This window comes from Prevotella sp. 20925_1_30 (genome assembly GCF_041433025.1).
Classification (GTDB): Bacteria; Bacteroidota; Bacteroidia; order Bacteroidales; family Bacteroidaceae; genus Prevotella; species Prevotella vespertina.
This window is the reverse complement of sequence record NZ_JAPWAR010000003.1, coordinates 1-57671: the sequence shown is the minus strand read 5'-3', so window position 1 is coordinate 57671 and position 57671 is coordinate 1. Positions and strand designations below refer to the sequence as shown.

Below are 57671 nucleotides of genomic sequence, written 5' to 3'. Positions count from 1 at the left end.
TGAGCCTCTTTTCGTTCCCAATGGAAGTTTATTCCAATGGTAACATCAGCCAATGTGAAGGATGAATCGGCACTCTTGGGAGTGAAAAGAAGTTCTTCGTAATAGGCACCCTTCCATCTTATCTTACCTTGAGAATACTCAACAAGCTGTTCACCTATCACCTCTTGACCATCAAGAGTATATTCATTATTTAATTGGAAATGTATCTTTTCTGCACAGACAATGCCTACAGAAACTTCTGGTTCTGCTTTTTTCTTAGCCAATGATATGTTCTTAACAACCTTATCCATCGCCTCTTTTGATAAAGAAACCTCTTGCAAGATGGCTTCGGCACGCTCTGCTGTCATTCTTTCAAAGTCTGTTTGACGTGGAAGAATGAGTAAGCCACCCATATCCAAACTACCTGGACTCACCAAGTATTGGGCTTCTCCTTCTGCAGAATAGCATGCTGGGCGATGCTTCTGACGTGGGAAAACAACAGAGATAAAGCGTCCCTCATCTCTCCAAGACACGATGTTCATCATCGGTTCTATCTCATCTTCTTTCAGAGGGAGGGCTTTATAGATTGTGTGGAACAACTGTGTATCATGTTCCTCATCATGACTCACAATGGCAAGGGCAGGACAGATATAATCCTCTATCGCATAGATTCCATCGTTGTTATCCAGTGTCAACAATGGTTTAGATGTCTTCCACAATGCTTTCCAATGCTTTTGTATGGGTAAGATACCGCTTGTCCCTGCCTGGAAATGCAAATGATCAGGAGCACTGGCACCACACTTTGGACCATTATAAAATACCATTAGATGTGGATACAAACTTAACAAGCGATGCACCTGACCATAGTTTGCGGCTATAGACTGTGCTTGGTGCTTGCAAGCAGGTATTGTGAAGTGCACAGGAAGGATGGGGAAAGGATTGACTAAGATGTCGAAATCATGATGAAAAGGCAATCCTATCTGTACAGAAGGGCGGTTCTTGGCACAAAGGAAACAAGGACGTTTTGCAAGAGAAGCCTTATCTATCTTCGCCCCAGTGCTTACCATGCGTGCAGGATTATATTGCGCGAGGGCTGAACCCACCTCACGTGTCTGCACGTTAGCCAACTCCTCAAATCGAGTCTGTACTTCTTTCCATTGGTTCAGCTGTTTATGAAAAAAATCGTAAAGCCCTTTCTCTACGCTATCGTTCTGTTGTTTGCGTGCAAGTAACTCCATTGTACGCAGCTGATCCTTGTATGTATTGTTGGCATTAAGCCTCTCTAAGCTCAGAACAGCATCACTATTCCCACCCCAACGACGGCAGAGATAAAGTTCATCATATATTCTTCCAATACGAAAAGAGCGACTGAAAGCCAATCCCATAGCGTAATCTTCACCATAACTAGTGTTTGGGAACTGCACTTGTCGGGCTAGTGGCGTAAAGAAAGCACGCGGAGCTCCAAGTCCATTGATACGTAATGCGTTGTTACAACCATTGTTTTCTGTCCACTCACTATGGCTTATCAAGCCCGGAGGTAAGGTGTTTAAATCGAAGTCACACATACGATATGACCCCACAATCATTGCTGCTTTCTGGTCATGAAAGGCATTAACTATGGTTTGCAATGTACGTTCTGACGAATAGAGATCATCACTATCCAGCTGTACTGCAAAACGTCCGCAATGTTCGTCATTGATAGCATAATTCCAGCAACCACCTATCCCGAGGTCTGTTCGTGAGGGCATGAGGTGTACCAATCGGTCATCCGTTGCCAAAGAATTAAGTATCTCTGTAGTCTTATCTGTTGAATGATTATCCACTACAATGACGTTAAACGGGAAATCAGTAACCTGTGAGAGAGCTGAAACAACAGCATCTTTCACAGTCTTCTCACGATTATAAACAGGGATAATCACCGAAGCCTCAACAGGGAAATCACCTTTTGTGAAGTCGGGTTGAGCATAACGTTGCGTGTCAACCAAGGCTCCGATGGCTGCAAGATGGCGTGTTGCAGCTTGCTCCATCTCAATCTGTACCTCTCGATTACGTGGGTTTACATAGTCAAACTGCTTCTCTCCACTCGCACGAAGATCGTCTTCCTCTTCTGTGTATAGGTATTCATTCAGGTGGAAAATACTTCCTTGTTGACTCAAGAACAGGCGCAAGTCATACCAACCTGCATATTTATAATGTTCTGATTGACGCTCTTCTGCATATTTCCGCAGCATCTTTCCATTTAGAAGAACTACTGATCCAAAGTCGAAATCATCCCTAATACTACCCAACTGATAGTCGATCACAGGATGTTTCTGCGTCTTTCCATCCTCAACAGAGTAATGATCTGCATAGACCATAGCCGCTCCTGTCTGTTCAGCCACTTGTATCATGCGTTCCAAAGCATGGTAACCTAAGGTCAAAGGACTTGACTTCATATAGAACAAAATATAGTCTACTTCTGTGGACTTAGCCATCAACAGCATCATGTCTGACGCCAATAAGCCTGTTCCCTGCAATACTTTTGCCTGCTCAGGTATGCCTTCTATAGCAGCAGATTGTGCCGCTAAGAAAAACACTTGATCAACTATCTCTCCTTTTCCCATAGGCAGTTGAGCCATCAATGAAGCCATTGTTTCACTCGAACTATAGGCTAAGAAGCAACTTATCTTTTTGTTCTTTTCCATCTGAATGTATTGTTTTCTAGTATGCAAAGATAATACAAAATCCTCTATTATACCTATATTCAATCTTTTAAAAGCAATATTTATCCATCTTTTTACGTAACTTTGCGACCATTAAACATGACATATTATAATAGAAAGAATGGATAAGGAGAATCATATTGACCGTGCATTAGCATTCATGGAGCAACTTGAGAAGTTAGGAAATCAGTTGCATCAAGCTGAAGAACATCAGAAAGTTATGTTGCAACAAATGCTAACAATGAGTAAACTCAACCTAACGGACACAGAGGAATACTATACACTGGAACAGCGAAGTAAAGACCTTCAGGTTATGATTAACAAGTGGCGTCCTTACTACGAGGAGCGTTTGAAGATGGTAAAAGAGGCGCAAAAGGCTGCGAAGAAATAATCAATAAGGATAATGGAAAAGGATAATAACAAGGGAGGAATGATGAGTGTTATCGCTGCTTTGGGTGCAAATGTACTCGTGGCGATATCTAAGTTCGTTGGTTTTGCAGTCTCTGGATCGGCCGCAATGCTAAATGAATCGATCCACAGTATCGTGGATTGCGGTAATGAAATACTCTTACTCGTAGGTAATAAACAAGCAGAAGCAGAGCAAACAGACCAACATCCGTTTGGACAAGCACGTGCAAAGTACTTCTATAGCATGGTAGTTGCGATGATGTTGTTCTTTGCGGGAGGTGCTTTAGGTATCATGGAGGCTATGGAAAAGCTGTTTCATCCAGAGCATAGTGTGGAGAACACATGGTTAGTCATGGGTATTCTCGTCTTCGGATTGATAGTGGAAAGTATCAGCCTGCGCGTTGCCTTCAAGGAAATCAACGAACTAAACAAAGACAATCTGCCCCTTTATCGCTTCTTGAGAGAGAGCCGTCACAGTGAAATTCTCATCATCTTTGCCGAGGATACGTGTGCTGTTGTGGGCTTGTTGATTGCTTTGATGGGTACACTTCTTAGTCATTTCACAGGCAATCCATTCTATGATGCACTCTCGGGTGTGCTTATCGGTGTGCTACTCTGCCTTGCAGCGCTCTTATTGGCACGTGAGTTTTATAGTCTGTTGATTGGCGAGAGCGTTACAAAAAAGGATCTTGCTCGTATCAATGAGGCTTTTAATAGAGATGACATCAGCAAGCTCATCAATATAAAAACAATCCATCTCAGTCCGACAGACATACTTGTGACGGCAAAGGTGGATATCAAAGACGAGTGTGAAGCGCAATCGCCTGAGATTATCAACGACATTGAGCGCACCATACGTGCAGCCTTTCCAAACTATAAGATTTATATTTATATCGAAACTGACAACTATCAAGAGGATTACGACAGCGCACACCCTACTCGCTAAAACATCAACTTTTCGACCATAAAAAAGCAATGGCAATGAGAACTATTCATCTAGTTTCCATTGCCATTTCTTCATATCTACACATCCATTCGACCGAAAGGTAACACCTTCTGACTCGAGTAACTGCCGTTGTTCCGCCCAATCAGGAGCAGTCCTCCCAGCACTATTCACCACCCTATGACAAGGTAGTTTCTCCGCTTCGCCAGCATTATGTAGCATCCTTCCCACCAATCGTGCATGATGAGGATAACCCAAGAGCCATGCAATCTTACCATAGCTTAACACTCTTCCTGACGGAATTGATGCCACAACCCCATATACTCCTTTGCGAAAATCAGCGATGTCTACTGCCATTCCTAACTATTGAGAATAAGAATAAAGCACAAGAAGGATGACTAACGGAGTCTCTCCGCCAGCTCATCCTTCTCTATATTAACTTACGTGTCAGTATGTTTAGAGTTCTGCTTCAACAGCTTTCTGAACCTCTTTGCAATCAACAGTTGGCTCGAAACGAGCAACAACCTCGCCGTTACGATTTACCAAGAACTTAGTGAAGTTCCACTGAATATCGTTCTGTTTACGTGGTTCCGAGTTAGCCTTGTTGTACAAGTCTTCCATGATAGCAGCCAACTTCTCCTCGTAAGCACCACCATCATAACCCTTCTGACTCTTCAACCATGTGTAAAGAGGAAGTTCGTTTGCTCCGTTTACATCACTCTTCTTGAACTGTGGAAAGTCAGTCCCGAACTTAGCTGTACAGAACTCATGTATCTCTTCATCAGTACCTGGTGCCTGGTGACCAAACTGATCGCAAGGAACATCAAGGATTTCCAAACCCTTATCCTTCAAGCTGCGATACATAGCTTCTAGGTCTTCATATTGTGGAGTGAAGCCACAGCCAGTAGCAGTATTAACGATAAGAAGAACCTTACCCTTATATGTTTCGAGGCTCACCTCATTACCTTTTTTATCTTTCAAATTGAAGTCATAAACTGTTGCCATAACTTTTCTATTTTATAGTTTATAATGTTGTTTCTTCTAAAAAGTCGGTTTATTGTTAGAAGAAGCATGTCACCTCTTGTGGCTCCCACCATCGTCAGTGTCATGCTCCATTCCGTCTAACGTAATCACTTATCATCAAATAAAATTCACATCATGAGAGTTTCTTATTCTCATTGTGGTTGCAAAGATAAAAAGAAAAGTTTATATCGTAGGCGATTAGGCTTTATCTTTAACATAATTTCGCATGATCTCAATCTTTAAATAGGCTCTTTAAGTCGACTTAACAAAGCAAATTCCGATTGAGAAAATTATTATTACGAATGCAGTTCATACTGAATAGAATTTATTACCTTTGCATTCAGCATATCTGATAACCAATTAGAAAGCTACAAACAAAGAATTAGTTTGATCCTAACAACTGATGAAATGAAGAACAAGAATTATTATCAAGGGGCACCAAAGCATTATCTCTTATGTTATAACACTCATTGTGAGAAGGGCAAAACCTGCTTACATCGGCTCGTGGCAAGCGCAGAGGTATGCAGAGATAAAATCGTTAAGTGTGTCAATCCAGCTGTAAATAAGACGGACAACTGCATTTATTACCAGCCAGAAAAGGTCGTTCGCATGGCGTATGGCATGAGATATACATTCGACAAAGTGCTTGCCACAGATGTAGCAAGTATTCGTCGCCAACTCATTTCGCACTATGGTAATGGTTCCTATTACCTTAGGAGGAACGGAGAAAAGCCTATTCCTCCAGCCGAACAAGCGTTTATTAACAGCGTGTTCAAGGACTTTGGCTATGAAGATGGAGCCACTTTCGATAGCTATAAGGATGAATTTGACTGGTAGATCAAGTCATTTACTCGTAAACTTCTCCACTCGTTTACTTGCAGTTCCGCATTTACAGGATTATTACAAAAGGCTTGTAGAACCATTACAAAGCACTTGGAGAAGTATTACAAAGCACTTGGAGGAATCCTGTAGATGCCTTTCTTCGTTTGAGAATAGGCTTTTTTTCTTTGTTCTTCCTTGATTTTTGCTAACAGAACAGAGCCTCCTTGCACTGGACTTCATTATCCGTTTCGTGCTACATCTCATCATTTTCAATCGAAGTAGATTGTAGAGAGATAGACAACTTATGCACAAAAAGAACACGGATTTAGCCTTTTTTTCGTTATCTTTGCAGGCAATAAAACATTGAGAACAAGGATGGGAACAGCAAAGAAGTATCTGTTAGGAATGACACTTGGCGAACTGAAAGAGGTTGCGAAGTCGTTAGGGATGCCTGCATTTACAGGTGGTCAGATGGCGAAATGGCTTTATACACAACATGTGAAGAGCATTGATGAGATGACAAATATCTCTAAGGCAAACCGCGAGAAACTAGCGACTGAATATGAGATAGGCTGTAAAGAACCTATTGATGCTCAACATTCTAAGGACGGAACAATCAAGTATTTATTCCCTACGGATAGTGGGAAATTTGTTGAAACAGTATATATCCCAGAAGAAGATCGTGCCACGCTGTGCGTCTCTTCACAGATTGGTTGTAAGATGAATTGCCTCTTCTGCCAAACAGGTAAGCAGGGCTTTGAAGGGAATTTGAGTGCAACTGATATCCTAAACCAAATATATTCCCTCCCTGAACGTGACAAACTGACCAACATAGTGTTCATGGGGCAGGGCGAACCAATGGACAATCTCGATAACGTTTTACGTACTACTGAGGTGCTGACTGCTGACTTTGGTTATGCGTGGTCGCCTAAGAGAATCACCGTAAGTAGTGTAGGAATCAAGGGGAAGTTAAAGCGGTTCTTAGAAGAAAGTAATTGTCATGTGGCAATCAGTATGCACTCTCCTCTGCATGAACAACGGTCGGAATTGATGCCTGCCGAGCGGGGAATGTCGATTGAGAGTATCGTTGAATTGCTAAGTAACTATGACTTTTCACACCAGCGTCGGTTGTCTTTTGAATACATAGTATTTAAGGGAGTCAATGACTCTGAAGAGCATGCTAAGGAGATTGTAAAACTCGTTAGGGGGCTAGAATGTAGGGTAAATCTGATTCGATTCCACCCTATTCCCAACATACCTTTGCATGGAGTTGACGACCACAAGATGGAACAATTCAGGAACTATCTAACGCAACATGGAGTCTTTACGACTATTCGTGCGAGTCGTGGTCAAGACATATTTGCCGCCTGTGGCTTACTTTCTACAGCCAAGAAGATTGCTGAAGAGAGACGATAAAGTTGAATAAGACAGTATCAAACTATACAAGATATACATATATGAACGAGAATAAAAGAGTCCGCGTAGCTATCACACACGGAGATACAAATGGTGTTGGATATGAGTTGATATTCAAGACCTTTTCTGAACCAGATATGCTTGAGCTATGCACACCCATTATCTATGGATCGCCAAAAGTAGCCACCTACCATCGTAATGCATTGGAGATGGAGGCAAACTTCACGATTATCAACGATGCAAGTGAGGCTAAAGAAGGACGATTAAACTTGCTCCCTGTCTTTGACGAAGAGATAAAGGTTGAGCTAGGTGTTGCTTCAGAGGAATCGGGCGAGGCTGGATTGAAGGCGATAGATAAGGCGCTGGAGGATTATCGTCAAGGCTTATTCGACGTGTTAGTGACTGCTCCTATTGATAATAATGACAAGTTCCATTTCTGTGGGCAAAGCCGTTATATTGAAGATCACTTAGAGACTGAAGGGAACGGATTATCTATCTTTATCCACGAAGGACTGCGTGTGGCATTGGCAACACGTAATCTTCCTCTCCGTCAAGTGGCTGATTCTATCTCGAAAGAAGGCATTGAGGACAAGACAAAAGCACTCTTCCAGAGCTTGCGACGCGACTTCCGAATCTCTTGTCCACGCATTGCCATATTAGGATTGAACCCTAAGGCGGGCGATAATGGTTTATTGGGTTCCGAAGAAGAAGAGGTTATCATGCCTGCTATCAACGAACTCGTGGAAAAGGAGATACAAGTCTTTGGTCCGTATGCTGCCGACACCTTCTTCAGTAACGGCGATTATCAAGAGTTTGATGGGGTTTTGGCTATGTATTACGAACAAGGTTTATCACCCTTCCGCACACTCTCTGACTTCCAAGGAATCAACTATACATCAGGAATGTCACTCGTTCGTACAGCCGCAGAGATACCTAATAGCCTTGCGATTGCAGGGCAAGGCATCGCCAACGAACAGGCTTTCCGCCATGCCATCTACCTTGCTATCGACATCTTCCGCAATCGTGCAGAGTATGACGAGGCTCTAGTTCATCCGCTACCAAAGCTCTATAAGGAGAAGCGTGATGAGAGTGATAAAGTGCGTTTCGCTATCCCCCATAAGCGGGAAGACCGCACTCCACATAGCGAGCGACACGAAGAGAAGCGAGGATAATATCTATCCAACAGATAGAACTCCATCCATAGACTCATGAGTAAAAAGCATCAGAATATATTCTTTGGGTTCGGCTTAGTCGTGTTAGTCATTATGATTACTCAACTCGACTTTGCTGATGTCTGGCGTAATCTACAGCATGCTGGTTACTGGTTCTTTGCCGTCATTGCACTATGGGCTATTCTATATCTGTTTAACACATCGGCATGGTATGTCATCATAAAAAGCCAAACGAAAGGAAATACTGAACAGCAACGTGTTTCCTTTCATTGGCTTTACAAAGTGACGGTATCTGGCTTTGCACTTAACTATGCAACGCCTGGCGGATTGATGGGAGGTGAACCTTATCGTATCATGGAACTAACACCGAAGATAGGAGTTGAGCGTGCCACATCATCTGTTGTGCTATATGCTATGACACACATATTCAGTCACTTCTGGTTTTGGTTCCTATCGATATTCCTTTACTTGTTCACTCAACCCATCAACCTATTGATGGGCGCAATGCTAAGCGTTACTGGAATCTTTTGTATAGCAGCTATATGGTTCTTCTTGACAGGCTATAAGAAAGGACTTGCCGTGCGTGTGATGAGTATCGTGCGACACATCCCGTTCATTAAGAAGTGGGCTGAGCCTTTCATTCATCAGCATAAAGAAGAACTCGATAACATTGACCGACAGATTGCATCACTCCATAACCAAAACCCACGCATGTTCTTTACAGCGGTTCTATTGGAGCTGTCCTGCAGAATCTGTAGTGCCTTAGAGATCTTCTTCATTCTATTGGTTCTCATGCCAAGCGTCAATTACTTCGATTGCATCCTCATCCTTGCTTTCACCTCATTATTTGCCAACATGCTCTTCTTTATACCTTTGCAACTGGGCGGACGCGAAGGCGGATTCCTCATGTCAGTTACTGGCTTAGGACTTAGTTCAAGTGCGGGTATCTTCGTCGCACTGATTGTCCGCATCCGAGAGTTGATATGGACTGCTATCGGCTTGTTGCTGATCAAGATTGAAAAGCGAAAAGAATAAAAGAGCAGTCTTATGAAGAGTACTTAACCAAAATACTATTAACTTATCCTATTAAATATTCATCTAAACAATAATGAAGATTCTTCATATATCTGACACACACAACAGGCACCATTTATTGACAAATCTACCTATGGCTGACATCATCGTTCACTGCGGAGATTTCACTGACATGGGAACAGAAAAAGAAGTTCTAGATTTCCTTAATTGGTTCATAACCCTACCCTATAGATATAAAATCTTCATAACAGGAAACCATGACCTATGCTTATGGGATGCGGATAATATAGAGGATTTACCTAATAACGTATTCTTCTTGCAAGATAAGAGTATTACACTAGAAGGCATTACACTCTTTGGATTGGGTTACAATCATGATGAAAAGAAAATCCCAACTAAGGCGGATATTATCATCACCCACGAGCCACCATTAATGATTCTTGACGAATCAGCAGGGAGACACTGGGGGAATAAGGCTATTCGTGACAGAATATTTAGCACCAAACCCTATGCCCATCTATTCGGACATGCTCATGAGTCTGTAGGTAAAATTCTAATAAGTGACACCTTATATGCTAATGGAGCAGTATTAGATGATCAGTACCAATTACACCAGACACAACCATTATTACATAACATTTAATCATTCGGTATTATGAGCAACCATTATAAAAGAGGATTTCATGTAGATAAATCAGGCGAAACTCTCAGAAAGAGTCTATTAGAAGGACCATTAAACAAATTCTTAGAATGTGTCAACAAAAACCCAGATTTAACCTTTCAAATTAGAGACAACTACTTTAATATTTATTATTGGGGAGGTAACATAGCACGGGTCTATTCCGATAAGAGAATAGAGATTGACAGGAACTACTTCAGAAAACATTCTAAAAAAGAAGAAAAAGATCAACTTGAAATCATAGAAAGGGAAAATCATTGTCTACAGCTTTTCAGAGAAGGGAAATATGAGGCTTATATAGCATGCATTAGTGCTGCTATGGAGCACTATTGGCTGAATATTCTAAATGGTAAAGGTGTTGAAGAGAAAAAGGCACAACATCTTTTGTGTCTACGTAATCAGTACAAATTATCAGACTATACAATTATCGACTTAGAATATCAGGTCAGTAAAAGATCTGAATTCAAATATTGCGGAAAAAAAAGAACCCCAGCAGGAAAGATTCCATCACCACGCTTTGATATCATAGCCATAAGAAACAGCGATCATTGTCTATGCATCATAGAACTAAAGAAGGGGACCAAGGCGCTTAAAGGCACATCTGGACTCAAAGGGCATGCCCATTCATATGCTTACTCTATTGGAGCTAATACCAAGACAGAAGAGGCATTTACTAAGGAAATGAACGAAGTTGTAGAGCAGAAGAAACAACTGGGGTTATTACCCAAAGATATCAAGATAGACTGCAGTCACAAACCTGAATTTATCTTTTGCTATCAATTCAAAGAAGATGGAACTAGTTTTGAGGACCAAAAGAAGGTTTTCAGAAAGGAACAGAAAGGAGAAGCTAAAGGGATAAGAGTTATATGGCTAAACAAAGAAGAGTATGAGCTTTATAATAGATAAGCCCCAATTATCTTCATCCTATAACAACCTTTCAATATCACCAAAGAGCGTATATATAATATGATAAACATAACCATACATCGTGGAGCCAATCAAATCGGTGGATGTATTACTGAAATTGCAACTACAAAAACTAAGATTATCATTGATCTTGGTAGTAATCTACCAGGAAATAAAGTAAAGGAACTAACAGTAGAACAAGTTACTCAAATTACTGCGGATGCGGATGCAATATTCTACACCCACTATCATGGAGATCATATAGGTCTATTTCATCTTGTTCCAAACGACATTCCACAATACATTGGTAAAGGAGCTTTGGAAGTTATCAAGTGCAAATATGATACCCTTTCCAAACATATAGATACAAAGGAAGAGCAAAATACTATTAATCATATGCGTACATACTTTGCCAATGAGCCTATACAAATCAAAGATATCCGAATTACCCCTTACTTCTGCAGTCATTCTGCCTTTGATGCTTATATGTTTAAGATTGAATCTGAAGGGAAAGTTATATTACATACAGGTGACTTTCGAAATCATGGCTATCTAGGAAAAGGGTTAGACCGCATTCTGAAATATTATATCGGGCAAATAGATCTTCTCATAACCGAAGGAACTATGTTGGGACGGACGCAAGAGAAAGTTTTACATGAAATGGATATCTTGTCTAATACCATAAAAGTTCTAAAACGGCATAAGTATGTTTTCGCACTCTGTTCTTCTACGGACTTAGAACGATTAGCCTCTTTTAAAGAAGCATGCAAATTAACACACAGAGTATTTTGTTGTGACCATTTCCTATCATCAATACTGGATATATTCACAAAATACACGAAGAGTAGTATCTTTAATTTTTCTAACAAATTCCTATTAAATCAATATAATGAACCAAAGGTTAGAGAATTTCTAATGAAGAGAGGTTTCTTAATACCTGTTAGAAGCAGCCAGATTGAACGTATAAAGAAACTGATAAATACTTACAATGACGCCCCTCCTTACCTGATTTACTCGATGTGGCAAGGATACCATAATGGACAAGAAGAACACCTTAACCCACAAATCATTGCAATGCGGGAGCTCTTCAACGGAAGGATTTATGATGGGACTAGAGATGGTTTTCATACCAGCGGACATGCAGATCTTAAAACCCTTCGTGACGTATGTATAAGAACAAATCCTCATACTGGAATTATATTCATCCACAAAGATTTTAATTCTTCAATAGAAGCTTTGCATCTTCCTACAAGAATCCATTTAATAAGAGCAAATACAATAAGAGACAATTTTGCGATTCGCATCTATTAGATAGTAGCAAATACCCATATAGTAAAAACAAGAAATAACCATAAAGGCTAACTAACGGCGATTACTTGTCTCCACTTCTATCAAGCTAACAAGCGAGAGCATGGCTATCAACACATAAATTATTCCCAAGCTCTCTCTTTATTATATCATAGGATTCGATACATTCACTTCCACAAATATTGCCGACCGCACATGAGCATTGGATACAAGGTTCCACAGAACGCTCACTTCGAGCAAGGCACACAGAAAAGAGTGTGGAAGAAGAAAGTTTATCATCAAAAAGATAGCAGGAATGGAAACTATCCACTATCTTTGCCAAGCCAGACAACAAATCGCTAGTGAAGGTATATGTGAATAAGCATAAAACTGAATGCTCCATCGAGGGCATCCAGTTTTGCAACACAAGCCAAGCCACAAGCTCTGTATATCTAATAAAGACCAAGTGTCTAGCTTTCCAGTAGACTTACAAAAAGACTGTCTACTTATTCAGCTAATATAACAAAAAAGTGTCTAACCAAATCAGGAAAAATCAATCCTCACAAGGAGGTTGATTCAAATAATAAATAAATTGAAGCAATGGGATTATATAGTATATCTGGTTTTTTGACTATAAGTTTGGTTTGCTATCTATTCTATCGCTTAAGGCGATCGCAATGCAAAAAGTCTTTGATGTATTCAGTTGCCTATATAGTCTTATGTACTCTTCTTATTTCAGGCGTCATCGGGTTGTTTTATAGAGCCTTAGAGGGCATGAACTATATAATAGTAGGCATTATTATGACATGGATTTGCTCTAAGTCGCATCATTCTGGGGGAGGCGGTGAATATATGTATATAAGAGGCTGGATTGGGGCAATCGTATCATTAATATATGGAATATTAAAAATATTAGACATGATATAAACAAGATGAAAGTCACAAAAAACTATAAAGCTCTATCTTATATGGTCAAACTAATTCTGTATGAAAGTGTATAAAATCTTATCTTACATATTCTTTTTAACATTGAGTATTTATACATCAAAAGGGAATAATATAGATATTAACCCTACTAAGATAGATGTTATTGTTGAAAAGGATTCCACTGCTAAACCGATGTTGTTAGTCCCTCCAATGCCTTCTTTTAAAGGAAATCTACAGAAATGGTTACGAAAGAATATTAGACATCCAGAAGCTGCTGATACAATAGAAGGGAGAGTGATTGTCAATTTCCTTGTTCAAAAAGATGGACGTATCTCTGATATTAAGATATTAAAGGGACTTCACCCCTTATTGGACGCTGAAGCCATTAGACTTATCAGAAGCATGCCACGCTGGAATCCTGCTCTAGACATTTGGACATTAAAACCTAAGGATGAAAGATTCACTATAGCAGTAGTATTCAAAAAGAGAGATAAAAAATAATGCAAACTATTCTATTTGCCACATGATATGTTAGAATTAGATAAGAGAATACAACAATCTAGTATTCCTCACGGTTATAGAAAGAAACAAGTAAGCAACAAGTTTAAATGAAAGAACTTGCAAAGTTCTCGTAAAAATTAAATCATAATATGGAACAACTACCCTTCAACTTCGCTTCCGTTCCCCCTACATGGGAACTCTGTTTTAACAAAGACTGTCCGCGCAAGGACACTTGTATGCGTTATTTTGTTGGTCAGCATCTACCAGACGATAAAACCGTGGGCTATGCCATCTATCCTAATGCGCTGCAAAAAGGCAAATGCAAGTTTTACGTGGAAAAACGAGTGATACGTGCAGCATGGGGATTTCACAATTTATTCCTCAACGTAAAACGCGTGGACGACACTCCGATACGCAGAGAAATTCAGCAATATCTTGGGAGTCGCCCCACCTACTACCGCTACATGAACGGACAACTCACCCTCACACCCGAGCAGCAAGAGGGTATTATAAACATCTTCCGCTCGTATGGTTACACCGAAGAGTTAAGCTTCGACAACTACTTTATCCGTTATGCTTATGAATAAAATAGAGTATCATAATAGTCTCAAAGAATGAGACTCACAGTTTCACCCTATGAAACCCACCGTTCCATCCTATGAAACCCACCGTTTCACCCTATGGAACGCACCGTTTCATTGCTTGAAACTCTATGGACATTCGTAAATGGTAAGTACATACCTAAGACTGGTGCAAAGCCGTATGGCTTTTCCTTCTATCTTTGGTTTTTCTAACACAAGAGGTAATACATGGATTCCATTCTATTTAAAAAAGTACTATATTGGGGAGCTGGAGGTATCCTTTGCCTTTTAGCATTTGTCTTTAATATTAAGGAACTCAACAATTTTGAGCCTTATAAGCAAGTATGCTACACATGTGCGTTTAATGTAAAAGTAACAAAAATAAAGAAGAGCCGCGATTATTATATCACTGGGGAAAATTTTAAGGGGAAAAGCATAGAGTTTGAAGTGTACGATGTTTGGGACTTAAAAGAACTTCAGGTTGGTGACAGTATTATTAAACAAAATGGGGAGTGGAAAATAAAAATAGTAAAAAGGGATACAACTCTTTTTATTAAACCAGAATTTCCTGTATAGTGATATAGAACTGTATTTTCAAAATATACAGTCTATACAAAGTTAAATAAGGGCACGGAGACGACCTATATATATACGACAAGCAGCGTGAACGTCTGCAGGTGATGAACCCTTACATTGGATATTGAATTATGACGAGGAGTATAGTAAGAAATGATTAAATATTACTTTAATAAATTGGGAATATATATTAGCGTAATACAGTCTTTAGTGTTACTTTTTTCCATTCTTTGTTCTATTGATTATTACCATAAACAAGAAGTTATTGCTTCCACCCATCCTTTCTTTATTAAAAGAGAACAAATTATATCTCGAGGAGGTAACAGAAATGGTGTAAATATAAACATATTATATAACAATAAAGAGTATTACATAGGAATATCCCATAGCCAAGAATCAGACATAGAAAGTACTCCTCTATACTATGATGTAGACAGAGATCAAATTTTCACAAATAGCGAAACGATTTATGGGATAATTGTTTCTTGGATCACTTTTCTTTTGTCTTTTTTCTTATGGAAAGCAGTAAGACCGAAAAAGAAATATATTTGGGCTATTGACTCTAAGAACAAAAGACCTCAAGAAATGTCTTACAAAGGTATGATAACATGGTTGGATGGGAAACCATTCAAACTATGGTATAATTGTTCTTATTATAAGCTTACAAAGCAGGAGTACAGGACATTTGAAACAATTCTGAAGAAGGAGATGGACTGTAGCAACAATACATTGCCATATAACCATTATTTTGTACAATATTTCGGATATCAGAAAATGTATATGAAATATGTCTTTGCTAATTTGTATGCTTACGAAATCCACAATGAGCAAGGGATAATAAGAAGTAGGTATCGAACTATCTTTAATTCTGCAGATGGCGACCAAGGAGGACGGGACTTTGTTCAAGCTCACATAAATATAACCAATAAGAAAGTGGAACTTCTTAGTATAAACAGAGGAACAGAAATCAGCTATAAATAGACAGCTAAGATATAATGAGGGACACTATGTATAACGAGCGTGGCGGACATCAGGACTTATGTCTATGGTGCTACCTATGACAGCTGGAACCGTGTGCAGACGATGACTTATCCTGACGGTGAAGTGGTGACTTATCACTACAATGCTGCAGGACAGGTTGAGAGTCTTACGAGCAATAAACAGGGACGTCAGAGCGTTATTGTTGACAGGATAGGTTACGACAAAGAGGGTCATACGGTCTATACGAAGCTCGGTAACGGCACGGAGACTACCTATACCTACGACAAGCAGCGTGAACGTCTGCAGGTGATGAACCTTACAGCGGACGGTCAGGCTGTGATGGAAAACAGGTATCGTTATGATGCTGTGGATAATATCCTCGGTATTACGAATGCTGCCAACCCAACGTCGCTGACGAAACTCAACAAGGCGAAGCTGGGAGGAAGGAGTTCGCATATGTATGAATATGACGAGCTGAACCGCCTTATTCATGCAAACGGTAAGGCAAAAAGTGCAAGTTACGATATGGTGATGTCGTTCGGACGGATGAGTGAGCCGATGACCAAGGTACAGAAGGTGGACTCAACGACAACTGCCAAGTCTTATAACTTTGCTTATAAGTATGAGGACAGTAACCACCCGACGGCTCCAACGCAGATTGGTCACGACCATTACACCTACGATGCCAATGGTAATCCAACGCTGGTAACGAACGATTCAACCAACATGACCCGTGAGATGTACTGGGATGAAGACAACCGCCTGATGGTCTTAAGTGACAACGGCAAGACGAGCCGTTACACTTACAATGCTGCTGGTGAACGCATCATGAAGAGTTACGGAACGATGGAGGGTGTGTATATCAATGGTGCACCACAGGGTATTACCTTCCATGAGACGGACAACTTCACGCTTTATCCAGCAAGTATCCTCTCTGTCAACAAGAACAGATTCACAAAGCATTACTTCATTGGTGACAAACGAATCGCTTCAAGGATTAGAAGAGGTCTGTTTAACAACGTCTATGGACGCAATGGCTCATTCGTAACGGCTGGGCAGCAGGACTATGCTGAACGTATGACTCAGATACAGAAGCAGAAAGAGGCATATTATAAGCAGCAAGGCATTGCTCCTGGTGTTCCTACAATGAAGGGTGCGTATGGTGATCCGGAGAACACGGGTGTTGGTTATAATGCCGTCCTCACAGAACTCGGCAACCATGATGTGCCACAGGGTTGGATTCAGACTCCACGCCCCAACACCACACCGAATACTAACCCCGGTCCACCTGTAAGCTGGAATGACCCGAGTAATCCTGATGACCCACAGGCTGGATATGGTTATATTCCAAATGATACTACAAAAGAAGAGACCTTCTTCTATCACAGTGACCACCTCGGCTCAACATCTTACATAACTGATGACAAAGCCAACATCACCCAGTATGATGCTTACCTGCCATACGGAGAGCTGTTGGTTGATGAGCATAGTAGCAGTGAAGATTTACCGTATAAGTTCAATGGCAAACAGTTCGATGAGGAGACTGGCTTGTACTATTATGGTGCAAGGTATATGAATCCCGTTACGAGTCTGTGGTATGGGGTAGATCCGTTGGCAGAGAAGTATACAACTACTGGTGGATATATCTATACACTTGATAATCCCATTAGGATGATTGATTTGGATGGACGAAAGTGGGATGAGTCTTCTGTAACACAAAAGAACGGGAATGTTACTATTAATCTCATCTTAACAGTTGCCATTTTAAATTCAAGTAATAAAAAATTTGATTTGGAAAAACTAGGAAATGTTTTGTCCAGCCAATTACAAAGTTCTTATGGAATTTCATATGTAGAAGGTATGAATTACAAGAACTCTGTTAGTCAAAAAGGAATGGATAATCTTTATGTTGCAAGAACTTTGCCAACGAAATTCAGAAAGGTAAACGTCAATGTTTCAGTTAGATTTCGCGTCATTAGTAATAAATCGGAATTACGAGACAGAGAACATCTATTGAATATACTGCCTGCTTCACAACTTCGAGGTGTTTATGGAAAAGTAAATAAAATAGGTGGGTCAGTAGTATTTCTTAATGAACGATATGTAAATAATATAATTAATGGTACAGACAGAAATACATTACCTCATGAATTTGGCCATTCTTTAGGTTTATTGCATGTTGATGGAGCTGATGCTTGGTTTCAAGGACTTTTTGGACGAAGTCAATACTATGATAGTTACAAACAAGAAAGAAATAGATATAATGTTATGTTTAGTGGAGCTAATAGTAAATATACAAATGATAACACATCTACTGATATTAATCCAGAGCAGATTAGCATAATTCTTGAAAATTTTAGAAATCATAAAGTAAACAGATAAGAAATTATGAAACAGGTTGTATTTATTATTGCCCTATATGTTTTGATAAATATTCTATCATTATTATTCAATATATTTTCTTTTTCTAGTGATGGAAAAATAGATATTGGTTTACCTTTTATTTTTATCCATTTAACGAGTGCAAAATATGATTCCACTTTTCCATACAATAAGTTACTTATAGAGCCTTTTTTATGGGATGTTGTTTTTTTATTTACGATAGTCTGTTTATATTTGTGCTGTCTAAAATTTATCAAAAGGATTCGTGATCGAGAGGAGCTTAAGAATGAAAAATAAATGATGACTTATGATGCGGCGGGGTTCCACCTGTTCCCATTCCGAACAGAGAAGTTAAGCCCGTTTACGCCGATGGTACTGCAATGCAATGCGGGAGAGTAAGTAGCCGCCTTCTTTTATATAGAGAGCTTTGAAGAGAAATTTTCGAGGCTTTCTTTTTTGTTTTATCTTTGGATTGATCCGGCTATTCGGCTTATATCCTATCCGCAATCCCTACTTGCAAATTCTTGTCTTAGCCCTGGGTCCGATCTCCTTACCCGATTATAACCAACTCATCCAAATATACAACTTATCTAACTCATCCAACTATCCAACTATTTAACACCTCCAACGCATCCAACCAACTTGCAGTCTTTATATTTACTCTAATACCATATTTTTGTTTTTCATTTGCTGTCACTTTTAACATTTCGTGTAAACGGCTTGTTATCAATGCATTGTGATGTAGGGAGGAGTGACAGGAATGACAGGAAAATTGAGAGGTGGTTGTTTTTATGGTGTTGTTATAATAATGCAGGGGGAGAGTTATTTGCTTGTTATGAAAGAGAAAAGGGTATAAGAAAGGTTGTAATAAAGATTCATACATTGAAAATAGCAGGTGGACTTTGACACGGTAAAAGATGCCCTTTCGCCCTCCAAAGGGTACCTTTTAGAACGGCATTTGTAAGTCTTTGATAGAGAATGGTATACAAGTCTGAATGCTTTGCATAACTCCAGATTTTGTGGACACGTAGCTTCAAATCACTGTAAACATATTTCTGATTAGACCGTAATGGTTCAGTGATATACTTCGGTACGGATAAGTTTACACGATCCTGCGCTAGATAGTTTTACCATGAACAGGCGTATCTCATAACTACCAGTTCCCCTTTTCCACCCAAGGACAAAAGCCTACCGTATACCATTCCTGATTTTGCTGTCATTTCTGTCACTCCGTTTTCGCATTTAATCTACTGATTATAAACCCTTTACCCGAAGTGTTAAAAGTGACAGCAACTAAAAACTAAACTTAATTAGGGGTTTTGATGTTTTTCTCTTGGTTACATTTACGCACACAACGCCCTTCATCTTTCTCCTGTTTTCCCATACTCTAAAGACTCATTTACAAAATAAAGTTGTATATTTGCAGTTGTACACTTCCGTTTGACAACGTATAACGGTGACAAGCCATCAGTCTATAACATGACTTATGATGCGGCAGGTAACCTCCTGACGAAGCTCACGGCAGAACTTAAGAAGTCGATATCTGACAAGGGTTATATCTCTTACACCTACGACTTCGAACGGCTGCATGAGGTGCTTTATCCTGAAAATCTCTTCAACCGTGTCACCTATACCTATGGTAAGGCTGGCGATAAGTACAACCGTGCCGGTCGTCTTGCCCTCGTTGAGGATGCCTCGGGTGGTGAAGCGTATTACTACGGCAAGCAGGGTGAGGTGACAAAGACCGTCCGTACAGTCATGGCGAGTGTGGCGGATATCAGGACTTATGTCTATGGTGCCACCTATGATAGCTGGAACCGTGTGCAGACAATGACTTATCCTGATGGTGAAGTGGTGACTTATCACTATAATGCTACTGGACAGGTTGAGAGCATGACAAGCAATAAACAGGGACGTCAGAGCGTTATTGTTGATAGGATAGGTTACGACAAGGAGGGTCACACGGTCTATACGAAGCTCGGTAATGGCACGGAGACTACCTATACCTACGACAAGCAGCGTGAACGTCTGCAGGTGATGAACCTTACAGCGGATGGTCAGACTGTGATGGAAAACAGGTATCGTTATGATGCTGTGGATAATATCCTCGGTATTACGAATGCTGCCAACCCAACGTCGCTGACGAAACTCAACAAGGCGAAGCTGGGAGGAAGGAGTTCGCATACGTATGAATATGACGAACTAAACCGCCTTATTCATGCAAGCGGTAAGGCTAAGCGTGCATCGTATGATATGGTGATGTCGTTTGGAAGGATGAGTGAACCGCTGACAAAGGTGCAGAAGGTGGACTCAACGACGACTGCTAAGTCTTATAACTTTGCTTATAAGTACGAGGACAATAACCACCCGACAGCTCCAACACAGATTGGTCACGATCATTACACGTATGATGCCAACGGTAATCCAACATTAGTAACGAACGATTCGGCGAATACTACCCGTGAGATGTATTGGGATGAAGACAACCGACTCATGGTCTTAAGCGATAACGGCAAGACGAGTCGTTATACTTACAACGCTGCTGGTGAACGTATTATGAAGAGTTACGGTACGATGGAGGGTGTGTATATCAACGGTGCACCGCAGGGCATCACGTTCCACGAGACGGATAACTTCACGCTTTACCCTGCAAGTATCCTCTCTGTTAACAAGAATAGATTCACGAAGCATTACTTTATCGGTGACAAGCGAATCGCCAGCCGTATCGGTACAGGATTGTTTAACAACGTTTACGGACGCAACGGCTCATACGTAACGGCTGGTCAGCAGGACTATGCTGAACGTATGAATCAGATCCAGACACAGAAGAAAGCATACTATAAGAAGGTGGGTGTAGCTCCAGGTGTACCGACAGAGAAGGGTGCGTATGGTGATCCAGAGAATACTGGTGTTGGTTATAACGCCGTCCTCACCGAACTCGGTAACCATGATGTGCCACAGGGTTGGATTCAGACTCCACGTCCTAATACCACACCAGGCACCAACCCCGGTGCTCCTGTCTCATGGAACGACCCGAGTAACCCTGATGACCCGCAGGCTGGTTATGGATATATTCCTAACGACACCACAAAAGAGGAAACCTTCTTCTATCACAGTGATCACCTCGGTAGCACGTCTTACATCACGGACGATCATGCCAACATCACCCAGTATGATGCTTACTTGCCATACGGTGAGTTGTTAGTTGACGAGCACAGTAGCAGTGAGAATCTTCCGTACAAGTTCAATGGCAAGGAGATGGATGAAGAAACAGGCTTGTACTATTATGGTGCAAGGTATATGAATCCTGCAACGAGCCTATTTTTGAATGTTGATAGATTTTTAGAAAAATACACTTCTTTTACTCCATATAATTATTGCGGTGCAAACCCAATAGGTAGGATAGATTTGAATGGAGATACACTAAGTGTCGTGAACAAAACAGGTGGATTCTTGTTTTCATTGGATGATGGTACATTTTTGAAAAGTAAGATAAAGGCTTCCGATTTATATAAAAGAGGAACGCAATGGTTTGAATCTACTGCCGAAAATTATATGCCATTATTATCAGTGAATGCAAACATCAGAAAATCTGAAAGTTTTAAACATTTTACTTGGCAGGATATAATAGACTTTGCAGAAATAGATAGAAGTATGTTGTCTTATAGATCCCACGGCTCAGGGGATTGGAAAGCAGAAGGAAAACCTGCCAATGGCTATCTTCTTGTGGAAATTGAAGGCATTCCTTATTGGGCAGATGCCATCGGACAAATCCCGTTTGCACTTAATGATTATAGGAATTATTATAAGAACAGTTTTGATTCGGAGTATGCAGAGAGAAACACTATTGCGGATGGTGCACAGTTCGCTAATAGCAGTTTGTGGAATTTAATATTTCCGTCTTATGACTATAGTAATACGTATGATAATGCTATGATAAAAAGAGCTATTGCTTGGGCTAAGCATAGATATTATAAGAGCGTTGAACATACGTATTTTCTCGGCATAGATTTTTCGAATAGGGTAATGAAAAAGAATGATTATCCAGCAAATAATATGGGTGTTTATATTTTAAAGTAAAATGAAGATCGAAGTTAAGAAAATATTATCTATTGTTTTGTTATCTTTGGTGTATATTTTAGTGACCACCTTTGTTCAATATAGATACAAAAATAGTTTTGATATAGGGGAAGGTATCCTTTATTTTTACAGCAACACATTATATACGTTAGGTTTCATAATTACCTTTCTTATATACGGAACTCCAATGATACGAAAATGGATATCTTCATTCATAGGTGTTGTCTTCATTGTTTGGTATCTATGTATATGGATTGATTGCATAAATTACATGCCATATGAGGCTCCGTTCTATATAGTATTTGGATTCTTAATATTCATAACCGAAATGATTTTCTTGTGTTTTTTATATAAGAAAAATTCTGTCAAGAAAGGGCACCAGTGAATGAATATAATGATAGTTATTCATATTGATATATATTAAGCTCATGAGCCAGATAGGGAGCCAAAAGGAGGAATACTACAAACAGCTTGGCGTAGCCCCTGGTGTACCTACAATGAAGGGCATGTATGGTGATCCGGAGAATACAAAGCGAGGATATAACTCTATCATTGACACACTCGGCAACCACGATGTTCCACAGGGTTGGATTCAGACACCACATCCTAACACGACACCAGACACCAACCCCGATCCACCTGTAAGCTGGATTTACTTTTCAAGGAATTAAAGCTGGTGCACAACTTGCTGGAGCTAGTGCCAATACTGCAAATAGTATAGCAACTTTTTCAGATATCGGTTTAGGGCTCGTTGGTAGTGGAGCAGGCTTATTTAAAATACTTAACAAAGGAACTAAAGTTGCAGAATTCACAGTTACAGAGAGTAAATTTGATTATTTCCTCGGCAGAGTAGTTGAAGGCAATGTGCATAGTGTCCAAAGCTCTGCCCAAAACCTGAGGGATTTGACACCTTAGGTATTAGGTCTGAAAAGCAATTAGCACAAATATTTGCTACAACATTAATCAAAGGAACTGAAGTTTCTAGAAGCACTAATAAATATGGTACCACAATAAATAAAGTTTTAAAGATTGGTAAGAGAGGGCAGATTCAAACTAGTTTCTTCTACGCTGATGGAAATATGACAAAAGCACCAAAAGTAACAACTATCATTCCTAAAATATTTAAAAAGAAATGAAATTTGAAATTATAGATTATTTTACATATAAAAAAATAAATTATGATTCAGTTTTCGATGATTTCCATAATAATTCTTATCGAATATATGGGAAATTAGTAGAAGGCGGTTCTTATGCAAAAATAGCTTGGTCAAGTGACTTATTACAACCTCAATTCCTAAAAATATTTCCTAAGATATATGCTATAGGAATTGACCAAAATTTTGCTATTTATGATTTTAAAAAGAAACATAGACTCATGTGTTTGGACTTAATGTTTCTTTTTTGTGAAATGATTATGTATAACAAAAAGATATTTGTAGCTACAGAATTAGAAGTTTTTGTTATAGATATACAGCAATATAAAGTTGTACATACAATATCATTATCTGATACATACAATAAAATTGAAATTAATTGTGGGAAAGTTGAAATTCATTGTATGGATAATACTTTTATAAAGTATCATATTAGCAATAATTAAAATATATACAATATGATATTTCCTGCATTTATGTTGCAACTAGAATGAAATAATTTGATAGAAAAGTATTGTGAAAATTGAAAGGAAGGCGGACTATTATCTTATGTAAGTCCTACAAAGAATGAGACTCACAGTTTCACCCTATGAAACCCACCGTTTCACCCTATGGAACGCTGCGTTTCATTGCTTGAAACTCTATGGACATTCGTAAATGGTAAGTACATACCTAAGACTGGTGCAAAGGCGTATGGCTTTTCCTTCTATCTTTGATTATTCTAACACAAGAGGTAATACATGGATTCCATTCTATTTAAGACAGTATTATTAAACAAAATAGTAAATTAAAAAACACCTTTGACCATGTCTTTAAAGAATATAAAAAGAATTATTAATTATTGCGTGTTGATTATAGGGATTGGTGTGTGGGAATCATGTAATTCTAAAACTCAACATGTTTTAGTCCCTATAGATAATGTCAAATCTTATAAACTATACGAGAATCATGACACAACAACAATTATCGAAGAAAGAAAAGAAGACTCTCAAGAAGTAATTAAATTTTATCAAGAGGGTCGTGAGGTCTTTACTTCCAGCTATGGTGGACATAAAGAATTACTGATGTCCACAACCGAGATGCTGGATACTGTATATTCAGGAAACACTTATTATAGGGAGCATCGGATTCAAATAAAAAAAGAAAAACCCAATCTGTTTTCTACATCTATATACCATATTGATGTAAAACCTGTATTGGTCTTAACGATTTATTATGACCATTCATATAATATAAAAGCTATTCGTAATTGGTTAGTATATACGACTTACAAATCGGAACATGACAAATGATTGACTTTTCCTGATTTGGTTAGACTCTTTTTTGTTATATTAGCTGAATATATAGAGTGCCTCATACAAGTTAGTAAAGCCTAAAAGCCAGCTGAAAGGAGTTGTTAAAGTCTGCCAATATTGCAGCTTATTCAAATTAAATAGGTAATTTTGTCAGTCGAATGAATACAAGAGAATTACAACAAACCAAGCAGAGATATAACATCGTAGGTAACAGCGATGGGCTGAATCACGCCTTAGACGTAGCACTTCAAGTTGCGCCTACGGATTTGTCTGTATTAATTATCGGTGAGAGTGGTGTCGGTAAGGAGATTATCCCACGTGTAATTCACGATAACTCACCACGTAGAAGGGAGAAATACTTCGCAATTAACTGTGGTTCTATCCCTGAGGGAACTATCGATAGCGAACTCTTTGGTCACGAGAAAGGCTCTTTTACGGGTGCTATCGGTGAGAGCGAGGGATATTTCGGTATAGCTAATAAGGGTACGATCTTCCTCGATGAGGTGGGCGAATTGCCTATCGCAACACAAGCACGACTGTTGCGTGTGCTGGAGACGGGAGAATATATACGTGTGGGTGGACAGGAGATTCGTAAGACAGACGTGCGCATTGTTGCCGCAACGAATGTCAATATGCGTAAGGCTATCAGCGAAGGTAAGTTCAGAGAGGACTTGTTTTACCGCTTAAATACGATTCCTATTCAGATGCCACCACTTAGAGAACGCGGGGAAGATATTATCTTGCTCTTCCGTCTGTTCGCTATGCAAATGGCAGAGAAGTATCGTCTTCCGAAGATTACTCTGACTGAGGAGGCACGCCAAATAATGCTGCAATACAAGTGGCCGGGTAATGTTCGGCAGTTGAAGAACATTACGGAACAGATGTCTGTACTGAGCGAGAAGCGGGAGATTGACGCTGAGACCTTACTCCACTTTATTCCCCGCGATCAGGATAGTACGCAGTTGGCAACTATTCCAAACGGCAACGGTTCGCCAAGTTATGAGAGCGAACGAGAGATATTGTATAAGATTCTATACGAGCTAAGGGGCAACGTGAGTGACTTACGTCGTGACCTTAACAACGTACGGAAGCAGTTAGAAGAGAGTAGACAACTCAATGGTGCAAGTGGCTTCCAACCAGCTCCTATAGCAACACCGAATCTACCTACTGCTCCTGACAAACAGCCTATTCAGACCCCGTTACAACAAGTTGAGGATGCGGTAGCGGAGGAAATATCAGAGCCAGAGACGCTCAATCTTAACGATATTGGAAAGCAATTAGTGGAGAAAGCTCTAGAGCGCAATCATGGTAACAGGAAGAAGGCTGCACAAGAGCTCGGTATCAGTGACCGCACACTCTATCGCCGTATCAAACAGTATGGATTGGATAAAGATTCTATAGAATAAGAACCTCACAGAGCGATTCTAACATAAGATGAATAATAGAAAGAGATTTAAGTCAATGCACCCAGCCAAATGGGGATTTGCTATTATTTGCATACTTCTATTGGCGGCATGCAGTGTTTCCTATAAGTTTAATGGTGCAAGTATCAATTATGACAAAGTGCACACGATACAGATAGCTGACTTCCCTATCAGATCTGCTTACGTATGGGGGCCAATGGGACCAATGTTCAACAATCAACTGAAGGATGTCTTTGCTAACCATACACGTTTGCAACAAGTAAAGCGGAATGGTGATATGAAGATAGAAGGCGAGATAACGCAGTACCAACAACGCAATAAGAGTGTGTCTAGCGAGGGTTACTCGGCTCAGACGGAACTTTCGATAACGGTGAATGTGCGCTTTACGAATAATACAAACCATAAGGAAGATTTCGAACGCCAGTTTACTGCAACGTCTAGTTACTCTACTACGCAAAACCTAAACTCCGTACAAGAGAAGTTGGTTACGGATATGATAAAGGATTTAACTGACCAGATTTTCAATGCAACAGTAGCTAACTGGTAATCCGAAAAAACGCTATTCACGAATAATCATCGTCTATCACACATCAACCAATGGATATTGCCAACCTCATTAAACATCCGGAGAAACTGAACAAGGAGACCCTATACAACCTTAGGAGTCTGCTTGCGCTATATCCTTACTATCAGCCAGCACGCATCCTTCTGTTGCAGAATCTCTTCTTAATGCATGACCCTACGTTTGATGATGAATTGCGGCGGGCAGCTGTCTATATCTCTGATTGTCGCATACTCTTTAACCTTGTTGAGGGTATCCACTATCAACTGGCAACGCAAGAGAAGCAGGCAGAAACTAATCAGAAAACTATTTCTGACGACAAGCAACCTACACAACAAGCAGAAGAAGATCGTACTCGCTCGCTCATTGACTCCTTCCTTGATCAAATCCCAGAAGATAATAGCGAAGAGACGGCAACACCTCATCGAAAGCCAACACCTGCTGATGCTACTGTTGATTACGTAGCTTACTTACTTGAAAGCGAGAGCGAGCAGAAGCAAGATCGAACGCCGCAGCTGAAAGGACAAGAGCTAATTGATGACTTCATCAATAACGAGGGTGGTAAAATTACCCTACAAGAGGAAACAGAATACGAACCCGAGGATAACAACGATGATGAAGCGGCTGAAACAGAGGATACTGGTTACTTCACCGAGACTTTGGCACGTATATACATCAAACAGGGTAGATATTCCAAGGCACTGGAAATTATTAAGCGATTAAATTTGGTATATCCGAAAAAAAATCGTTACTTTGCAGATCAAATACGTTTCTTAGAGAAATTGATAATAAATAACAATATTAAATAAGACAAGAAAATGTACACGTTATTCGTAATTCTTATTGTGATTGCTGCTCTCTTGATGATAGGAGTTGTCTTGATTCAAGAGTCAAAGGGAGGTGGTTTATCGTCTAACTTCTCTTCATCTAATGCCATCATGGGAGTTCGCAAGACTACTGATTTCGTAGAGAAAGCTACATGGGGTTTGGCAATTGCAATGGTCGTTATCAGTATTGCAAGCGCATATGTTGCTCCAACAGCAAACACAGATGAGAGCGTTATAGAGAAGGCTGCAACGGGCAATAACGCAACAAATCCTAACAACTTACCTAACTTTGGCGCAAGTCAGCAAAAGCAAGCTACCCCAGCACAAGGTGCGCAGGGCAACGCTCCACAGGCTCCAGCTGCGCCTGCTAAGTAAGGAATTATATTAAAAAAGTACGGGAAATATTTGGTCAGTTCAAATAAAAGCCGTACTTTTGCACACGCTAAAGAGAAATAGCCAACACGGTGGATGTAGTTCAGTTGGTTAGAGCGTCAGATTGTGGTTCTGAATGTCGTGGGTTCGAGTCCCACCCTCCACCCTTAAAAACGGAAGACTTTATATAAGGTCTTCCGTTTTTCGTTATAGTCTATTGAATAAGGAGAGCTAGAAAAACGAATAGGAAGAACTAGGATGACTGATAACGGAGCCTAGAAGAACTAATAAGAAGAGCTAGGACAACCAATAACAGAGCCTAGAAGAACTTAATAGGAAGAGCTAGAAGAACTAATAGGAAGAAATAGGACGACTGATAACGGAAGCTAGGGCTGACTAATAAGGAGAATCGGAAGAATGAATGAGGAGTTGCAGATAATGCGCTGATAAGACTACTATAAAGGCTTAATCCCCATCCGAATAGCTCTATAAAACGTGAAGAGCTATGAAATAACAGCACATACTGCGCTAATATAAGCCATGAAAAGGACTTACTCTTAGCAATAATCATCAGCTAACAGCCTCTACCCTCTTTCCACGGAATAAGTGAGATTCCACCTTGAGAATAAGTAGGAGGCTTCTTGAGAATAAGTGAGATTCCACCTTGAGAATAAGTGGGAATATTCTTGAGAATAAGTGAGAATTATCTTGAAACTAATAAGTTCAAATGCAGACTCATAAGACCCATGTTTTTTAATACATACGTGTCAGCGTGATGACACATACGATTCAGCGCAATAACACGTATGTGTCAGTGGCGTTAACACATACGTGTCAGAACGCTTACTCGTATGTATCGATTTTAGTAGATCATAAACAGCTATAATGCAAGAAAGCCGTGTTACGATTCATTACTCGTAGCACGGCTTTCTCTATGAGGTATCAGGGGACTTAATCCCAATTAGGATTCTGCTTTAGAACTCCCTTTGAAAGATCGACTTCAGTCAATGGGATAGCCCACAGATAATCGCGATTAGGATTGAACTTACGCTGTTCTACAAGGAACTTCGTGCCGTCAGGGCGCATACCATAAACGGGTTTCTTCACGTCAGCCTCCGTCGTCTTATAGCTACGGGTATCGAACAAGTGTATGCCTTCAAAGGCAAACTCTAGGCGACGCTCAAGCCTAATTGCCGCACGCATCTCATCCTTTGTCATACCAGAAGCTAATGCTGGGAGATTCACGCTAGGGCGTTGACGAATAGCATTCACCGCATCATAGACCTGGTTATCAGGTGAGGCAAGCTGCTCGTTACGCGCCTCAGCATAAGTGAGTAGCACCTCTGCATAGCGGATATAAATGAAGTTTGTCCAGTCGTAATTATTGATACCATCGTTCTCTGGATTCATATATTTACGCATACAATAGCCCGTGCGTGTGTGGTTGCCATCACCAATACTATTCGTCGTGTACTCATGTCCAGCAATCATCGAACCATTCCATAGGATAGAGGCTGCTAAGCGGGGATCTCTGTGCTCAAACGGATGATTAGGGTCATAGAGTGGCGAATCTTGGATGGACTTTCCATCAGTGCAAGGATAGGCATCCACTAAGTCTTGCGTTGGCGACAAGGCTTCCCAACCACCCATTACAATAGGTGCAAAGAACAGTCCTATCATGCTTCCCTCGCTGGAGTTCTTAGGATTCGACAGGTATTCGCGGTCGAATATAATCTCGTTACAGTCCTCAGCAACAGGCTGGAAGAGGTTTGCATAATTGTTATATAAGCCATATACCCCCATGTCCATCACCTTTTTAGCGGCTTGCTCAGCCACGTCATACTTATGGGCATAGAGTGCCAATCGTGCTTTGAGCGCATAGCAAGCACCCGCACTAGGTTTGCCGTGATCGCTACTCTGACGGATATCAGGCAATGCTGGTGCAGCCTTGTCAAGTAGACTTACAATGTAATTATAAGTAGCTTCTTCCGTAGCACGCTCTGGCATAGGTTCATTCAGTGACAACGGGTGATCAAGGATAGGCACCCCTCCCATAAACTTCATCAATGTTGAATAGAAGAAGGCTTCTAGGAACTGCACTTCCCCCGTAAGTCTTGCCTTATCAGCAGCCGCCATGGGCACATTATCTATATGTTGATAGAACACCAGGCAACGTCGGATACCCTCATAGGCAGCATCCCAAACCTGTTGGAAATGCCTATTCGTCGACACCGCCGTACCAGCTGACAGCGATCCTTGCTCTGCTCCCACGTGCACAGGGACGGCATTATCAGTGTAACAATCCGTCATAATGGTGTGGTTCTCGGGGGCTACCAGATATAGATTTATACCAGTCACGTATTTCTCTGCCTCCGCTGGAGTCTTCCAGAAAGATACGTCAGAATACTCATCTTTAGGGTCACGCTGCAAGAAACTATCATTACAAGAAGTAAGGAAAGCTAGCGCAAACAAGCAAGCAGCAATACTATATTTTGTTCTCATGATTATAATCTTTTAGAATGTTATGTTAAGCCCTATAGTATAATTACGCGTCAATGGGTAGTAGCTACCAGAAACTAATTCTGGGTCTACACTATCGAAGCTAGAGATGGTAAAGAGGTTATCTATGCTACCATAAATACGCATCCTACTAACTCCATACTTGCTCATTAGCTTTGCAGGGAGCGTATATCCGAGTTGGATATTGCGCATCTTCAAGTAAGAAGCATCCTGTACCCAGAAGCTCGAAATAAGCCTGTTCTTCTTGTCAGTCATAGATAGTCGTGGCATCGAAGCATTTGGGTTATCCTCTGTCCAACTATCGAGGTACTTGTCTGTCACCTTACCACCATTATAGAAGGCATAGCGTATCTCGGGCACTGGTAAGCCTTTCACGTCGGCTGCACCTTGTAGCACTGCACTGAAATCGAAGCCCTTATACTGCAAGTTGATATTAATGCCATAGTTGATCTTAGGGAAGTATGAACCTAGAATCTTACGGTCGTTACTGTCCACCTTATCGTCATCATTGAGATTACGATACTTCAAGTCACCTGGTACGGGATCGCCCATCGACTGCCTAACATGATTGGTTATCTCCTGTTGTGAACGGAATATTCCATCGCACACATAGCCATAGTATGCCCAAAGTGGGTCGCCTACCGACTGCCCAGGTACATCGCCTCCACTGAGGTCGACTATCTTATTATGCACATAACTGAAGTTTCCTGTTATAGAATAGACGAAGTCGCCGACATGATTGTTGTAACTCGTTTGAAGTTCGAAACCTGTGTTACGCACCTTACCAGCATTCTGCATAGGAGGGTCAACACCCAAGATACCAGGAACAGGGAGCTGCAAAAGGATATCGCGCGTATCCTTACGGAACACATCCAACGTGAAGTTCAAGCGGTTACTGAAGAGAGTAGCGTCAATACCGAAGTTCCATTGTGCCGTCTTCTCCCATGTGATATTAGGGTTTGCCATACGTGATGAGATGGAGATACCCGACTGCAACTGGTCGTTGTAACTGTAATCGTAACCGTAACTGTAAGTGTTCTGGTAAGGATAATAGTTGACGGAACCATCAGAGTTAACGGTCTCTTGATTGCCAAGCAATCCCCATGACAGGCGCAACTTCAAGTTGTTAAGCCACGAGTGAGTAGACTGCATGAAGGCTTCTTCAGATACTCTCCAACCTAAAGAGAAGGACGGGAATGCACCGAATCGCTTATTCTTTGGGAAGCGTGAAGTACCATCATAACGCAAGTTAGCCTCGAAGAGATACTTATCAGCATATACATAATTCAAGCGGCCAAAGGCTGAACGCAATGCATACTCTACCTCATTGCCATTTGTACTCTGCCCTTTTACTTCACCAGCACTCAACTGGCTGAGGCTATTGGGTAAGTTCTTGCGCATCGCATAGAGGTAACGTGTTTGCTGATAGATCTGAGATAAACCCAGTAAGCCACTAATGCTGTGCTTCCCGAAGGTCTTGTTATAATCGAGATAAGCCTGTAGGTTCGTCTCAAAATACTTGATATCGTACTCTGAGATATAGCTTTGTGTGGTTTTTACCAACGATTCACCACCCGCATTGATACCATAGAATGGCATTGACATACTATGTACAGGATTATCAGAAAGGCTGAATGAAGAAGCAGCAATACCACGGAATTTCAAGCCATCAACTATGTCTACCGTCAATCCAAGATTACCTTGAACACTCGTCACAACGTTTGTACTCGTTCCACCCATTCGAGCGGAAGCAACCGAGTTATGCTCATTTTTGAAGAGAGGATAGTGCCCATTTGCATATTGGATGGCTGTTGTAGGCGCCTCTCTAAAGGCATAATGCATCAAGTTGCTCACCCCTTCTGCAGGAGAGGTTTGCTTACTACGATAGAGCGAGAGATTCGTTGACAACTTAACACGCTTATTTATTTGTGCATCAAGGTTGGTTAAGATATTAAACTTCTTGTAGTTTGTGTTATAAATCAAGCCATCCTTATCAAAATAGTTCATCGCTAAAGAGTAGACAACGCGGTCACCTCCGCCCTTTATACCCACGTGATGGTTATGGAAGAAGCCCTTTTCACTTAGCAAAGCACCCAACCAATCAGAGTTTGGATAGCGGTCGGGGTCGCTACCATCTTTGAACTTCTGTAGGTCAGAATCACTATAAGGTGCGGCTTGCCCATCGTTCTTGTAGGCAAGATTCATCAGTTTCGCATAGTCATAAGAACCAACATATTTAGGCATACGAGTGGCTTGTTGCCAACCAACATAGCCATCATAAGTGACGGTTGTACGCCCCTTCTGTCCGTGTTTCGTTGTAATGAGTACCACACCATTAGCTGCTCGAACGCCATAGATAGCAGAGGCTGCAGCATCTTTCAATACCGATATATTCTCTATATCGTTGGGGTTTACCGCACTCAAACTAGACTCTACTCCATCGACTATCACCATCGCACTGGAGTTGCCCATGGTGCCTAATCCACGCACACGAAGGATTCCTTGGTCGTTACCTGGCATACTGGAGTTCTGAATAATAGTAACGCCAGGCATGAGACCTGTCAACATGTTCGACACGTCACTACCCGTGCGATTTACCAACTTATCGGCTGATACGGTAGCAATAGAGCCCGTTAAGTTCACCTTCTTTTGGGTTCCATAGCCAACAACTACCACATCATCTAGCACTTTATTATCAGCTTCTAGCGTGATGGAATAGTCTGCTTTGCCCGCTTTCACTACGAAGGTCTTAGACTGGAAGCCCACATAACTCACGACTAACTCGGTTCCGTCCGTCGCATCTATCGTAAACTTACCATCCACATCAGTGACAGCTCCACTGCGTTCGCCCTTCTTCACGACGTAAGCTCCTATAATGGCATCACCATTATTGTCCATCACCATACCATGAATTACATTGCTCTTCTGCTGCACAACCATGACAGCATTATCCGCTGGAGATGCTAGGCTAATCATTGGGAGCATGCAACACGATGTAGCAAATAGACTCGCCATGAATAGTCTCTCGCCCTTCCTTGCAGACTTGAGGTCTTCCTTTGTTTTTCTCATAAGATCATATTGTTAGATTAGTATATTGCTTTTATGATTTAGGATCGCGTAGGTATCACGCGTCAAATATAGGTAATTCTTAGATATTAAGCAACTAATTGAGACATTTTCTGATAACTTTTTTATACGACATGGTTATCTTTAGGAATAGTCATGGGCTATATCTCTACAAGAGACTATCCAAAATTAGTAGGACAAATGCCTTCGGCTGTACTACTTAGCACCATCCTTTTCAATGAAGAGGGCTAATGAATGGAAAGAAAGAGAGCGTCTCCTCATGACCAAGAGAGCCTCTCGTCATCATAAGGAAACGCCTTCTAACTGCCGAAGAAACGCCCTCTTCCTTTCAAAGGAATATATCCTCTATATATAAACAACGCTATCTACTTCCCTTACGGAATGGAGAGAGGTTGGGAGATAGCCTTTTATAAAAAAGAAAAGGACGCCTTAGAATAGTTCTAAAGCATCCTTTCTCTTATATAATATAAGGTGAGTACTACTGCATATCGTAAACTACTTGCATGAGCTTCTTGCCTAATGCATCTGCAGCCTCCATCGTGTTAGCCTCGCTGTAGACGCGAATAATAGGCTCAGTGTTTGACTTGCGAAGATGAACCCATGCATCTGGGAAGTCGAGCTTCACGCCATCAATATCCGTAACATGCACGTCTTTCTCTTGTCCGTACAACTCCTTTACACGAACAAGGATTGCATCTACATCGGTCTCTGGCGTAAGGTCAATACGATTCTTTGCTATGAAATACTCTGGGAAAGTCTTGCGTAACTCACTTGCCTTCATTCCCTTTTGTGCCAATGAGCTAAGGAATAAAGCTATACCAACGAGTGCATCACGTCCATAATGGCTCTCTGGGTAAATGACTCCACCATTACCTTCACCACCGATAACGGCTCCCACCTCCTTCATCTTTGTGGTTACGTTGACCTCACCGACTGCTGATGCATAATACTTGCAGCCATGCTTCTCGGTAACATCACGTAGGGCACGCGTTGAAGAGAGGTTGCTAACGGTACTACCCTTCACATGGTCAAGGATATAGTCAGCCACAGTGACGAGTGTGTACTCCTCTCCATACATCTTACCATCCTCTTGGATGAATGCTAAACGATCCACATCAGGGTCAACAACGATACCAAGATCATAGCCACCTTTGGCTACCTCATCCATAATACCCGTCAAGTTCTTCTCAATAGGCTCTGGGTTATGAGCGAAGTCACCTGTTGGTTCACCATTAAGGAACTTATATTCAACGCCAAGACGGTCTAGCAACTTAGGGAGAATAACGCCACCAACAGAATTGATAGAGTCTACAACCACACGGAACTTACGCTTCTTGACAGCCTCAAGGTCGAGCAATTCAAGCTTCATAACCGCATCAATGTGACGTTCATCAAATGAGTTATCATCCGTATAGCTCCCTACTCCATCTACATCAGCATATTCGAAGTCTTCACGTGCAGCTATATCGAGTACCTCTGCACCATCAGCAGCAGTCAAGAACTCACCTTCCTCGTTCAGAAGTTTCAGTGCATTCCAGTGACGAGGGTTGTGAGAAGCGGTGATAATAATACCTCCATCAGCACCACTCATACGCACGGCAAGCTCTGTGGTAGGCGTTGTAGCAAGCCCAATGTTGATTACATCTGCTCCAATACCCATCAACGTGCCACATACCACATTCTTAACCATAGGTCCAGAGATACGAGCATCACGCCCAACAACTATCTTTAGCTTCTTTCCTGGGTGCTTACGAGCAATGAAAGTAGCGTAAGCTGATGTGAACTTAACAATATCCAGCGGGTTTAAAGTATCCCCCGCACGACCTCCGATAGTACCACGGATGCCGGAAATAGATTTTATAAGAGTCATGCTTGAATATCTTTATGAGGGCAGTCGGCTACCCTCTATTATATATTAATGTGCTGGATGTTAGAAACCGCGCTGATAAGTTATATCATAGAAACATGGATAAACATTGCGAGACGCCTCTATCTGCCCTTGTTGTGATGGGACAATTAACTTCACATGAGCTAGTGTTGATGTTGCTGAAGTGATACGTCCTATCTTAATATAAGGTAATGGTACGAGCCAACCAGCAGGTACAGATGCCGTCTTATAAACATCATACATCACACTAGAAGATGGGTCAAACGAGGCAGTATAAGTACCACTTGTGTTTGTCACAGACATCTTATCAACCTTACCTCCAAAGTATAATACATTGTTCGTAAGCTGTAAGGTGTCTTTTAAAAGATTGTCTTCACGGAAGCGACAAAGCACAGTAGCGGTCTCACCTTGCTGAATGGCCCTACCTGTCCCCTTATCTACTATCTGCATATACACGCCTGTGTTCTTAAATAGCACATACTGGTTCTTGGTGACATCAGTCGTGAAGCCCTGTTTCTCAAACATCTCTTCCGTAATGACATTAATGCTATGCTTGATGATATAGTCGTTCATCGCTTTCTTCTCTCTATCGAGTTGATTGGCATAAGTCTCGCTCTTACTACATGAACCAAAAGCGAGTATTACCGCCAACATCGCTATGAGAAATGATATCTTCTTCATCCTTCTTATTTCGTTTCTATCGTTTAAATATACCTTGCAAAGGTAAGAAAAGTATTTTAGATAGGGCTTATCCTATATTAGAAAATATATTAAATAGCGTTTGCCAGCCTGCTGTAATCTCATTCCCTTTGCTTGTTAGCACGAGTTATACGCCTTAATTTCCTTATAAATGAGGATTGTCAGGATAAGTCATCATCCGTACCTTTGCAGCACAAAAACATTTAAATTAAGCCATCTTATATGTTAAATGCCTTATTATTTGCGTCCCTAACTATCAGTGGGGCAGCTGGGATAAACCCTGACTCAACAGCGAACAAGAACGTATCACTTGATGAGATCGTAGTAACTGACTTTAAGCAAAACAAGAGAAACCTAACCTCTACGGCAGTATCAACCATTAGCACTCAGCAATTACAGAACCAGCAGATTGTGAATCTAAAGGAGTTAACGGCGGTTATGCCTAACTTCTATATGCCTGACTATGGTTCGTATGCTAATACACCGGTATATATCCGTGGTATAGGTTCGAAGAGTAAGGGCTCAGCGGTGGGCTTCTATGTTGATGGTGTGCCCCACTTTGAGTCATCAGCATTCAACATTGACCTCAGTGATATTGCCGCCGTGGATGTGTTCCGAGGTCCACAAGGCACTTTATACGGGCGTAACTCTATTGCAGGCATTATTAATGTCTACACACATAACCCTCTTGACTATCAAAAGACACGCATCAAAGTTGGTTATGGAAGGTTTAACGACTTTGTTGCACAGGCTTCTAACTATTCAAAAGTGAGTGATCAATTCGGTATATCTACGGCTATCTCCTATCATCACAACGATGGTATGTTTACCAATCACTTCCTAAATGAGAAGGCTGACAAGCTGAATGAGGGCGAAGGACGCATAGGACTCTATTGGAGACCCAACACGAATTGGCTCATCCATCTCAATAGTACGCTCACACTTAGTAAGCAGAATGGGTATCCTTATGCACCTTATGACATTGTAAAAGATGAGCTATCGCCTATCAGTTATAACCGCAATAGCCCTTACAAACGTCTTATCTCTTCTACTGGTTTCAATGTACGATATGAGAACGGGCATATTAGTTTCAATAGTCAGACATCTTATCAATTCATCAAATCACACCAAGGACTTGACCAGGACTTCACCCCAAAGGACATATTCTTCACTGATAATAGCTATCATCAGAATATGTTATCACAGGACATCACCTTAAAGTCGAATGACAAGGGGCGTTACCAATGGATTATTGGCGTGTTTGGTATGTTGCTACATTCCAACCAATTCGCTGAAACGAGCTATTACACGAGGAATTTCTCAACGCCTACTACCTATAAGAACCCCACTACGGGCTATGCAATCTATCATCAAAGCTCATATAATATATGGAGAGGCTTATCAGCAACAGCGGGTTTACGCTTTGATTACGAGCACGCAAAGACAAGTTACAACCAGGAGAAGGTGACGCTTACAACAGGCGCAACGGCTCATGTAAGGGACTTTATTAGTAGTGCTAGCTTCCGCCAATTCACACCTAAGTTCACGCTTCAATATCTCACAAACAAGGATAACCTCTACTATGCGAGTGTCACTAGGGGTTATAAGCCAGGCGGATTTAACACGATATTCAAAACTGATGCCGAGCGTACTTACGCTCCAGAATACAGCTGGAACTATGAGGTTGGAACACGATTGAAGTTCTTGAATGGGCGAATGACAGCCGAGGCTGATTTATTCTACATTGACTGGCGACACATGCAAACGACTTACACTGTCCCTGGTGTGGGTAACGTGATTGCTAATGCAGGGCACACCGATAGCAAGGGTTTCGAGCTTTCAATGGCTTATCATCCAATCAAGAGTTTACAGCTCACAATGAACTATGGATACACCCATGCTCGTTACTTGGAATACAAGAAGAGTGCTAACGAGGACTTCTCTGGTAATAGACTTCCTATGGTGCCTAACCACACGCTATCCTTAGATGGAACTTACACCATTATGCAGGCTGGATGGTTTGATAAGGTAGTATTTAATGCTGGTTTAACAGGTCTCGGTCGTATCTATTGGGCTGATGATAACATCGTCCGACAGAACTTCTATGCAACGCTCAATGCGAAAGTTAGTATCACAAAGGGTATAGTTACATGGGATCTATGGGGTAAGAATCTAACGGGAACTGACTATATGGCGTATGGCTTCAAGATGTCAACGGGTAACTACGCACAGAAGGGTAAGCCTCTATCCTTCGGAACTTCTGTCAGCGTGACATTCTAGAATTAGGGCAGAAAAACCAACGAATCATATGTTCAATAGTATATCTTCAAAGAAACTAAGTCTCGGTACGTTCTTCTGTCTATACATCGCACAGATGGTACCTTCATCCTTTCTCATGACAGCCTTACAGGTAATCATGAGGGAAGGGCAATATAGTCTTGCAACCATCGGACTGCTAAACCTCGTCCGACTACCATGGACGATTAAGTTCCTCTGGTCGCCCTTCATTGACCGACATTGCATAACAGTGGGCGACTACAAACGAACGATTGTCACCACGGAACTGATATATGCCGTTGCACTCTTAGCCACTGGGCTCATCAATGTGCACTCGGAAATTACGCTCGTCATCATCCTTGCCTGCATCTCCATGCTCGCCTCTGCTACACAAGACATAGCTACTGATGCGCTTGCCATACTCGCCTTCAAGAAACACGATCATAGTATGCTGAACAGTATGCAATCTATGGGAGCTTTCGGAGGCGCTGTCATTGGTGGAGGACTATTGCTCATTTTACTTAAAAGCTATGGTTGGAATGTCGTAGTGCCCTGCCTAGCCTTATTTGTTACGATGATGATCATTCCCTTACTGCTCAATACTCATATCAAAATAGAGAATGAGAAACCACGAGAGCGTGCCAAGTGGACGGATATCTTCCGCTTCTTTACACGTAAGCAAATATGGCCACAGATAGGATTCCTAATGCTCTATTACATGGGCATTATAGGTATTCTATCCATGTTACGCCCTTACCTCGTTGATAAGGGTTACGACATGAAGGAGATTGGCTTCCTTACGGGAATCGTTGGTACCACTGCCTCCTTTATTATGGCATGGTTCTCTGGAGTACTCATACGCCGAATCGGAATACATAAAGCACGTATCATCATTGCAGGGCTCATCATTCTGGCACCCGTATATTTCCTTGCAATGACCTTCACCGACTTCAATAAGGTAGCATTCGTCATGGGTATCATTTACATTCAGGCTTGTTACGGACTAGCTACCGTGGTTCTCTACACCTCAGCCATGCGATGCGTTCGCCCTGGCAGAGAGGGTACAGACTTCACGATACAGATTGTAATCAGTCATATAAGCGGGCTGCTCGTTGCCGTACTAGCGGGAACCGTGGCACACCTCTTCGCTTATCGCGGTCTCTACATAGCCGAAACTGCGGTCGCTATCATTAGCCTCATCTATGTACTTATAGCCTTTAGACGGGAGAAGAACTCATAATTGTAACCGAAAATGACACGTACGTGTTACCGAAATGACACATACGTGTAAATGAAATGACTCGTATGTGTTACAGGTGGTAACACATATGTGTCACTGAGCTGACTCGTATGTGTCGCTAAAACGCACTATATTACCTATTCTTAGGTATTGCCGTATTCACCTGTTTTATATACTTTTGCACAGCGAAATATATAACGTTTCAGGATTAATACAAATATCACATGTTAACAAGACTACATTCTTACTTATTGTTGACGGGTACCTTATTATATAGTGCTGCCCTTCCTATTCATGCGCAAGCGCACTCGCAAGGGGAACTGCAAAGAGATAGCCTAATGCAAGACTCGCTATCGAGCACCCCGTTCTTACATGACCAGACATTACAAACCGTGGAGGTTATTGGACGTAACGAAAGGTCATACAAGAACACAAACTCATTCATTGGAACTAAGACGGAAACACCGCTGAAGGACATTCCGCAGTCCATAGGCTACGTAACAAAGGAACTTGTGCGTGACCAAGGTGCAACGACTGTCAACGACGTGGTGAAGAATATCAGTGGCGTAAGCCCTTACACCTTCTATAACGACTTCTCTATCCGTGGATTCCGAACAACAGGTAACCGAAATTCAGGTAACCTCGTCAATGGTATGCGTGCACAAACTAGCCTTTGGAAACAGCAGTCATTGGCTAACATCGAACGTGTAGAAGTTATCAAAGGTCCTGCTTCAGCCCTCTTTGGAAACGCAGCACCAGGAGGTGTCATCAACCGTGTTACTAAGAAGCCGTTGCCCTATAACCGCAATACAGTATCGACTACTGTCGGCAGTTTCAACACCTTGAACACCTATGCCGACTTCACAGGTCCGCTGGATAAGAAGCATACCTTGCTCTATCGACTCAACCTAGGTTACGAGCATACCGACTCCTATCGTGACCTACAAGAGAACACGAATTATATCATCGCACCTTCTTTCTCATTCCTACCAACACACAGAACACGCTTCAATGTCGATGTTGTATATCAGCGTACAGATGGCAAAGTGGACCGTGGTCAGCCAATCTTTGGTGATGGTGACTTGCGTTCAGTGCCTATTAGCCGTTCGCTATCAGCTACGAATGACTACCTGAAAGAGAACCTTGTAAACATCACGCTTGGCGTGACTCACAAGTTCACAGATAACCTCTCACTCAATGCCACTTACCTGAATTCATCCTACGATGAGGACTTACGTGAGCACAACCAAGCTAACGCTTACGTGAAGTTAGCAGATGGTTCACAAAGCCCATCACGTATTCTCATGCAATGTCTGATACGTCAGCGCCACTTCCGTAACAATAGTTTTAATACCTATTTCAACTATAATGTGACAACGGGTACACTGCGTCATCGCATCCTGCTGGGCTATGATTACTTCCAAATGGCACAGCAGGCAGGCTCATCTGCTATGACTGCTGGCGGATACCTACTCAAGGATGGAACGACAACAACAGCCTTTAAACCTGCAAACATTGCACGCTACATACTAGACAAGGATGGTAATCCAAAGACCAACGTCCCCTATTATGACTTGACAAGTAATAATAACAACGTGGAGCGTGACTACTCTAAATACATCTTCGTAACAACGGCTCTCTCGCCTTATTTGCAATATTCTCACGGCATCTACCTGCAGGAACAACTTGAGGCAGGACCCGTTAAACTGCTCTTGGGTATCCGCCAGGAATACTTCACAGATATCTTGAATTACAAGACTAACAAGGAGACACGCACCACACAACACGCCTTCATACCACGTATTGGTGCAGTCGTTGCCATTAATCAGAACTTAAATGTATATGGCACTTGGGTAAAGGGGTTTGAGCCACAGAGTGCGTCTGTACAGGGGAATCCTAATACAGGTGGACCTTTCGACCCAGAATATAGCCAACTGTTTGAGGCAGGACTCAAGGGAGAATGGTTCGACAAACGGCTCAGTACGACGCTCTCCTTCTTCCATCTTCAGAAGCGTAACACGCTCTATAATGCAAATGACCCAGCCAACCCAGAACGATTGGAACAGGTGGGTGAAGAAACATCAAAGGGTATAGAAATGGATATAGCAGGCTTCATCTTACCAAACTGGAGTATCGTTGCTAACTATGCTTATACACATGCAGCAATCACTAAGACTGCGACTGACTCAGAAAAGGACTTTGGTATGCAACGTCCTAATACTCCACGAAATGCCTTCAATATATGGTCGAAGTATATCGTTCCTACTGGTGCGCTACGTAACTTTGGTTTCGGACTCGGCTTGAATGCTGTAACCAAACGATATGGACAGGTCGGACGACGTGAGAATACGATTGTTTATCCTGGATATGGCTTGGTGAATGCAGCTTTATACTATCGTCTGCGCAACCTACAAGTACAACTGAATCTTGATAATGTGATGAATAAAGTCTACTGGGTAGGCGGTTACGACAAGCTCCGCTCATTCCCTGGAGCACCACGAAACATCAAGGCTACGGTGACTTATCGCTTCTAACAAATAGGCAACTAGTATTCTCTGAAATAACAAAAGGGCTGAATCACAATAGGTGATCCAGCCCTTCCCGTATATTCATAAGGCTGTCTAACAGTCCTTTCAACTCCTTATATCGAACTAATCCTATCTGCCATATCCACAGCTTGCTTAATCCTGTCGCCCATCCCGATACCATCTTTCAGATTACCTATGATATGCAATCCTGGGTGCGCTTGTTCTATGGTGTCAATAGCATGGAGCCTAGCATCTGTTTCGGGCATATATTGTGGGATAGCATGGCTATGTCGATAAATGCGAATAACGTCTGCACGCGTGCCTTCGGGGTATCCTAACATCGTATGAAGAGACTTATTCACCAATTCCGTAAGCTCTTCATCCGTCTTATTGAGATATTCTGGATGGCGAGCACCGCCAATGAAGAACGCATAATTAGCTCCTTCTTTAGGTGAACGACCTTCGAAGCAAGCGGAAGGCATAAGGATTCCCAATACATTCTGGCGTTCTTTAGAAGGTACCAAACCACCAAAAGCATTCCAATGTACACGCCCCGTATTCCTCATTCCCACTCCAATCTCTATTACAGGAGCATAATAAAGGTTGCTTAAATCATTGAGCTGTTCCTTAGGTAAAAACTCCAATAACTCGGGTAAAGCATAGGCTGGACAAGTGGTAATGACTTGCTCAGCTATTATAGTATTCTCGCCCCAAACTAGTTTCCACTTATCTCCTAACGGCTCTATTCTTAACTCCTTGCAACTCGTTAGGATTCTATCCTCACCTATGACTCTCCCTAACGCAGAAACTAGGTTGCGGAATCCTCCACACGTTGAGAAAACATCCTTCGTCGCACGCTTGTCTCTGGCTGTCTTTGGCTGTTTTGCCAGTGCTATAGAGCCTTTAATAAAGCTCCCATAATGCTGTTCTAGAGCATAGAGCTTAGGCAAGGCGAGGCGAGTAGGTAGCTTATAGGGATCGCCAGCATACACACCAGAGAGGAAAGGGTCGACAGCATAGTCCACAAATGACCGCCCTAAGCGTCGTTCAGCAAGGCTTCCAACACTCTCGTTAGGGTCTGTTCCCTTCTTACGCCATGGTTCACCAAGGATGCGGAACTTATCCTTCAAGGTGAAGAGCGGGGTTGTGATAGCTGACCAAAGTCCAGAAGGCAGTGCACGAAAGCGCCCATCTTTCCATATCAAACGGCACTTAGCAGAACGCTGTGCCACCTCTAGCGCACAATCATCGCCTAACATATCGAAGAGTTCAGCCACCTCTGGATATTTAATAGTACCCGTACTCGGTCCTTGTTCCATAATGAAGCCGTCTATCTCTTCCGTCTGCATGAGTCCACCAATACGCTCAGCCGCCTCCAGTACCACAACATCCTGACCTTTATGACGCAGGTGGGCGGCACAAGTAAGACCAGTAAGTCCGGCGCCAACCACAACTATCTTTCTTTGTTGTTCCATATTATTTATCTTCTATAGAAGCCTCTCGCCCACTCTTCTTTCAATAAAGTAAGGGTGAGATATAAGGTTTTTTATATCGGTTTTGAGAACTTCTTATCAGTGTCTATCATCATTGGATCGAGTGCTGCAGCCACTGTTCTAACAAAGGGATTGCCCTCTCCTGTCATCTCCAACGTATGTTCTGTCAAACGAAGAATACCATCACGTTCCATCTCTTGCAGGCGTTCTACATCATAATTGATAGCCCTTTTCACCTCATCAACAGATATTGCCAAATCCTCTGCAAGATTTGTCCAATCAAGATGATAGTTACACATCAAACGCTCTATGACCTCACGTACAATTCGTTCTCTAGGTGTTAGTTGGTAACCTTTGCGAATAGGTAATGTGCCCTTTGTGACCTCTGCAATATATTCATCTATAGATTTTGTATTCTGGGCATAGGCTGTATCTAACTGACTAATACCTGTTACGCCAAAGGCATACACTTGTCCTGTTGTGCGACGAGTACAATAACCTTGGAAGTTACGATGTAATCTATGCGACCGCAAAGCCTCAGATAGTTCATCATTAGGGAGCACAAAATGATCCAGACCAACACTAAGATAACCTGCCTCATGCAGTACCTCTTTAGCCTTTTGGAACATCAATGCCTTCTCTTCCGCACTAGGGAGACCAGCCTTCTCAAGTATCATCTGGCGCTTAAATATCCATGGGCAGTGACCATAACTAAAGGTTGTAACTCGGTCGGGGCGCATTGCTACTGCACGTTCTATTGTATTCTTGAAGCTATCCGACGTCTGAAGCGGTAAACCAAAAAGGAAGTCCATATTAAGACTAACGCCTGCGCTACGAAGAATAGCCACTATCTCTTCCGTTGGTAATTCAGAAGGTGTACGATTAACGAGCCTTAGTACATCCTCATTGAAGTCCTGAATACCCAGACTAAAACGATTAAATCGTGCATCCAACAAGCCTTGCCAGTCCTTTGACGTTAGATAACCAGGGTGACATTCTATGGCGATTTCGGGCTGCTCTATCGTTGAGAACAAGGATAGTAAATGCTCATTTAGTTCCTTCAAAACACTCACTGGCATAGCAGTTGGACTACCACCACCATAATGAATCTGCGATATACGCCTACTCTTATCCAAGTGGGCTGCCACGAGATCTATCTCTTTATGCAACGCTTGCACATATTCTTCAATCCGCTCCTCCTTAGCCATTGGATAGGAATTACAGCCACAATAATGGCAAAGACGGCGACAGAAAGGCATGTGGAAATAGAAGGAAAGGTTCTTTTCACGCACCTCATTGCTATAATCAACCTCTTTCAGATACTCTTCTCCTGTAAAAGGACGGAAGAAGTTAGCGGGCGGATAACTCGTATAACGAGGTACAGACACATTGTATTTATCAATTAGTTCTTGCTTCATTCGTCGAAATAAATTATCCGACAAAGGTACGGATAAGCCTTAACATAAACAATCCTCATTTATGAGGAAAGCGTTTTACACTTCACTTCTAGGATAACCCTACAAGGGTTAAAGGCGTATTTTTTCGCAAAGAAAGGCGTAGGTTACATTATTATTTTTGTATTTTTGTGCCGAAGACCTAATTTACTTAAAAGATAAACATCATGAATATAACAACTTCTGAGTTCATATTACGGCTGTTTATAGCAGCTATGTTGGGTGGAGCTATCGGACTGGAACGTGAATATCGTGCGAAAGAAGCAGGCTTTCGCACGCATTTCTTGGTGGCGTTGGGCAGTGGTTTGTTTATGGTTCTATCCCAATTCGGATTCAGTGACGCACTAAGTATGCACGAGCATGTATCACTCGCCCCCAGTCGTATTGCGTCACAGGTTGTCACAGGAATTGGTTTTATTGGTGCAGGAACAATTATCTTTCAGAAACATGTAGTGAGAGGACTTACCACAGCGGCAGGTTTATGGGTAACATCTGCCATTGGAATGACGGCAGGAGCTGGTATGTACGTACTCTCTATCGCAACAACTATCCTCGTTATCCTATGTTTGGAAGCCCTTTATTTCATCTTACAGCACTTCGGAACACGTAATATTAGTGTTACATTCAGCACTCCGAAAGAGCAGAATATAAAGCTTGTTCTACAGCAATTACGTGAGAAAGAGGTGATAATAGACTCTTATGAGATGAATCGCAAAGACACTTCGTCAGGTCATTACTACCTAGTCACAATGGAGATGAAGGTAAAGCGAAATCATTACCAAAGTCATTTGCTCAACTTTATGGCAGAGTTTAAGGACGTGACGGTAGAGACAATGGAATAGAAATGAAGCCTCACCCCCACCCCTCTCCGAATGGAGAGGGGAGTAAATAGCCTCATTTCAAATAGAACAAACAACCCGTTTACTTGTCTATTCGTAAACTTGTCAACCTAACAAACAACTCGTCTACTTGTCTATTCGTAAACTTGTCAACCTAACAAACAACCCGTTTACTTGTCTACTCGTTAACTTTTCAACTCGAAACCACCATCTCCAGAATCTGTACAAGAGGCTTGTAATACCATTACAAAGCACTTGGAGAAGTATTACAAAGCACTTGTAATCTTCTGGAATGCCATTCGGCTGTCCCCACTTTGTAAGTAAATGACACCACAATAAGCAAAACCTAGCCGAGACAAAGCCTTTTGCATGGGGCGATTATCAGCATGAGTATCTATGCGAAGAGCATGAGCTACGGAAGAACAATAGGCGATGATGTCCGCCATAATACCATGAACTCCATCCATAGAAGCCACTCGATGGATAACATAATACGGACTATCATCCAACCAATGACCACCTTCTATATAAGAATAGGTGGGCTCTGGTCCTGGCAAGAAAGCAAAAGTTGCAATGGGAATATCATTCTCACAAAGCAAGAAAGAGCCGTTTCGCTGTATATCCTGCTCTATTGTCTGTTGCGCAGGATAGCCCTTTCTCCACTGACAAAGATTACCAGCTGCTATCATCTTCTCCCTTCCCTGCCGCAGAAAATCCATAATAATTGGTAAGTCATCCATACTTGCTTTGCGAATAGTTCGCCTATCAGAATGGTGCTCAAAATCTATTTTCTGCATACGATTATGTCACTTTTATAAAACGTTAATACAAAGATATGAAGAAAACATCAAAGATAATTGCGAATGAGAGAATTAATATGTATTTTTGTCCACAGAATCGAATACTAACTTTAACAAGCATAGACAATGGAGAATAACCTTACTTTGCGTTCAGCTAATAGGCTGGAGGCGCACCTTAAAAAGAATGCACACGAGTTTACAAAAGATGACATCAAGCAGGTTGTAAGTGACTTGAACATCAGAATGATAAACTTTATGTATCCCGCTGGTGATGGTCGATTGAAGACCTTAAACTTTATGCTTCACTCACCAGAGTACTTGGAGACAATCCTAACTAGTGGTGAACGTGTGGACGGATCGTCACTTTTCAGCTTTATAGCTGCGGCTAGTAGTGACCTTTATGTTATGCCTCGTTTCTCAACGGCATTCATTGATCCGTTCTCAGAAATACCTACTCTTTGTATGCTCTGCTCATTCTTTGATCGTGACGGAAACCCTCTCGCATCATCACCCGAGCACACTCTTTGCAAGGCAATGGCTGCCTTTAAGAAGGTTACAGGCATGGAGTTCCATGCAATGGGAGAGTTGGAATACTATGTTATCCGCGATGATGAAGGTGTTTTCCCAGCTGATGATCAGCATGGATATCACGAGAGTTCGCCCTTCTCTAAGGGTAATGACTTCCGCATGCGTGCTATGCAGTTGATTGCAGAATGTGGTGGTAAGATCAAATACGGGCACTCTGAAGTGGGCAACTTCGTGGAGAATGGACGCTGTTATGAGCAGAACGAAATAGAGTTCTTGCCTGTTCCTGCCAATGAATGTGCCGAACAGTTGCTCATTGCTAAGTGGATTATCCGTAGTCTTGGCTATGAAGAAGGACTCGATGTTACCTTTGCTCCGAAGATAACAGTGGGTAAGGCTGGTTCAGGAATGCACATCCACATGCGCATAATGAAGGATGGAAAGAACATGATGTTAGACAATGGTAAGTTGTCATTGGACGCTCGCAAGGCTATTGCTGGTATGATGGATCTGGCAGAGAGTATCACTGCCTTCGGCAATAAAAACCCAACATCTTACTTCCGCCTCGTGCCACATCAGGAAGCTCCAACGAATGTTTGCTGGGGTATGAGCAATCGTTCTGTACTTGTTCGTGTGCCTTTAGGTTGGACTTCAGGTGAAGATATGTGCCATAAAGCCAATGAGATTGAGCCACTCACACAGCGTGATTACTCTGGTAAACAAACTGTTGAGATGCGTTCACCAGACGCTTCTGCTGACATCTATCAGCTCTTGGCAGGTCTTTGTGTTGCTTGTCGTCATGGTTTCGAGATGGCAAATGCAGAAGAAGAAGCCGAAAGGACCTTCGCAGATGGTGATATTCACGATCCAAAGAATGCCGAGCGTTATGCCACCTTAGCACAATTACCTGATAGTTGTGCGGCGTCAGCTGATTGCTTAGAGCGTCAACGTAAGGTTTATGAAGAGCATGATGTATTCTCTCCTGCTATGATTGATGGTATCATCAAACAACTTCGTTCCTTCAACGATCGCACTTTGCGCCAGGATATTGAAGGTAAAGAAATGATGATGGAAAAGCTTGTTCGTCAGTACTTCCACTGCGGATAATACCCATAAATAGGTCTTTCCCTATAGAACGAGTCCCAGATAACAAATGAGTTACCTGGGATTCTCTTTTATTCTAAACGCCTTTATCTTCTCTTGACACATAGACATAAGACTGCAATATATGCTTAACATTGGCACATACTTTGCCTTTCTATATGCAAATCAAAGTTTAAAAGATAATGAGTTTACTGGATATTTTGAATCACAGAAGGGCTGTTAGACATTATGATGTTGATAAGCCAATTGATAAAGCAGTAGTAAGAAATTGTATAGAACAGGCAACCTTAGCTCCAACAAGTTCTAACATGCAACTTTGGGAGGCTTATCATGTCACAGATAAGAATGTTTTGAAGGAGTTATCCCATGCTTGTTTGGATCAGTTATCGGCACGTTCAGCACAACAGATGGTTGTGTTTGTCACTCGTCAAGATCAATATAAAGAGCATGCGCAAGCTGCACTTGCATTTGAAAGAAACAATATCAAGAGTTATAGTCCCGCCGAAAAGCAAGAGAATCGCATAAAGAAACAGGAGATGTCTTACACAAAATTAATACCTTTTCTTTACTCTCGTTGCTTCGGATTGTGGGGACTTGTCCGCAAGACATTGGCTCAATGTGTTGGATTATTCCGCCCTATGATACGACAAGTAAGCGAAGGTGACCTGCGTGTCAGCGTACATAAGAGTTGCGCATTAGCCGCTCAGACATTTATGTTAGCTATGAGTGAGGCTGGCTATGACACCTGTCCTCTTGAAGGGTTCGATAGTCTTTTGGTGAAGAAAGCATTAAATCTTCCTTACAACGCAGAGGTTAGTATGGTTATTACTTGTGGTATCCGTGCAACTGATGGCGTATGGGGTGCCCGTTATCGTCGTCCTTTCAAAGAAACATATCACCACGTTTAAGGATTCATTCGATACATGTCTATAACGGAAGAATAAGTTTTTATCATCTTCTTTGATGTTTTTCAGAGAAAAGAAGTATCTTTGCAAATAATCTGAACAATAGACATGGATAAGGATATAAAAGACTTAAAGATTGCTGTTGCTGGGACTGGTTATGTCGGTCTCAGCATTGCTACGTTACTGAGCCAGCACCATCAAATAATGGCTGTTGACGTAATAAAGGAGAAGGTTGAGCTAATTAACAATCGTCGTTCACCGATTCAAGATGATTATATTGAGCAGTATTTAGCTGAAAAGAAACTGAATCTTACAGCTACGATGGATGCAGAGACGGCTTATAAAGATGCCGACTTTGTAGTCATCGCCACACCAACAAACTATGATCCTGTCAAGAATTACTTTGACACACGTCATGTGGAAGAAGTCATCGAAGTGGTGAAGAAGGTAAATCCTAATGCCATCATGGTGATTAAGTCTACCATTCCTGTGGGCTACACAGAGAACATTCGAACGAAATATAACTGCGAGAATATTCTCTTTGCACCAGAGTTTCTGCGTGAAAGTAAGGCTTTGTATGATAATCTTTATCCCAGTCGTATCATTGTTGGACGTCCAGAAGGTAACGAGCGACTCGATCGTGCCGCTCATCTCTTTGCCCAATTATTACAAGAAGGAGCTATCGAAGAGAATATCCCTACCCTCTTCATGGGGCTTACCGAGGCTGAAGCTGTAAAGCTATTTGCCAATACCTACCTTGCATTACGTGTAAGTTATTTCAACGAATTGGACACTTATGCAGAAGTGAAAGGACTTGACACATCGAACATTATCCAAGGAGTTTGCCTCGATCCACGTATCGGCTCTTTCTATAACAATCCATCATTTGGATATGGCGGTTATTGTTTACCAAAGGATACGAAGCAGTTGCTAGCTAATTACGCAGATGTTCCCGAGAATCTTATCCAGGCTATCGTAGAAAGCAATCGCACACGTAAGGACTTTATTGCCGACCAAGTATTACACACGGCTGGTTACTATGATTATTACGATCGAGGCGATTATAACCCCGATGAAGAGAAGGAATGTGTTATCGGAGTATACCGACTAACGATGAAGTCGAATAGTGATAACTTCCGCCAAAGTTCAATCCAAGGAGTCATGAAACGCATTAAAGCAAAGGGAGCACAGGTAATTATCTATGAGCCAACACTAGAAGATGGCGCCACATTCTTTGGTAGTTTGGTAGTCAATAATCTTGATGATTTCAAGCAACGTTGCCATGCAATCATTGCGAATCGATATGACAAATGCTTGGACGACGTAAAAGAAAAAGTCTATACAAGAGATATCTTCAGACGAGATTAATACTCCTTTCTCCCCCGAAATAGCAAGCACCAAGTGAGTAATCATTTGGTGTTTTTTTCATTTTTGCTGTCACTTCTATCACACACAATAGTCTAATTTCATCCTAAAGAATAATGATTTAAACACAAATTCTTATATATACGAATGGGAAATACCATTCCTACAAAGGTATCCAAGCCTAAGATATTCATTTATTCGATCTTTCAAAGGAAAGATAAAAGCCTTAAATACTAAAAGGGCTTATCTCACGACAAGCCCATTTATAATACAAAAACATTATGAAATAATTTATTTCGCGAACAAGATTATCACTTAATAATTATGGCTTATGTCGCACATTTACAAGTACGACACTTGCGCTCGCAGTACCGCTCGCACTGCACACGTATGTCATAACCCAACATTGCACCGAGAATAAAATCTTCTTCAGGTGATAGTTGGTTAAGGGGTTTCGTTACCATTAACCGAATGGCATCAAGGCATTCCTTGCGTCCGAAGAACAGATTCATGCGATCTTTGCCAACTGGTTGAATGATATAAGGGATATTCTGATGCTCAAGTCGGAGTGTTGCAAATGCTTCATACTTTTTGTTACAAGTATAGAGAACCATCTGTCGAACCCCTTTCTGATACTCATAGATGTGATTCATCAAGACCTTCATATCGGCTGTCATCATATCCGTCATCATAGTTATCCCTTCTATATAATGTAAGATAAATCTTCTTGCTAGATTACAATGCTGGCTTGATAGCCTCTAACCATGCATCGATACGACCTTCTGTTTGGTCATCCTCGTTAACATCATCCAATGCAAGACCAACAAACTTACCATCAACAACAGCCTCGCTATCATCGAATGTATAACCCTCTGTTGATACACCTGGGAGGATGTTAGCACCTTGTGCAGCGTCATAAATCTCCTTCATACCACCGCAGAAAGTATCAGAATAGCTTTCAGCATCACCACAGCCAAAGATTGCTACAGTCTTACCAGATAGGTCGGCTTCTTTCAATACATTGATACCATCATACCAATCGTCCTGTAATTCTCCTGCACCCCATGTTGAAGTACCAAGGATAAGATTATCATTTTCTGCTACAACATCAGCATTAAAGTCTGATACGTTAATAGCTTCAACACCTAACTTCTCAGCGATTGTGTTTGCAATAGCTTCACATGTACCGGTTGATGAACCGTAAACAACAATTGTCTTCTTCATATTTCTTTTACTGATTTAATTTCTTGTTTGTTTATTATTTACGATTGCAAAGATACGATGAAAAACTATTATCTGCAATACCTAAAAGTAATGGTTTATGCAAAATACCTACTTTTAGGGAGCTGTAAGTTTCACTTTACGAACTTTCTGCCATTCTTTATGTATATACCTTTGGGTAGATTCTCTATCGAAGTACCAACACATCGTCCATCCAAAAGGTATATATGGTCATCTGTCACAACCTTTTCTATCTTCGTAATACCTAATGCTTGTTTGCGCAAAACCTCCTTCAAGCCCTTAGTTACATCTATCTGACCATATCCATAGAGGTTATTAGGATAAGAAAGTGACGTATCATAATGCGTACAAGTCTGCTTGAAGATGTCTATACAATCCGCTGGTGTCAACTTTGGATTAGCCTCTAACCATAGTGCGATAGCACCTGTAACAACTGGAGCAGACATTGATGTACCCGCATTCGCATTCCATGCATACGTGCGACCATTATACTCAAAGTGGCGGACATCACTCTTAATATCATTCTTAGCAGAGCCATCCTCCCTCGTTGGAGTACTAATATAGAACGAGCTATAAGCTGAGATTATATTCTGTCCTGGAGCCATAACATCTGGTTTCACTCGACCATCAAAGGTCGGACCAACGGCTGAAAAAGGTGCACGAGCACCATGTTCACCATTATTATAAACCTTCTTCTCACTCAAATAGTTTATAAAACTTGTGCGATAGCCTGTCGCTCCAACAGATATGACACATGGTGCACTTGACGGCGAGAAGATACTATGTGTAAATTCACCAGCATTGAGACTTGGATCCAAAGAATTGGTTTGCAGGTCACCAGACATACGATAGAGTTCGATGTCAGCATCCCTCCCTACTAATTGTAAGGATACACTCGTACTCTGTCCTAAAGCGGTAGACTTAATGAGAAAGTCATAGGCTGTCTTTGTGTGGTTATAACTATTTGGATAGGCAAGAACCTTCCACAAATATTTCTTTCCATCAATAACAACAGAGTCTGTAAACAATGAGTCTCGGGCAGCACACACCTTTGTTGTAGGAATATCAAATACTTTCGGACCATTTGCCACATTATATATAGTAGTACGGAAGACAAATGGCTTTACCGATGTACACGTGAAAGAAGCCGTATGCGGTTCGCCAACAAGAAAGGTTCCTGCCTTCTCCTGCCCAGCTGGCTTATGTATATAAGAACGCTTGGCACCATTATTTCCTGCTGAAGATACTATGATATGCCCTGGTCCTGTCAGTGACGAGAGTAATTCATAATATAATTGGTCATAACCATGAACATCCTGCGTACTTCCTTCACTGAAGTTTATTACACATGGCTTACGCTGTTGGTCGGCATAATCAAAGATATATTTAAAACCCAAAGCATCGGTTGCATAAGTGAATTTATAATAGTCTTTTGGATCTATATACTTAACATTATCCCCTGCAGCATTATCCACTAAGACCAAATCTGCATCGTAAGCAATACCGCGATAAGGCGATACCACGCCATTGCCCTCTGCCCCACTTCCTGCAGCTATACCTGCTGTATGCGTTCCATGAGTCTCTGTCAAGCCATCAACGGGGTGCCCAACTTGCAATAAAGCCTGCTCTCCCACATAGTCACGACCTACATAAAGTCCTGTACCAACACTATCCTTTGACAACTGATCCCACATTGCCTTAATGCGATATCTGCTCATATCTGCAGAATAGAAAGTAGGATGTGTCAGATCGAAACCAATATCTTGTACACCCACAACAACGCCTTTACCTGTATAAGCCTGCGAGAAATCCACTCCTTGTTGAGCAGGCAGAGCATTAATCACTACCGCTGTTGTATCCATTTGAACACTACACCGTTTGCCCGATTCTATCTTAGTTACCTGCTTACAAAGCGACAGTTCGCCTAGTTTATCAAGTGGAATAGCAGCAATACTAATATCCCCGACACGTGCTAACTCACGACATCCATATCTATGCAAGACCTTCTCCGCATCTCCATTGATACGCACAAATGCTGTCAATATACGCTGATCTCCAACAGAACGAGTGAGCCGTCTAGTTGTCAATTCATCCACCATTGCTTCCCGCACAAAGGGCGACATCTTATCAAAAGAGGGTCGCTGTGCTTCGAGTTTGCATACTGATAACAAAAAGATGAGGGATAAAAGAATCCTATACATTTATTTCTTATTTGCGGGTTAATCTATTCCTGGCAATATCATCACCATCTCTATTCGTGATTATTCACCTTGCAAAGGAACAAAAAATAAATGAGATAGGCAAAAGATGTTATCCAGCATCCAAAAAAATATGTTACTACAACCTCGTGTTCATCTGTTACTCTGTCTCCAAAACTTATGTCATTGAAAAAATATGTCTTTATGCATTATGTCTCTAACTCCCATGTTCCTCTGTCTCACACAAAAGCCTCACCCCGTTAGGCGCCCCCCTCTCTGTAGGAGAGGGGCTGGGGGTGAGGCCGTACCACAGAAGCGAGAGAACCAAATTAATACACTAGTTTTGAAAGACATTAATTTCACAATTAATATAATCGATTGTCTTATTACAGAACGATTGATACCCTGAACCAATCTTAAATGCTCCCGTGGTAAAAGCCGACACTAAAGAAAGCCTCCCCAAGCCCCTCCGAAGGAGGGGATGTCCTTAATCCGCTCACATATCTCTAGTTGTTTCAAACTATATCCAATAAGAACATCCCCTCCTTCGGAGGGGCTTGGGGAGGCTTTCTTTCCTAACCAGCCACTGGTCCTCCCTCTTCTTTATTCTCCTTTTCTTTTGGCTCGGGGGCGGGGGTGAGGCCTTGTTTCCTCCTCGCTGGATTATCCACATCAACCTGCAACTCCTTTAACGCTTTACGCACCGGACTCTTCCAAGTCAATGTCAACCTCGGAGCTTTAAGGCTCTTAGCACACACGTCCTTCTCGTCCTCCTCCATCTTTGAGGGCACATTCACACGCAACGAGAAAATATCGCCGAGGTCTAAGCCTGTTCCCATGCGTGCACAGTCCGAGATAATGTTACGCAGCGTGATAATCACATTCCGTGCATCACCCTCCGTCAATGAGGTCTCACGAACAATGCGTTCCAACACCATTTCGGGTGAGATCTTCTGTTGACCTTTCGGTACGGCAATATACACCGTCTTACCCTTCATTTTTCCCATTGTCGCCTTACGAGGCGCAACTTTAAAATCTAGCATTTTCTTTAAGCTTTTAATTAAACATTAGATACTATATATCAACATTACATTGATCTTTTTCATGTGTTTTCTACCCAGCGGTTGGGTCGTCTTGTACCCAGCTGCTGGGTAGCGTCGTACCCTGCCCGTTGGGTAGACCCCCTACCCATTCGCTGGGTACGATTGTACTTCCTCGCTGGGTACGATTATAGTTGTTCGCTGGGTACAAAAAGTAATCAATAAGTATCCGTAAACCTACCACTCGTGAAAGGACAGATGTTCTCTTCTGTCCATGCTGTGTGGATAACTTGATACCATAAGATTTACTTGCTTTTATCATCCAACTAGCTTTCATTTAATCAATCTATTTCTATTCCTTATATGAAGACATCACGCTTCATTATATGAAGACCGTCACCTTGATATAAGGAAGACAGCCGTCTTTATATAATGAAAGTAAATATCATCCAATTTAGAATGGGCGGTATTCGTCTTCGTTGGTAGTCTTCAAAATTGTATAGCCATTATATCTATCAGCTTCACTAAAAAATACTTGATTACTTGTAACAAAAAATATATATGCGGTTTGAGCGTGACTATCACTTGCTGGAGTAGACAGCCAATATATGCCAGCACCACCAACAGCCTGTTGCTGACCAATATAATAGCAACCTAGGAATGGGAGATAAAAATAATCAGATGAGTTACTAGGAATACCTGCCGTAAGACTTGTATTCTTACCTATAGGGTGTCCCCCAGGGTAAATCAGAGAACGCGTATAATCAACTCTATCAGGAGCAGCACCCTTTAATTCTGCTACCGTCTTAGTAGGCGTTTGAGCATCACCTATCTTTTCCAGTTTCTTTAACCACATACCGCCAGTGTATAGATGTCCCATAGTTGCCCAAAGCGTTTTATTATCATAATAAGGATCACCCTGATTAATATACCAAAGGACTGTATTAGCATTCATAAGATCTTTAAAAAGGGCTGTAGTAGGCTCGACTGCAGGAGCAACACCTGTTGGATCTGTATAGCCTGCTAAAGTGTTATTATAATAACGATTAAGTGGATCTCCTGCCTGTGGATAGTTAGCGTTATAATCATTATTCTTTGTAGGCTGCCAAGGATCTGCTGAATCCCACTCATGTCCTGCCCAATAATATTGCTGGGCATCCCACATGTAATAGTTATTTCCTGGATATATTCTAACCTTTAAATCAGCTTTTACTGGTGTATTTTTACCTGCATCAAAGGTTACAGATGGATATGTTTTGGTGATTACTCCCGTAACATTGGTTACAGCATCATGCAAGGTGTATTCTATTGTCAGATTGTTATAAGTACCTGGCTTTACAACCATTGTAGCACCATTGGTAGTATAAGTAGAAACGCTGGGAATAGAGAAGTTACTTACATTCAATTCTACGCTGTTTGAGGTAGTTGTACCATTGCTTAACGTTCCATTATCAGCTAAGTCAAAAGTACCTGCAAGTTGATCAGATGTATTATTGGTATAAATGCGAATCTTTTGTAGCTTTGCTCCTGCAATTACTCCTTGTGCTGTATAAGGCATAAAAGTTACATACGCAGCCTTATGATTTAAAGTAAAGCTGTACTTTCCGCTACCTGTTGCATCAGCTACACCAAAGTCGCCATCGTCTGCAATGTGGGCAGCATCGTTAGGAGTGCTTTGTGCCTGTGAAGCCTTGATAATCACCTTATCACTTGATCCGCTATTACCTGTGTAACGTACTTTGTGTGTAGAACCTGTATAAGTACCGTTTACCCAGAACTTCGCTTTGGCAGTTGTTGTGCTACCGGGGACTGCTGCAATACGAGAAGCAATATCATCTTCTGAGCTTTGGTGATAAGTATTGTTGTCATCCTTTACCCAAATCTTATCGTTTGCAGTCCAATAGAAATCAAGTCCACTGCCAGTGTAAGTGGCTGATGTACGAGTTGAAGGTTCATCCTCTGATGAGAACACAGTACCTGTCTTTGGTGTGTCCTTACCTGCTGTCTTATCTGTGGCAGTGTCATCGTTGGCGCAACTGCCAAAGGCGAGTGCAGTCAACAAGAGTGTGCCGAAATAAATACTTTTCTTAGTCATTATTATTCTGTTTTAATTTGTTTATTACTTGGGTGGAAAGCTATCTTTATTCTTTCCATTCCACTTCTTCGTTCTCGTCTTCATCCTCAAAGAAAGAATGTGCTTTGGCGTTTAACCCGCCGCTGTCACCTGCTGAAGCATGACCACTGCCGCCACCGCTACCAGGGTTCTCAAACGATGTGCCTCGCATTAATTCGTCTTCTGCTAGTTCAAGCCACGTGCATTGAGGTACACAATAGACTTTTCTTTCATTTGTTTTCTCCATTTACCTGATTTTAAAAATAGTTATTATTAATGATTCTCACTTGCTTTACTTCGTGTCACAGAGTTCAAGAGGG

Annotated in this window: 46 protein-coding genes, 1 tRNA gene, 1 rRNA gene and 2 pseudogenes (1 of these 50 running past the window's edge); 32 read left to right on the top strand and 18 right to left on the bottom strand. The window is 41.5% G+C overall.

The window, feature by feature from the left end:
* A protein-coding gene (locus O3603_RS02210; protein WP_371520115.1) for a DUF4922 domain-containing protein crosses the window boundary here: on the bottom strand, window positions 1-2663 show its 5' portion. Its footprint begins 1072 nt before the window's first position; only the first 2663 of its 3735 coding nucleotides appear in the window; it begins with the start codon at window positions 2661-2663; the stop codon falls past the left edge of the window.
* A 139-nt stretch (window positions 2664-2802) separates the two neighbouring features.
* Here O3603_RS02210 and O3603_RS02205 point away from each other — a divergent pair, with 139 nt between their 5' ends.
* Window positions 2803-3072, top strand: a complete 270-nt coding sequence (locus O3603_RS02205) for a hypothetical protein (protein WP_371520112.1) — start codon at window positions 2803-2805, stop codon at window positions 3070-3072.
* 12 nt (window positions 3073-3084) lie between these two features.
* Window positions 3085-4035: a cation diffusion facilitator family transporter gene (locus O3603_RS02200; protein WP_371520110.1), complete on the top strand. Its 951-nt coding sequence runs from the start codon at window positions 3085-3087 to the stop codon at window positions 4033-4035.
* 42 nt (window positions 4036-4077) lie between these two features.
* Here the strand turns inward: O3603_RS02200 and O3603_RS02195 are convergent, their stop codons facing one another.
* Together O3603_RS02195 and O3603_RS02190 are read right to left on the bottom strand one after the other, a co-directional pair.
* Entirely contained in the window at window positions 4078-4389 is a 312-nt protein-coding gene (locus tag O3603_RS02195; RefSeq protein ID WP_155715411.1) for an MGMT family protein, read from the bottom strand.
* A 99-nt stretch (window positions 4390-4488) separates the two neighbouring features.
* The gene (locus tag O3603_RS02190; protein ID WP_009436142.1) at window positions 4489-5037 is read right to left on the bottom strand and encodes a glutathione peroxidase; all 549 of its coding nucleotides are present in this window, start codon (window positions 5035-5037) and stop codon (window positions 4489-4491) included.
* A 426-nt stretch (window positions 5038-5463) separates the two neighbouring features.
* Between O3603_RS02190 and O3603_RS02185 the strand changes: the two genes are divergently transcribed.
* The 23 genes and pseudogenes from O3603_RS02185 (at window position 5464) to O3603_RS02075 (ending at window position 28201) form a co-directional block, all read left to right on the top strand.
* Complete coding sequence (locus O3603_RS02185) at window positions 5464-5892, top strand: DUF6078 family protein (protein WP_371520107.1); 429 nt, start codon at window positions 5464-5466, stop codon at window positions 5890-5892.
* Window positions 5893-6252: 360 nt separating this feature from the next.
* Complete coding sequence (rlmN, locus tag O3603_RS02180) at window positions 6253-7293, top strand: 23S rRNA (adenine(2503)-C(2))-methyltransferase RlmN (protein WP_371520105.1); 1041 nt, start codon at window positions 6253-6255, stop codon at window positions 7291-7293.
* 41 nt (window positions 7294-7334) lie between these two features.
* The gene (locus O3603_RS02175; RefSeq protein WP_371520102.1) at window positions 7335-8465 is read left to right on the top strand and encodes a PdxA family protein; all 1131 of its coding nucleotides are present in this window, start codon (window positions 7335-7337) and stop codon (window positions 8463-8465) included.
* Between the two features lie 36 nt (window positions 8466-8501).
* Entirely contained in the window at window positions 8502-9500 is a 999-nt protein-coding gene (locus O3603_RS02170; protein ID WP_314572984.1) for a lysylphosphatidylglycerol synthase transmembrane domain-containing protein, read from the top strand.
* A gap of 73 nt (window positions 9501-9573) precedes the next feature.
* Window positions 9574-10143 (top strand): metallophosphatase domain-containing protein, encoded by a 570-nt coding sequence (locus O3603_RS02165; protein WP_371520100.1) that lies wholly within the window; start codon window positions 9574-9576, stop codon window positions 10141-10143.
* A gap of 12 nt (window positions 10144-10155) precedes the next feature.
* Entirely contained in the window at window positions 10156-11085 is a 930-nt protein-coding gene (locus O3603_RS02160) for a hypothetical protein (RefSeq protein WP_371520097.1), read from the top strand.
* A 60-nt stretch (window positions 11086-11145) separates the two neighbouring features.
* Window positions 11146-12396 carry an MBL fold metallo-hydrolase gene (locus tag O3603_RS02155; protein ID WP_371520094.1) on the top strand — a complete coding sequence of 417 codons (1251 nt, stop codon included), beginning with the start codon at window positions 11146-11148 and terminating at the stop codon, window positions 12394-12396.
* Window positions 12397-13359: 963 nt separating this feature from the next.
* Window positions 13360-13800, top strand: coding sequence for an energy transducer TonB (locus O3603_RS02150; protein ID WP_371520091.1), 441 nt, complete (start codon window positions 13360-13362; stop codon window positions 13798-13800).
* Between the two features lie 149 nt (window positions 13801-13949).
* Window positions 13950-14387: a DUF6078 family protein gene (locus tag O3603_RS02145; RefSeq protein ID WP_371520088.1), complete on the top strand. Its 438-nt coding sequence runs from the start codon at window positions 13950-13952 to the stop codon at window positions 14385-14387.
* A gap of 222 nt (window positions 14388-14609) precedes the next feature.
* Window positions 14610-14957 (top strand): hypothetical protein, encoded by a 348-nt coding sequence (locus tag O3603_RS02140; protein ID WP_155715421.1) that lies wholly within the window; start codon window positions 14610-14612, stop codon window positions 14955-14957.
* 153 nt (window positions 14958-15110) lie between these two features.
* The gene (locus O3603_RS02135) at window positions 15111-15938 is read left to right on the top strand and encodes a hypothetical protein (protein WP_155715423.1); all 828 of its coding nucleotides are present in this window, start codon (window positions 15111-15113) and stop codon (window positions 15936-15938) included.
* Window positions 15939-15968: 30 nt separating this feature from the next.
* Window positions 15969-18320: pseudogene (locus O3603_RS02130) on the top strand (RHS repeat-associated core domain-containing protein); the annotation flags it as partial.
* Between the two features lie 6 nt (window positions 18321-18326).
* Window positions 18327-18617, top strand: a complete 291-nt coding sequence (locus O3603_RS02125; protein ID WP_371520084.1) for a hypothetical protein — start codon at window positions 18327-18329, stop codon at window positions 18615-18617.
* Window positions 18618-18731: ribosomal RNA gene (rrf, locus tag O3603_RS02120) — 5S ribosomal RNA — on the top strand.
* 1347 nt (window positions 18732-20078) lie between these two features.
* Window positions 20079-22400 carry an RHS repeat-associated core domain-containing protein gene (locus tag O3603_RS02115; RefSeq protein ID WP_371520311.1) on the top strand — a complete coding sequence of 774 codons (2322 nt, stop codon included), beginning with the start codon at window positions 20079-20081 and terminating at the stop codon, window positions 22398-22400.
* Window positions 22401-22816: 416 nt separating this feature from the next.
* A pseudogene (locus O3603_RS02110) lies at window positions 22817-23050 on the top strand (hypothetical protein); the annotation flags it as partial.
* A 482-nt stretch (window positions 23051-23532) separates the two neighbouring features.
* Complete coding sequence (locus tag O3603_RS02105) at window positions 23533-24000, top strand: hypothetical protein (RefSeq protein WP_371520081.1); 468 nt, start codon at window positions 23533-23535, stop codon at window positions 23998-24000.
* A 360-nt stretch (window positions 24001-24360) separates the two neighbouring features.
* Entirely contained in the window at window positions 24361-24846 is a 486-nt protein-coding gene (locus O3603_RS02100; RefSeq protein ID WP_371520079.1) for a hypothetical protein, read from the top strand.
* A gap of 161 nt (window positions 24847-25007) precedes the next feature.
* Entirely contained in the window at window positions 25008-26255 is a 1248-nt protein-coding gene (locus O3603_RS02095; protein ID WP_315087565.1) for a sigma-54 dependent transcriptional regulator, read from the top strand.
* Window positions 26256-26310: 55 nt separating this feature from the next.
* Window positions 26311-26820: an LptE family protein gene (locus O3603_RS02090; RefSeq protein WP_009434796.1), complete on the top strand. Its 510-nt coding sequence runs from the start codon at window positions 26311-26313 to the stop codon at window positions 26818-26820.
* A gap of 50 nt (window positions 26821-26870) precedes the next feature.
* Window positions 26871-27644 (top strand): tetratricopeptide repeat protein, encoded by a 774-nt coding sequence (locus tag O3603_RS02085; protein WP_155715433.1) that lies wholly within the window; start codon window positions 26871-26873, stop codon window positions 27642-27644.
* Between the two features lie 9 nt (window positions 27645-27653).
* Window positions 27654-28037 carry a preprotein translocase subunit SecG gene (gene secG, locus O3603_RS02080; RefSeq protein WP_009434893.1) on the top strand — a complete coding sequence of 128 codons (384 nt, stop codon included), beginning with the start codon at window positions 27654-27656 and terminating at the stop codon, window positions 28035-28037.
* Between the two features lie 88 nt (window positions 28038-28125).
* Window positions 28126-28201 (top strand) — tRNA-His (locus tag O3603_RS02075).
* A 152-nt stretch (window positions 28202-28353) separates the two neighbouring features.
* Here O3603_RS02075 and O3603_RS02070 read toward each other — a convergent pair.
* The 5 genes from O3603_RS02070 to O3603_RS02050 form a co-directional block, all read right to left on the bottom strand.
* On the bottom strand, window positions 28354-28605 hold the full coding sequence (locus O3603_RS02070; protein ID WP_371520074.1) for a hypothetical protein: 252 nt from the start codon (window positions 28603-28605) through the stop codon (window positions 28354-28356).
* 380 nt (window positions 28606-28985) lie between these two features.
* Entirely contained in the window at window positions 28986-30536 is a 1551-nt protein-coding gene (locus tag O3603_RS02065; RefSeq protein WP_371520071.1) for a RagB/SusD family nutrient uptake outer membrane protein, read from the bottom strand.
* A 12-nt stretch (window positions 30537-30548) separates the two neighbouring features.
* Entirely contained in the window at window positions 30549-33623 is a 3075-nt protein-coding gene (locus tag O3603_RS02060; protein WP_371520068.1) for a SusC/RagA family TonB-linked outer membrane protein, read from the bottom strand.
* A gap of 496 nt (window positions 33624-34119) precedes the next feature.
* The gene (gene glmM, locus O3603_RS02055; RefSeq protein WP_004382573.1) at window positions 34120-35511 is read right to left on the bottom strand and encodes a phosphoglucosamine mutase; all 1392 of its coding nucleotides are present in this window, start codon (window positions 35509-35511) and stop codon (window positions 34120-34122) included.
* A 60-nt stretch (window positions 35512-35571) separates the two neighbouring features.
* Window positions 35572-36210: a DUF4827 domain-containing protein gene (locus tag O3603_RS02050; RefSeq protein WP_273540124.1), complete on the bottom strand. Its 639-nt coding sequence runs from the start codon at window positions 36208-36210 to the stop codon at window positions 35572-35574.
* Between the two features lie 240 nt (window positions 36211-36450).
* Between O3603_RS02050 and O3603_RS02045 the strand changes: the two genes are divergently transcribed.
* From O3603_RS02045 to O3603_RS02035, 3 genes are all read left to right on the top strand, one after another.
* Window positions 36451-38508 (top strand): TonB-dependent receptor, encoded by a 2058-nt coding sequence (locus tag O3603_RS02045; RefSeq protein WP_371520064.1) that lies wholly within the window; start codon window positions 36451-36453, stop codon window positions 38506-38508.
* Between the two features lie 28 nt (window positions 38509-38536).
* Window positions 38537-39745 (top strand): MFS transporter, encoded by a 1209-nt coding sequence (locus O3603_RS02040; protein WP_371520062.1) that lies wholly within the window; start codon window positions 38537-38539, stop codon window positions 39743-39745.
* Between the two features lie 224 nt (window positions 39746-39969).
* A complete protein-coding gene (locus tag O3603_RS02035; protein WP_371520059.1) occupies window positions 39970-42279 on the top strand; it encodes a TonB-dependent siderophore receptor in 2310 nt (769 codons plus the stop codon).
* A gap of 107 nt (window positions 42280-42386) precedes the next feature.
* Here O3603_RS02035 and hemG read toward each other — a convergent pair whose 3' ends face one another.
* Together hemG and hemN are read right to left on the bottom strand one after the other, a co-directional pair.
* Entirely contained in the window at window positions 42387-43748 is a 1362-nt protein-coding gene (gene hemG, locus O3603_RS02030; protein WP_371520056.1) for a protoporphyrinogen oxidase, read from the bottom strand.
* A 71-nt stretch (window positions 43749-43819) separates the two neighbouring features.
* Entirely contained in the window at window positions 43820-45184 is a 1365-nt protein-coding gene (gene hemN / locus O3603_RS02025) for an oxygen-independent coproporphyrinogen III oxidase (RefSeq protein ID WP_371520053.1), read from the bottom strand.
* Between the two features lie 203 nt (window positions 45185-45387).
* On the opposite strand from hemN, the gene O3603_RS02020 reads away from it, so the two are divergent.
* Window positions 45388-46062 carry an MgtC/SapB family protein gene (locus O3603_RS02020; RefSeq protein ID WP_371520050.1) on the top strand — a complete coding sequence of 225 codons (675 nt, stop codon included), beginning with the start codon at window positions 45388-45390 and terminating at the stop codon, window positions 46060-46062.
* Between the two features lie 263 nt (window positions 46063-46325).
* Here the strand turns inward: O3603_RS02020 and O3603_RS02015 are convergent, their stop codons facing one another.
* The gene (locus O3603_RS02015; RefSeq protein ID WP_371520047.1) at window positions 46326-46856 is read right to left on the bottom strand and encodes an N-acetyltransferase; all 531 of its coding nucleotides are present in this window, start codon (window positions 46854-46856) and stop codon (window positions 46326-46328) included.
* A 129-nt stretch (window positions 46857-46985) separates the two neighbouring features.
* On the opposite strand from O3603_RS02015, the gene O3603_RS02010 reads away from it, so the two are divergent.
* The 3 genes from O3603_RS02010 to O3603_RS02000 all read left to right on the top strand — a co-directional run bounded on the left by O3603_RS02010 (window position 46986) and on the right by O3603_RS02000 (window position 50761).
* Window positions 46986-48491, top strand: a complete 1506-nt coding sequence (locus O3603_RS02010; protein ID WP_288953407.1) for a glutamine synthetase family protein — start codon at window positions 46986-46988, stop codon at window positions 48489-48491.
* 179 nt (window positions 48492-48670) lie between these two features.
* Window positions 48671-49396: a nitroreductase family protein gene (locus O3603_RS02005; protein ID WP_371520045.1), complete on the top strand. Its 726-nt coding sequence runs from the start codon at window positions 48671-48673 to the stop codon at window positions 49394-49396.
* A gap of 105 nt (window positions 49397-49501) precedes the next feature.
* Complete coding sequence (locus O3603_RS02000) at window positions 49502-50761, top strand: nucleotide sugar dehydrogenase (protein WP_371520043.1); 1260 nt, start codon at window positions 49502-49504, stop codon at window positions 50759-50761.
* Between the two features lie 326 nt (window positions 50762-51087).
* On the opposite strand, the gene O3603_RS01995 is transcribed toward O3603_RS02000, so the two are convergent.
* From O3603_RS01995 to O3603_RS01965, 7 genes are all read right to left on the bottom strand, one after another.
* On the bottom strand, window positions 51088-51447 hold the full coding sequence (locus tag O3603_RS01995; protein WP_009434826.1) for a DUF2023 family protein: 360 nt from the start codon (window positions 51445-51447) through the stop codon (window positions 51088-51090).
* Between the two features lie 46 nt (window positions 51448-51493).
* Window positions 51494-51982 (bottom strand): flavodoxin FldA, encoded by a 489-nt coding sequence (fldA, locus tag O3603_RS01990; RefSeq protein WP_288953413.1) that lies wholly within the window; start codon window positions 51980-51982, stop codon window positions 51494-51496.
* Window positions 51983-52113: 131 nt separating this feature from the next.
* Complete coding sequence (locus O3603_RS01985; RefSeq protein ID WP_371520040.1) at window positions 52114-54201, bottom strand: S8 family serine peptidase; 2088 nt, start codon at window positions 54199-54201, stop codon at window positions 52114-52116.
* Window positions 54202-54773: 572 nt separating this feature from the next.
* Window positions 54774-55241 carry a DNA-binding protein gene (locus O3603_RS01980; protein WP_371520037.1) on the bottom strand — a complete coding sequence of 156 codons (468 nt, stop codon included), beginning with the start codon at window positions 55239-55241 and terminating at the stop codon, window positions 54774-54776.
* A gap of 70 nt (window positions 55242-55311) precedes the next feature.
* Window positions 55312-55560 (bottom strand): hypothetical protein, encoded by a 249-nt coding sequence (locus O3603_RS01975; RefSeq protein ID WP_371520034.1) that lies wholly within the window; start codon window positions 55558-55560, stop codon window positions 55312-55314.
* 132 nt (window positions 55561-55692) lie between these two features.
* Window positions 55693-57333: a hypothetical protein gene (locus O3603_RS01970; protein ID WP_371520031.1), complete on the bottom strand. Its 1641-nt coding sequence runs from the start codon at window positions 57331-57333 to the stop codon at window positions 55693-55695.
* Window positions 57334-57379: 46 nt separating this feature from the next.
* Entirely contained in the window at window positions 57380-57598 is a 219-nt protein-coding gene (locus O3603_RS01965; RefSeq protein WP_371520028.1) for a hypothetical protein, read from the bottom strand.
* Window positions 57599-57671 lie beyond the last annotated feature (73 nt).

Bases quoted from the DNA above. Each gene is read 5' to 3' on its own strand.
- O3603_RS02015 (WP_371520047.1), bottom strand. From the start codon at position 46,856: ATGCAGAAAATAGATTTTGAGCACCATTCTGATAGGCGAACTATTCGC.
- O3603_RS02185 (WP_371520107.1), top strand. From the start codon at position 5,464: ATGAAGAACAAGAATTATTATCAAGGGGCACCAAAGCATTATCTCTTA.
- O3603_RS01970 (WP_371520031.1), bottom strand. From the start codon at position 57,333: ATGACTAAGAAAAGTATTTATTTCGGCACACTCTTGTTGACTGCACTC.
- rlmN (WP_371520105.1), top strand. From the start codon at position 6,253: ATGGGAACAGCAAAGAAGTATCTGTTAGGAATGACACTTGGCGAACTG.
- O3603_RS02175 (WP_371520102.1), top strand. From the start codon at position 7,335: ATGAACGAGAATAAAAGAGTCCGCGTAGCTATCACACACGGAGATACA.
- O3603_RS01980 (WP_371520037.1), bottom strand. From the start codon at position 55,241: ATGCTAGATTTTAAAGTTGCGCCTCGTAAGGCGACAATGGGAAAAATG.
- O3603_RS02010 (WP_288953407.1), top strand. From the start codon at position 46,986: ATGGAGAATAACCTTACTTTGCGTTCAGCTAATAGGCTGGAGGCGCAC.
- O3603_RS02195 (WP_155715411.1), bottom strand. From the start codon at position 4,389: ATGGCAGTAGACATCGCTGATTTTCGCAAAGGAGTATATGGGGTTGTG.
- O3603_RS01995 (WP_009434826.1), bottom strand. From the start codon at position 51,447: ATGACGGATATGATGACAGCCGATATGAAGGTCTTGATGAATCACATC.
- O3603_RS02040 (WP_371520062.1), top strand. From the start codon at position 38,537: ATGTTCAATAGTATATCTTCAAAGAAACTAAGTCTCGGTACGTTCTTC.
- hemG (WP_371520056.1), bottom strand. From the start codon at position 43,748: ATGGAACAACAAAGAAAGATAGTTGTGGTTGGCGCCGGACTTACTGGT.
- O3603_RS02095 (WP_315087565.1), top strand. From the start codon at position 25,008: ATGAATACAAGAGAATTACAACAAACCAAGCAGAGATATAACATCGTA.
- O3603_RS02060 (WP_371520068.1), bottom strand. From the start codon at position 33,623: ATGAGAAAAACAAAGGAAGACCTCAAGTCTGCAAGGAAGGGCGAGAGA.
- O3603_RS01965 (WP_371520028.1), bottom strand. From the start codon at position 57,598: ATGGAGAAAACAAATGAAAGAAAAGTCTATTGTGTACCTCAATGCACG.
- O3603_RS02045 (WP_371520064.1), top strand. From the start codon at position 36,451: ATGTTAAATGCCTTATTATTTGCGTCCCTAACTATCAGTGGGGCAGCT.
- O3603_RS02190 (WP_009436142.1), bottom strand. From the start codon at position 5,037: ATGGCAACAGTTTATGACTTCAATTTGAAAGATAAAAAAGGTAATGAG.
- O3603_RS02135 (WP_155715423.1), top strand. From the start codon at position 15,111: ATGATTAAATATTACTTTAATAAATTGGGAATATATATTAGCGTAATA.
- fldA (WP_288953413.1), bottom strand. From the start codon at position 51,982: ATGAAGAAGACAATTGTTGTTTACGGTTCATCAACCGGTACATGTGAA.
- O3603_RS02155 (WP_371520094.1), top strand. From the start codon at position 11,146: ATGATAAACATAACCATACATCGTGGAGCCAATCAAATCGGTGGATGT.
- O3603_RS02100 (WP_371520079.1), top strand. From the start codon at position 24,361: ATGTCTTTAAAGAATATAAAAAGAATTATTAATTATTGCGTGTTGATT.
- O3603_RS01975 (WP_371520034.1), bottom strand. From the start codon at position 55,560: ATGATAAAAGCAAGTAAATCTTATGGTATCAAGTTATCCACACAGCAT.
- O3603_RS02020 (WP_371520050.1), top strand. From the start codon at position 45,388: ATGAATATAACAACTTCTGAGTTCATATTACGGCTGTTTATAGCAGCT.
- glmM (WP_004382573.1), bottom strand. From the start codon at position 35,511: ATGACTCTTATAAAATCTATTTCCGGCATCCGTGGTACTATCGGAGGT.
- O3603_RS02065 (WP_371520071.1), bottom strand. From the start codon at position 30,536: ATGAGAACAAAATATAGTATTGCTGCTTGCTTGTTTGCGCTAGCTTTC.
- O3603_RS02200 (WP_371520110.1), top strand. From the start codon at position 3,085: ATGGAAAAGGATAATAACAAGGGAGGAATGATGAGTGTTATCGCTGCT.
- O3603_RS02145 (WP_371520088.1), top strand. From the start codon at position 13,950: ATGGAACAACTACCCTTCAACTTCGCTTCCGTTCCCCCTACATGGGAA.
- O3603_RS02165 (WP_371520100.1), top strand. From the start codon at position 9,574: ATGAAGATTCTTCATATATCTGACACACACAACAGGCACCATTTATTG.
- O3603_RS02205 (WP_371520112.1), top strand. From the start codon at position 2,803: ATGGATAAGGAGAATCATATTGACCGTGCATTAGCATTCATGGAGCAA.
- O3603_RS02035 (WP_371520059.1), top strand. From the start codon at position 39,970: ATGTTAACAAGACTACATTCTTACTTATTGTTGACGGGTACCTTATTA.
- O3603_RS02160 (WP_371520097.1), top strand. From the start codon at position 10,156: ATGAGCAACCATTATAAAAGAGGATTTCATGTAGATAAATCAGGCGAA.
- O3603_RS02170 (WP_314572984.1), top strand. From the start codon at position 8,502: ATGAGTAAAAAGCATCAGAATATATTCTTTGGGTTCGGCTTAGTCGTG.
- O3603_RS02140 (WP_155715421.1), top strand. From the start codon at position 14,610: ATGGATTCCATTCTATTTAAAAAAGTACTATATTGGGGAGCTGGAGGT.
- O3603_RS02150 (WP_371520091.1), top strand. From the start codon at position 13,360: ATGAAAGTGTATAAAATCTTATCTTACATATTCTTTTTAACATTGAGT.
- O3603_RS02090 (WP_009434796.1), top strand. From the start codon at position 26,311: ATGCACCCAGCCAAATGGGGATTTGCTATTATTTGCATACTTCTATTG.
- O3603_RS02115 (WP_371520311.1), top strand. From the start codon at position 20,079: ATGGCGAGTGTGGCGGATATCAGGACTTATGTCTATGGTGCCACCTAT.
- O3603_RS02050 (WP_273540124.1), bottom strand. From the start codon at position 36,210: ATGAAGAAGATATCATTTCTCATAGCGATGTTGGCGGTAATACTCGCT.
- O3603_RS02105 (WP_371520081.1), top strand. From the start codon at position 23,533: ATGAAATTTGAAATTATAGATTATTTTACATATAAAAAAATAAATTAT.
- hemN (WP_371520053.1), bottom strand. From the start codon at position 45,184: ATGAAGCAAGAACTAATTGATAAATACAATGTGTCTGTACCTCGTTAT.
- secG (WP_009434893.1), top strand. From the start codon at position 27,654: ATGTACACGTTATTCGTAATTCTTATTGTGATTGCTGCTCTCTTGATG.
- O3603_RS02000 (WP_371520043.1), top strand. From the start codon at position 49,502: ATGGATAAGGATATAAAAGACTTAAAGATTGCTGTTGCTGGGACTGGT.
- O3603_RS02125 (WP_371520084.1), top strand. From the start codon at position 18,327: ATGAAACAGGTTGTATTTATTATTGCCCTATATGTTTTGATAAATATT.
- O3603_RS02070 (WP_371520074.1), bottom strand. From the start codon at position 28,605: ATGATTATTGCTAAGAGTAAGTCCTTTTCATGGCTTATATTAGCGCAG.
- O3603_RS02085 (WP_155715433.1), top strand. From the start codon at position 26,871: ATGGATATTGCCAACCTCATTAAACATCCGGAGAAACTGAACAAGGAG.
- O3603_RS01985 (WP_371520040.1), bottom strand. From the start codon at position 54,201: ATGTATAGGATTCTTTTATCCCTCATCTTTTTGTTATCAGTATGCAAA.
- O3603_RS02005 (WP_371520045.1), top strand. From the start codon at position 48,671: ATGAGTTTACTGGATATTTTGAATCACAGAAGGGCTGTTAGACATTAT.